Genomic DNA, 57,671 nt, shown 5'->3' on the forward strand with positions numbered 1-57,671 from the left:
GCTTTGCAGAGTTACTGCGTTTTGTAGCAGCTATCGACGGTATCGATCGTATCCGCTTCACGACCAGTCACCCGATTGAATTTACACAGGATATTATCGACGTTTACCAAGATACCCCTGAGCTTGTGAGCTTCTTGCACTTACCTGTGCAATCGGGTTCTGACCGTATTCTCACGGCGATGAAGCGCGGCCATATGGCGATTGAATATAAGTCAATCATCCGCCGCCTGCGTAAAGCCCGTGAAGGGATCCAAATTAGCTCAGACTTTATCATTGGCTTTCCAGGCGAAACCAAAGAAGACTTTAGTGACACCATGAAATTGATTGAAGAAATCGGTTTCGACCACAGCTTCAGCTTTATCTATAGCGCACGTCCGGGCACGCCAGCGGCGGATTTACCCGATAACGTCGATATGGAAGAGAAAAAACAACGTCTGGCGATCCTGCAAGACCGTATCACCCAGCAAGCTATGCGCTACAGCCGCCACATGATGGGCACAGTGCAACGCATTCTGGTCGAAGGCCCCTCGGTGAAAAATCCAATGGAACTGCGCGGCCGTACTGAAAACAACCGAGTGGTGAACTTTGAAGGTCAACCAAAACACATTGGGACTTTCGTGGATGTCGAAATCGTCGACGTTTACACTAACTCATTACGCGGTAAGTTTATCCGTGGTGAAGATGAAATGGATCTGCGTCGTAGCCTGCGCCCTGCTGAAATTCTGGCCAAGCGCAAGCAAGATGACGAACTGGGTGTGACTCAATTTAAGCCATAAGCATTAAATCGGCTTAAACAGTACATATACCCAAACAACCTGAAGATACAGGATTCAGGTAGCTTGGGTATAATAAAGAAGGGCGACTTAGTCGCCCTTTTGCTTTCACGCACTTTTATTTAAGTCTACCGAGGCAATTGCTATTTTCCGTTAGCAATTATCGGCTATGACTCGTAAACTAAAATTATCTTGCGATGGTTAACCAACCTCGTACCTTGCTTTCTTATTCGCTATTGGGAGTGCTATTTGTCCAGTAAATTAACTACTATGAATTTGTATCTCGAACCCGCTGAAACGCGCCGTTTGGCATCACTTTGCGGCCCATTCGATGACAATATTAAGCAGATCGAACGTCGTGTAGGTGTAGAGATTGTTAGGAAAAACAATCACTTCCAAATCACTGGATTACCACGAAATTGTTTAAGTGCCAATAACTTACTTAAACAACTTTATATCGAAACCCAGACAATAAAAGGCAGTACACCGGATCTCGAGCCAGAGCAAGTCCATATTGCCATTCAAGAGGCAATTTCCCTTGAACAGGATGACAGCGGCGACGATAAAGCACTGCAGATTAAAACCCGCCGCGGCGTGATTAAACCGCGTAATCCAAACCAAAGTGCCTATGTGGCAAACATTGTGCGCCATGACATTACCTTTGGGATTGGGCCTGCAGGCACAGGCAAAACCTACCTTGCGGTTGCAGCCGCGGTTGATGCATTGGAGCGCCAAGAGGTACGCCGGATTTTACTCACTCGCCCTGCGGTAGAAGCGGGTGAAAAACTCGGTTTTTTACCCGGCGATTTAAGCCAAAAAGTCGATCCTTACTTACGCCCACTTTATGATGCTTTGTTTGAAATGCTCGGCTTTGAAAAAGTGGAACGCTTAATCGAGAAAAACGTGATTGAAGTAGCGCCGCTTGCCTATATGCGCGGTCGTACCTTGAACGATGCCTTTATCATTCTCGATGAAAGCCAAAACACCACCATAGAGCAAATGAAGATGTTCCTCACCCGCATCGGCTTTAACTCCCGCGCGGTAATCACCGGTGACATCACTCAAACCGACTTACCTAAACACATCAAGTCAGGACTGCGCCACGCGATTGAAGTCTTAAGCCAAGTCGAAGAAATCAGCTTTAACTTTTTTGTCTCCCAAGATGTAGTACGTCACCCTGTGGTGGCACGGATTGTTGAAGCCTACGAGGCCTTCGATCAAAAAGAGCAAGCCTTAAAAGCACAGAAAGAAAGCCACTACCAACAACTGCAGCAGGAAGCGTTAAAGCATGAGTCTTGATTTAGCTTTAGATGTTCAATATGCCACGACAAGTGACGGGCTGCCCACAGAAGCTCAACTTATGCTTTGGGCAAAAACAGCGATTGGCAACGGCATGGATAGGGCTGAATTAACTATCCGCATTGTCGATAGTCGCGAAAGCCAAATGCTAAACAGTACTTACCGCGGCAAAGATAAACCGACCAACGTACTGTCATTCCCATTTGAAGCACCAGCAGAAATTGAACTTCCTTTGCTTGGGGATCTTGTCATTTGCGCCGCAGTCGTTGAAAATGAAGCCTGTGAACAACAAAAGACCCTAGAAGCCCACTGGGCTCACATGGTTGTACATGGTTGCTTGCATCTGCTAGGGTATGATCACATTGAAGATGAAGAAGCTGAAGAGATGGAGTCGTTGGAGACTCAACTCATTGAAAGCTTAGGTTTTACTGACCCATATAAGGAACAATAATTAGCTAAGATAATCCCTATCAAAAGCTAATGAGAAAACTATGAGTGACGATATCCCCCCGAGTACGAACGCCCATAAGAGAAGCTGGTTTGATAGAGTAAGTCAGTTATTCCAGGGCGAACCTCAAAATCGTGAAGATTTAGTGGATGTGATTGATGGTGCTGAGCAGCGCGATTTGATCAGCCAAGACACCCGCGAAATGATCAAAGGTGTATTAGAAGTTTCTGATATGCGTGTTCGGGATATTATGATCCCAAGAGCGCAAATAGTTGCGATTCAAATCGACAACACTGTTGAAGAATTGCTCTCAACTGTTATTGGCTCTGGCCACTCGCGCTTTCCTGTCGTCAATGAAGATAAAGACCATATCGAAGGTATCTTACTTGCTAAAGATCTGATCCCTTACGGTTTCTCCAATAGTGAAGAGCCCTTCTCACTCAATCGAGTGATCCGTCCGGCGGTAGTTGTGCCTGAAAGTAAACGCGTCGATGTGCTGTTAAAAGAATTCCGCTCACAGCGCTATCATATGGCGATTGTGGTCGATGAGTACGGTGGCGTATCGGGACTCGTGACAATCGAAGATATTCTTGAAGAAATTGTCGGTGAGATTGAAGATGAATTCGACCACGACAGTGCCGAAGATATCGAGATCCGTAAAGTCGGTAATACGGTTTATATGGTTAAGGCATTGACTCCTATCGAAGATTTTAATGAAGAATTTAATACTTATTTCAGTGATGAAGAGTTCGATACCGTTGGTGGCCTAGTATCCCACGCCTTTGGTCATCTGCCAGAGCGCAACGAGAGCATCACTATTGAAGGCATAGAGTTTAAAGTCGTTAACGCTGATACAAGGCGTTTGATCCAACTCAGGGTTAAACTCCCCGACCCCAATATTGGCGAAGACACAGAATAATTACACGTGCTAAATAACATTCGGGCTTTTGCCCAACAAAAGTCCCGACCCAGCGCCTTGAGACTCTTACTGGCGTTTGCCCTCGGTGCCAGTACAGCGCTTTCATTTGCGCCTTATTCCATCTGGATTATCTATCCTATCGCCATGGCGATCGGCCTTTGGCAAAGCCAATCGCTTTGCGCAAAGGCGAGCTTTTACTATTGGTTAAGCTTCGGCTTCGGCAGCTTTGCCATAGGGATCAGCTGGGTACATGTGAGCATGGATACCTTTGGCGGTATGCCGCTCATCGCCTCCGTTGGTTTAATGGCCTTGTTAGCCTTGTATTTAGCCTTGTATCCCGCGCTAACGGGTTTAGCGCTTGCGTGGCTGACTCAGGGCAAAATCACCCCACTTTGGCGTAATCTTGCTCTTTTCCCTGCCCTTTGGACCTTAACCGAATGGGCCAGAGGTTGGGTTATGACAGGTTTTCCATGGCTTTGGGCGGGTTACTCTCAAACCCAAGGTCCATTAAAACCTCTTGCAAGTATCATTGGCGCCTTAGGGCTCAGTTTCCTTATCGCAATGTTAGCCGGTGCTTTAGCCCTTTGTTTTGTTAAGCGCTTTAAAAGCTTATTACTTTTAATCCCCATTATTGCATTGGCGGCTTGGACCGCCCCCAAACTTTCCGAAATTCATCCTACGGGTGAAACAGTTAAAGTCGCATTAGTACAAGGCAATATCCCCCAAAGTATGAAGTGGGAGCCCGAAGCCCTGTGGCCTACTCTACTAAAATATATGGATTTATCCCGCGAAAATTTTGATGCTGACATTATTGTTTGGCCTGAGGCCGCCATCCCTGCACCAGAATCTATGGTGCAAGACTTTTTAGATAACGCCAATAAAGTCGCTAATCTAAATCACACCTCAATTATTACAGGGATTATCAGCCACCAAAACAATGACTTTTATAATTCATTGATTGTGCTAGGTAATAGTTCAAAAAAACAACAAGACGGCCCAGATTATATAGGTGATGGCAACAACGAATTTAAAAAACATCACCTGCTACCGATTGGCGAATTTGTGCCCTTAGAAGCCTTGCTTAGGCCCATTGCCCCCTTATTTAACTTGCCTATGTCATCCTTTGCTAGGGGAGATTACCAGCAACCTAATTTAAGCGCCTTGGGTCATAAGATAGCCCCTGCCATTTGCTATGAGATTGCCTTCCCAGAGCAATTACGGGATAGCGTTAATCAAGGAACAGATATTCTATTAACGGTTTCAAACGATGCTTGGTTTGGCACCTCAAACGGGCCACTACAGCATATGGAAATTGCCCAAATGCGCTCGGTTGAAATGGGTCGTCCCTTAGTACGCGCAACCAACAATGGTGTTACCGCTGTAGTGGATGAGTTAGGTAATATCACCGCTTCATTGCCACAGTTTGAAACTGGCGTATTACGGGCAACCATTCCACTGGTGACTGGACAAACTTGGTTTGCCAAAATAGGTCAAAACCCTCTACTAATACTTTGTGGCTTACTCGTGCTATTTGGCTTTCTACAACGCTTCAAAGCGCAATAGGATTTAGACCATGCATTATCAAGTCAATAAACAAGATGCAGCAGGTTTTACCTTAATTGAACTCGTCGTGGTGATTATTGTGCTTGGGATCTTAGCTGTGATCGCCGCGCCTAAATTTATCGGTTTAAGTAAAGAAGCGCGGGGGCAAACCTTAAGCCAAGTGCAGGCCAGCGTTAAAACAGCCAATATGCTAGCTTACTCAAAAACGCAAATGCCCAGCCTGCTAAGCCAATCGGTAGCTGGGCGCGATGATATTATTGATATCGACCTCAATGGCGATGGTACTCCAGATACGCGACTAAAATGGGGTTACCTCGATAATACCGATGTGGAAAAATGGATCACATCAGATGATAAGCTCATCATTCAATATCAAGGTATTGATATCACTTATATAGGTTATGATCTTAACAACAATTCCTTAGTGAATGATGACCAATGCTATTTCCGCTACACCCAGGCCAGTGATGCCAATACTCCACCGCAATATGAGACAAACACCCAAGGCTGTTAGTGTGAAGCCCAATTAATCTTTGTTATCCCGCAATTGTCTGCGAATACATTAGGCGCATTGCGCGTTCCACGTTAAGGTTAACGATTAGACGCGGCCTTATACCAATCACAGTTACTCTGTTTGCATAGCCAATATGATAGGTACCATTACCTCGTTCCTTAACCAAGGTACACAGTCAAGGCAACTCTATGGCACAGCTTCGCGTGCGCTACCAAACCCACGAATTTGGGGATCTCGACATTCATGTCAGAACCCTAAGAAATAATCAAGAATTTGAAGACATAGATGGTGAAGCCGAGAAGCTCGGTATTTCCTCCGCAACTTGGCCATTATTTGGCATAGTTTGGCCATCGAGCCAAGTGTTATCCCATCATATGGCCGATTATCAAATTGATAATAAACGTATTCTTGAAGTTGGCTGCGGTATAGGGCTGGCAAGTCTAGTGCTTAACCACAGACATGCCAACATCACAGCAACTGACTATCATCCCGAGTCAGAGAATTTCCTTAAGCAGAATGTCGATTTAAATCACGGTCGTGCAATTCCGTTTGTTCGAACGGGTTGGGCAGATGCACAAACTAATTTAGGTTTATTTGACCTCATTATTGGCAGCGATCTCTTGTATGAACAAGAACATGCCGATCTCTTATCACAATTTATTGAACAGCATGCTAAACCGATTTGTGATGTGGTTTTAGTCGATCCAGGCCGTGGCAATCATGCAAAATTCAGTAAACGTATGGTGACCTTAGGTTACAAACACTCACAACATAAACCCATTCACACTGAATTTTTATTAGCGCCCTTTGGCGGTCAAATCCTCTGCTACTCACGTACCAACAGTTGATATTGCCTAATGAATGCAAATATGAGCAATTTAGGTCTAATCAATCCCAAAAAAAACGACGCAAAGGCGTCGTTTTAACTGCATAGCATCATCACCTTGGTTAAGGTGTTAGCGGCTCGCGGGTAAATTCTTCATGATCACATTCTGGGCAATCGGGTATCACCCCTGGAAACTCTATGCTCATTTCATGCCCACAATTGGTACACACCATAATGCCTTGGTTAACAATATCACCGCTCTGGTAATAACCGTGGTGCTTAAAATCCTGTGTTAACTCATGCCATTCCACTTGGCTACGGTCAGTAATCTCACTTAACCAATGCCACAGGGTATTTTCTAGGGCGATTAAACTGGGGCTATGGCTGAGGCTATCGGCATTTTGTTCTCGAAGAAAGCTGGCAATATCACGCTTTAAAAATTGTTCAACCAAAGCAAGCTCATCTTCTCCGGCCTGTTCTTTTAGACGCAAAAACTCCTTACCTTGGGTGACGGATTTAAATAAATTCTTTGCAGTCAGCGTGTTATCCTCTACAAATTGCGACTTCACCTCGGTAATTAAGGCTTGATACAGTCCTAGTAATTCGCCACTTCTATCATTCATAACCAATACTCCTTCATAGGAACCTTTTTAATGCATCACTTCTAGTTTATTCTATGCAGATCTTATTCGCGCCGATATGGCGTTAGATCAAATAAATAGGCGGCACTGCCGGAAATAGAGTGATGCAAGAGCAATATAATCCCTCAGAAATTGAAGCCTTAGTGCAAAAGCACTGGCATGACAACAAAACCTTTGAAGTCACTGAAGATGCAAACAAAGAAAAGTTTTATTGCCTTTCGATGTTTCCCTATCCTTCTGGCCGACTCCACATGGGACACGTTCGCAACTATACCATAGGTGACGTCGTTGCGCGCTTCCAGCGTCTTCAGGGCAAAAATGTGCTTCAACCAATTGGTTGGGACTCTTTTGGTCTGCCTGCAGAAAATGCCGCAATTAACAACAAGACAGCGCCTGCGCCGTGGACCTATGAAAACATAGAGTACATGAAGAACCAGCTGAAACTACTGGGTTTTGGTTATGATTGGAGCCGTGAAATCGCCACTTGTACCCCAGAATATTATCGCTGGGAACAATGGTTCTTCACTAAGTTGTACGAGAAGGGCCTAGTCTATAAAAAAACAGCTTCGGTCAACTGGTGTCCGAACGATGAAACCGTACTGGCAAACGAGCAAGTACAAGACGGTTGCTGCTGGCGCTGTGATACCCCTGTGGAACAAAAAGAAATTCCACAGTGGTTTATTAAGATCACTGCCTATGCAGAAGAATTATTGAACGATATCGATACCTTAGATGGCTGGCCTGAACAGGTCAAAACCATGCAACGCAACTGGATTGGTCGCAGCGAAGGTGTAGAAATGACCTTCGGCGTCGCAGGAAGCGATAAAACTTTCGATATCTATACCACGCGTCCAGATACCTTAATGGGCGTGACCTATGTGGCGATTGCCGCAGGTCATCCATTAGCTGAAATCGCCGCGCAAACCAATCCTGAGCTGGCTCAATTTATTGATGAGTGCAAAAACAGCACAACATCGGAAGCCGAACTCGCGACCATGGAAAAACGCGGTGTCGCTACGGGTCTTTTCGCCATTCATCCCATCACTGGCAAGCAAGTCCCGATTTGGGCGGCGAACTTTGTGCTGATGAACTATGGCACTGGCGCTGTGATGTCAGTTCCAGCCCATGACCAACGTGACTTTGAATTTGCGAAAAAATACGCTTTGTCGATTGAAGCTGTAATCAAGCCAGTTGACGCCGAAGTGGACATTAGCGAAGCCGCTTATACCGAAAAAGGCGTACTGTTTAACTCGGGTGAGTTCGACGGTTTAGACTTCGAAACGGGCTTTAATGCCATAGCTAACAAGTTAGTCGCCGAAGGTAAAGGCAAGCGCCAAGTTAACTATCGCCTGCGCGATTGGGGTGTTTCTCGTCAGCGTTACTGGGGTGCACCAATCCCTATGGTGACCTTAGCCGACGGTACAGTGATCCCAACACCTGCAGATCAACTGCCAGTATTACTGCCAGAAGATGTGGTGATGGACGGTATTCAAAGCCCAATCAAGGCCGATAAAGAATGGGCGAAAACCCAAGTCAACGGTCAAGATGCACTGCGCGAAACCGATACCTTCGATACTTTTATGGAATCCTCTTGGTATTACGCCCGTTACTGCAGCCCGCATGCGGACGAAATGTTAGATCCCGCTAAAGCCAACTACTGGCTACCAGTGGATCAATACATTGGCGGTATCGAACACGCTTGTATGCATTTGTTATATTTCCGCTTCTTCCATAAATTGCTGCGTGATGCGGGTCTGGTTAACTCTAACGAGCCAGCCAAACAATTGCTGACCCAAGGTATGGTGTTGGCCGATGCCTTCTACTACATCAACGAAAAAGGCGCCCGTGTATGGGTTTCTCCTTTAGATGTAGCCACCACAGAAAAAGACGACAAGGGCCGTATTACTAAGGCTATCGACAAAGACGGCAACGAGCTGGTGTATACCGGCATGAGCAAGATGTCTAAGTCGAAAAACAATGGTATCGACCCGCAGGTGATGGTTGAAAAATACGGCGCCGATACGGTTCGCCTATTTATGATGTTTGCCTCACCACCAGAATTAACCCTGGAATGGCAAGAGTCAGGCGTTGAAGGCGCACACCGCTTCATTAAACGTCTGTGGAAGTTAGCAAGCGAGCATATTGCCCAAGATAATAGCGAAGCCTTAGACGTTAGCAAGTTAACAAGCGAGCAAAAAGCGCTACGCCGTGAGGTGCACAAGACTATCGCTAAAGTGACCGACGATATCGGCCGCCGTCAGATGTTCAACACTGCGGTTGCCGCCGTGATGGAGCTGATGAATCACCTGCAAAAAGCGCCACAAACCACAGGCCAAGACAACGCCATTATCGGTGAAGCCTTATCTGCGGTAGTACGTTTGCTGTACCCAATTATTCCCCATGTGAGCTTTAACCTGTGGAACGAATTAGGTAATGCAGGCTACATCGAAGACAGCCAATGGCCCACCGTTGATGAAGCAGCACTGGTTGAAGACAGCAAGCTTATCGTTGTACAAGTTAACGGTAAAGTTCGTGCAAAAATCACCGTCGCCGCCGATGCGGATAAAGACTCAGTTGAAGCCCTAGGTATGAATGATGAGCATGTGATCAAATACTTAGAAGGTTTAACCGTGCGTAAAGTGATCTATGTTCCGGGCAAACTACTCAGCATAGTGGCAAATTAAATAGGAAACCGCGAAAACTTATGCTAATCAAACGCATATGCTTCGCAATCATGGCACTGACCATTATGGCCAGTGCTGGTTGCGGTTTTAAGCTTCAACGAAGTTATCAGATCCCAGACGTGCTCAGTCAATTAAGTTTGACTAGCTCGGATGAATACAGCGAACTCACCCGCTTAGTTCGTGAGCGTTTACGCTTGAACAACGTCAAAGTGGTTGATGCTGCAAATGATATTCCCGTTTTGAGATTAATGACAGACTCGCTAGAGCGCTCGACACTATCGCTTTATTCCACAGGGAATGTGGCTGAGTACGAGTTGATTTACCTTGTAGAGTTTGCCGTTGCCTTACCGGGTAAAGAGGCGCAACCCTTCAAAATTGAAATTCGCCGCGACTACTTAGACGATCCCCGTACCGCATTGGCTAAAAGTCGTGAAATGGAACTTCTGGTCAAAGAAATGCGCGTTCAAGCCGCCGATCGTATTTTACAATCGATGGCGAGTATTGAGGTGAATTAATGCGGAACGACAATTAAATGCGGGTCTATCCGGATCAACTTTCCCGCCACCTCAATCAATTATTACCTTGTTACCTGATTTTTGGTGATGATCCTTGGTTAATCGAAACAACTAAGGATCAAATACGCCAATTTGCGAAACGCCAAGGCTTCGATGAGAAAGTTCAACTCATTCAAGATACTAGCTTTAATTGGAACGACTTGACTCAGGAATGGCACGCCATGAGCCTGTTTTCCAGTAAACGTCTTATCGAACTCACGCTCCCGAATGCCAAACCTGGCGCCGAAGGTTCTAGTGCACTGCAATCACTACTGCAGATACCCAACCCCGATATGTTGTTGATTATCGAGGGGCCAAAACTCGCCAATGAGCAAACTAACAGTAAATGGTTTAAGGCTCTCGATACCCATGGCATGTATATCCCCTGCGCGACGCCTGAGGGTGATCAGTTTATGCGCTGGCTCGACTCGCGTCTTCAACACTTTAAGCTGCAACTGCAAAATGATGCCCGCGCTATGCTGTATTCACTGTATGAAGGCAACTTACTCGCAGCCGATCAAGCCATGCAACTATTGCAACTGTTAAGCCCGACCAAACCCGTTAGTGCAGATGAGCTAAACCACTACTTTGAAGATCAGTCCCGCTTTACCGTGTTTCAGCTCAGTGATGCACTACTGACCAATAAGCAACAAAGTGCGCAGCATATGTTAGCGCAGCTTAATGGTGAGGGTACTGCCCTACCCATCTTGCTATGGACATTATTCAAAGAATTAAACCTGCTACTCAACCTAAAGAATGAACAAGTTCAAGGCGTAGCCCTGAATACTCTGTGGGGTAAATATCGTATTTGGGATAAGCGTAAACCCTTGTACCAAGCGGCTTTACAACGACTAACATTAGAGCAAATCGAGCATATGCTAGTGTTTGCCTCCAAGATTGAGCTTAATTTAAAGCAACAGGGTAAGGAAGATTGGACAGGACTTAGCCATCTTTGTCTTTTATTTGACCCTAAAGCCCATCAACATTTGGCTCATATAACCTTGGATTAAGCAAAGAGTTGATATGCGTATTGGTATTTTAGGCGGCACCTTCGACCCCATACATTACGGCCATATTCGCCCAGCAATAGAGGTGAAAGAGGCGCTAGGCTTAGATAAAGTCCTGCTAATGCCCAACCATATCCCGCCCCATAAACATCAGCCCAATTTATCCACGGCGCAGCGTCTCAAAATGGTGGCCGATGTATGTGCAGAGTTAGAGGGATTCGAGCTGTGTGATATCGAAGCCAACCGGGATACCCCCTCCTATACGGTTGTCACCCTTGAACAACTCAGTGCGCAATATCCGGATGCTGAACTGTTTTTTATTATGGGAATGGACTCATTTATCCATCTACAAAGCTGGCATAAATGGCAGCAAATTTTTGCGTTTACCAATCTTGTATTATGCCAGCGCCCTGGCTGGCACTTAGCAAACGAGCACCCTATGCAGCAGGTACTCATGGCAAGAAGCGCGGCAATGGATACACTCAAAAATGCTAATCCACAGCATAGCCCCATCCATGGCCGTATTTTCACCGTCGATATTACACCCCAGGATATCTCATCCACCCAAATACGTTCAGCGTTAGCCATAGGAAAAATTCCGACGAATACACTTATGCCTGTGACCTTGAATTACATTCAAAAACAACAACTTTATTTGCCTTAGTAAATTATCTCTCCAGATATCGCAAACAGGGCAGCCGATCCAATGTATTCCGTGGCCTAACACTGATATACTACCGCGCTATTTAAAATTAATGAGGTAAGTCAGCGTGCAGAGCGCGGAATTAAAACAGTTTGTAGTCGACAAGATCGACGACCTAAAAGCCAGAGATGTAGTTGTTATTGATGTTAGCAAGCAATCTAACATTACCGATTACATGGTAATTTGCTCAGGCACATCAAAGACTCATGTTAAAGCAATCGCGGAAAACCTAGTCGTTGAAGCCAAAGCAGCAGGCATCCCACCCCTTGGTGTTGAAGGCCGTGACAGCAGCGAATGGGTACTTGTAGATATGGGGGATGTGATCCTGCACGTCATGCAAGATCAAACCCGTGATTTCTACCAGCTCGAAAAGCTCTGGTCAGAAAAGCAAGCCTGATGAAGTTGCAACTCATCGCCGTTGGAACACGGATGCCCGATTGGGTTACCCGTGGTTTCGAAGAATACCAGCGCCGCTTTCCCCGTGATATGGCGCTGGAGCTTATCGAAATACCCGCCGGAAAGCGGGGGAAAAATGCTGATATCGTTCGGATCCTGCAAAAGGAAGGCGAACAAATGTTGGCTGCTATTCCCAAAGGCAACCATATTGTTAGCTTAGATCTACCCGGTAAAAACTGGACGACGCCAGAACTTGCAACTGCGCTAAGTAAATGGCAACTCGACGGCCGTGATGTAAGTTTGCTCGTGGGTGGGCCCGAAGGTTTAGCGCCAGCGTGCAAAGAAGCTGCCCATCAAAGTTGGTGCCTCTCGGCATTAACGCTACCCCATCCCCTCGTGCGGATTGTGGTTGCAGAAAGTTTATACCGCGCGTGGAGCGTAAACACGAATCACCCTTACCACAGAGAATAGTGGGATCTTGATGTTAACGAGTGTCAACCACCCGTCATGGGATCAGCCGGAGATAGCATAAGTGTCGCCAAAAAAGCGGATAACAATGCATGATCACGCCGCCGAGGCGTCACTCTTTAAGCGCCGTGCGCTATTCACTTTTTGCTGTGTGGTCGCCCTATTAAGTGTATTGGTAACAAATCTTTATCACCTACAGGTTGAATCCTACAAGGATTATGAAACCCGCTCTAACGATAACCGCATTCGTGTTGTCCCTATCGCACCTAGCCGTGGCTTAATTTACGACAGAAACGGTGTACTCCTAGCCGAAAACCAACCCTTTTATTCCCTCGACCTTATCCCCGAAAAGATCTCAAAAATGTCCGAAACCTTAGATGAACTCGGCAAACTTATTGAGATCAGCGAAGACGAGCGAGAAAGCTTTACCGAAGCGCTAAAGTTTCACCGACGCTTTAAACCACTCACACTTAAAAATCAGCTTACTGAAGAACAAGTGGCGATTTTCAGTGTCAACCAACACAAATTTCCCGGTATTTCAGTCGAAGCAGGGTTAAAACGTAACTATCCCTACAATAGTCAACTAACCCATGTGCTAGGTTATGTGGGTAAGATTAATACCCGAGATCGCGCCCAGTTAGAACGCAGCGATCTATGGAAAAATTATGCTGCTACCAAAGATATGGGTAAGCAAGGCATTGAAAAATTTTATGAATCACTACTACATGGCATTCCGGGTCACCTCGAAGAAGAAGTGAACAACCGTGGCCGCACTATCCGTACCTTAAAAATTGTGCCGCCAGAACCGGGGCAGGATATATATCTAACCATAGATCTAAAACTGCAGCAAAAGGCTGTGGAATTACTTCAAGGACATAAGGGGTCAATTGTAGCGATAGATCCGAGAGATGGCGGTATTCTCGCCTTAGTATCTAGCCCTAGTTACGATCCAAACCAATTTGTTCAAGGTATTAACAGCAAAGATTACAGTGGGTTACTCAATGATAAATCTCGCCCTTTGATCAACAGGGCAACCCAAGGGCAGTACTCGCCCGCATCAACGATTAAGCCTATGATTGCCCTACTCGGATTGGATGAAAAAGCCGTTACCGAACACACTCGAATTTGGGACCCCGGATTTTGGCAAATTCCCGGTGTAGAACGTAAATATCGCGATTGGAAACGTTGGGGTCATGGATGGGTTAACGTTTATAGTGCGATTGTAGAGTCCTGTGACACTTACTTTTATGAGTTAGCTTATAAAGTGGGTGTCGACGCTATTGCTCGCTTTATGGAACCCTTTGGATTTGGTCAAAATACTGGAATAGATATTTTTGAAGAATCTGCAGGCAATATGCCTTCCAAGGATTGGAAACGCTTAAAGTACAATCAAGCTTGGTATATAGGTGACACCATTTCAGTTGGGATCGGTCAAGGTTATTGGACGGCAACCCCATTACAACTGGCCAATGCCACTGCCATTTTAGCTAATAAAGGACGTCGCTTTCAGCCGCATTTACTGAGATCCATGAAGGATAATACGGCAAAAATTGACAATCCTATTAATGAGTTCCCCCCAATAGAGCTTAAGAATCCCCGAAACTGGAATATCATCAACGAAGCGATGCGCCAAACCGCACATAAATCTCGCTTTACCGATGCAACCTATTCGGCGGCAATGAAAACAGGAACGGCTCAGGTTATTGGCGTGGCAGAAAATACAAAATACGATGCAGATAAAATCGCAGAACATTTCCGTGATAATGCGCTAGTTATTGCCTACGCGCCCTTTGAAGATCCTAAAATCGTACTCGCAGTGGTCATGGAAAACGCCGGTTGGGGTGGTGCAAACGCAGGTCCAGTTGCCCGTGCCATGCTGGATGAATACATGCTTAGAGACACTTGGAAACCAACACCATGAGTGCCCATACAGAACGTCAAAATATCTGGCAACGTCTGCATATAGACCTCCCCCTATTACTCGGTTTGTTCGCAGTAATGGGCTTTGGACTGTTTGTTATCTATTCAGCCAGTGGTGAAGATCTAGGCATGATGGAGCGCCAGTTATTTCGGATGGTGTTATCGCTTGTGATTATGTTTACCATGGCGCAAATTAATCCTGAGGCGCTCAAGCGCTGGGCCTTGCCCATTTATTTAGCTGGGATTGTTTTGCTCCTCGGAGTACATTTTTTCGGGGAAATTAACAAAGGTGCACAACGCTGGTTGAACTTAGGTTTTATGGAGTTTCAGCCCTCTGAGCTCATAAAACTCGCCTTCCCCATCACTATGGCTTGGTATATTAGTAAGTTTCCGCTTCCCCCCAAAAAACGCTACTTGGCGGGAGCTGGAGTGATTTTGCTCGTGCCGACGCTGCTTATCGCAAAACAACCCGATCTTGGCACATCCATTCTGGTTGCAGCTTCAGGTATATTTGTATTGTTTTTATCGGGTATGAGTTGGGCTATTGTGGGCACCTTTATCGCCGCTATCTTGGCCTTTTTGCCTATCCTTTGGTACTTTTTGATGCACGACTACCAACGGACTCGAGTACTCACGTTGCTCGACCCAGAGCAAGATCCGCTTGGTGCGGGTTACCATATTATTCAATCAAAAATTGCCATTGGTTCAGGAGGAACCTGGGGCAAAGGCTGGCTTGATGGCACTCAATCTCAGCTTGAATTTATCCCCGAGCGTCATACCGACTTTATCTTTGCGGTAATAGGTGAAGAGTTTGGTTTAGTTGGCAGTATTATGCTCCTCATCATGTATCTCTACATTATTGGTCGTGGATTAGTCATCGCATCCCGTGCTCAAACCAGTTTTGCAAGATTGCTCGCTGGTAGTATCACATTGACTTTCTTTGTTTATGTTTTTGTGAATATCGGCATGGTTTCAGGTATTCTGCCTGTAGTAGGTGTACCTCTCCCCTTGATAAGTTATGGTGGCACCTCAATGCTGACATTGATGACAGGGTTTGGCATTCTAATGAGCATTCATACCCACAGACGTTTTGTCGATAGATAATTTTAGGGACTTTTTCATGCTTATTCTTCGAGCTTATTTAGCTCCAGTGGGTTTACTTTGTTTAAGTTCATGCCTTATTGCATGTACAACCCCGAGTGACACAGTACAAACTCCCGCTGGCGAACAAGCAATTGAAGCCGTCAGTGCTCCAACGCCAACACTTCCAGAGGCGTTGCAGGAAGAATTTATTCAAACTCAGATGCAGCAAGGATTTACTCGCGAAGAAACTATCGCCTTTCTTAATAAAGCAAACTATAACCAAGCGGTCATCGATGCAATAACTCGCCCCTGGGAAGCGAAACCTTGGGACCAATATTATCCTATTTTCTTAACCGAAAAACGCTTAGAAGCGGGGCTCGCCTTCTGGAAAAAACACGAAGCCACGATTGCCAAAGCAGCAGCTAAATACCAAGTCGAACCACAGATTATCGTTGCCATTATTGGCATTGAAACCTTCTATGGTCAGTACACGGGCAACTATCCGGTTATTGATGCGCTTTATACTTTGGGTTTCCACTACCCACCAAGAGCAACCTTTTTCCGTAAAGAATTGGGTGAATTGATGAAGCTGGTAAAAGAAGAACATTTAGATATCAGTACACTGAAAGGTTCTTACGCTGGTGCTATGGGCTACGGCCAATTTATCCCCTCTAGCTATCGCCATTACGCCGTCGATTTTGATAAAAGCGGCAATCGTGATCTATTAAAAAGTCCTGAGGATGCCATTGGTAGCGTCGCTAATTATTTCCACGAACATGGTTGGCAGGTGAATGCTCCTGTCGCCTTGCCATTAAACAATAGTAAATCGGCACCTAAAGCTAAGGTATGGGCGGGTGAAAAGCTTAGCTATACAGTGGCAGACATTTTGAGTCCGACCTTAGTATTGACCGATGCAACAGACTTAGACGTATCTCAAAAAGCCTTACTGATTGAGCTCAAACAAGCAGATAAAACTGACTACTGGCTTGGGCTTAATAACTTTTATGTCATCACTCGTTATAATCGCAGCCCTTTATATTCCATGGCCGTTTATCAATTTAGCCAACAATTAAAAGAACAGCATGCCTCTAAAAAATAACCTTTCACTGCTTTTAGCTTTGCTCATATGTTTCATGCTTGCAGCTTGCTCTTCGACCCCAGATAAAGCGAGCACGAGTGCAAGCAAGAAAAATATGGACCCGAATAAGGGCCGCTATTCGCTAAAAAACGACAAAATGCCACTCAATCCACCTGATGTGGATCACGTGCCAAATGCAACGCCCAAGTATGAACCCTACAGCCGCAGGGGGAATAAACCCTATACGGTTTATGGTGAGTCATACAGAGTGATGAATACGGGTCAAGGCTTTACCGAAACGGGTAAAGCCTCTTGGTATGGCGAAAAATTTCACGGTTATGAGACATCGAATGGCGAACCCTACGACATGTACTCAATGTCAGGGGCACATAAAACCTTACCTCTGCCAAGTTATGCGAGGATCACTAACTTAGAAAACAATAAACAAGTGGTTATTCGCATTAACGATCGCGGCCCGTTTCACTCGGAGCGTATTCTGGATGTCTCCTATGCGGCAGCCTATAAACTCGGCATGCTTGCCACAGGTACAGCTCGCATTAAACTCGAGGTGATTTATATCGGTAGCATTGCAGGGACAAGTTCAGCCATTGCCAGCATTAACGACACAGGCAATCACTATATTCAGTTAGTCGCCTCTAAAGATCGCGCTAAACTCAGTAAAATAGCAAAAGAACTTGAGCGAAAATACCAAGTTAAGACCCGTGTACAACCCGCAAATAATATGTTTAGACTACAACTCGGTCCCATCGGCCAAGCTGAACTCGCCGATATGATGCTTAACAAAATGAAGCAAAATGGATACCCTGAAAGCTACATGATTCATGAGTAATAAACTCATAACGCTAAGATGTAGATTTAACTGAAAAATACCACAAATGAAGGAACCTTCACTAAAAACCCCTGTCGAAGGGTGGTATACTCGCGAAGCTATTTAGCCCTTTTCATTCAATACAACCAAAAGACGTGCCAAGTTAATGATGAATTTTGTAAAAAGTCCCATTAAAACATTGCTGCTAATTTCTAGTGCCTCTCTCCCTGTTTATGCTGCGCAGCCTACTGTTACACCTGATGCACCAACCGTTGCCGCCAAGGCTTACGTCTTGATGGATTATTATTCTGGCCAAATTATTGCTGAAAGCAATGCCTATGAGAGCCTTAATCCCGCCAGTTTAACTAAGATGATGACCAGTTATGTCATTGGCCAAGAAATTAAAGCGGGCAATGTATCCCCCGAAGATGATGTCACTATTACTAAGAATGCTTGGTCTAAAAACTTCCCTGACTCCTCTAAGATGTTCATCGAAGTCGGCAAAACCGTTAAAGTTGCTGATTTAAACCGAGGTATTATCATCCAGTCAGGCAACGATGCCTGTGTTGCTATGGCTGAGCATATCGCAGGAACCGAAGGTGCTTTCGTTGACATGATGAACTCATGGACGAAACAACTCGGCATGCGTGATAGCTACTTTGAAAACTCCCACGGTTTAGATTCCGATAACCATAAAACGACTGCCTATGATATGGCATTGTTAGGGGCTGCACTTATCCGTGACGTGCCTGAAGAATACCGTGTATACAGTGAAAAATTTTATACTTTCAACGGGATCAAACAATATAACCGTAATGGTTTATTGTGGGATAACAGCATGAATGTGGATGGCATAAAAACGGGCCACACCTCTGGAGCGGGCTATAACTTAGTGGCTTCAGCGACCAAAGATGGTATGCGCTTGATCTCTGTGGTAATGGGCACGCAAAGTGAAGCCGCCCGTAAAGCCGAAAGTAAAAAGCTGCTGACCTATGGTTTCCGTTTCTTTGAAACGATCACACCTTACAAAGCTGGCGATAGCTTTACAACCCAACAAATTTGGTACGGCGATAAAAGCACTGTCGATTTAGGGGTTGCGACTGATACACCTATCACAGTCAACCGGGGCCGCGCAAAAGACTTAAAAGCCAATTTTGAGCTAACTAAACAATTAGATGCACCACTGAAAAAAGGTGAAACTGTAGGCCGACTATTTTTCCAATTAGATGGAAAAGACATAGCCCAATACCCGTTAGTAACCTTAGAAGAAGTGAATGAGGGTAGCTGGTTTAGCAAATTAGTTGATTACTTTAAGCAACTGTTTTCTGGTTGGTTTAGTTAAACCGAACCAGAAGAACAAAGCCACCTTAAGGTGGCTTTGTTTTTTTGGGGAGTGCATCCCCCTTGAATCGGTTATAATCGCCACCATATATACCCAAACAACCTGAATCCTGCATCTTCAGGTTGTTTGGGTATATCCCCCATTACAGATTAAGAGCACTGATTATGTTAGACACCAAATTTGATGAACTGATGGATTTTCCCTGCGCATTCCCATTCAAAGTCGTAGGTGAGGCCCATGAAGCTTTAACAGATAGAGTCGTCGCTGTCGTTCAAAAGCACGCGCCAGGTGATTATGCCCCCACAACCAAGGCATCGAGCAAAGGTAGCTATTACTCGATCACTATTCGCGTCACTGTCACCAGTAAAGATCATATTGAAACTTTGTATACCGAACTTGCCGCTATCGAAGGCGTTCGCCGCGTGCTATAAGTGTTCCTCATGGCTATAAAATGTGATCTATCTTACATTTATGGTCAAGAGGCGTATAATGACGCCACTCAATTTTAAGGGGAGAGGTTGCCCTTGCAAGACACGACTTTGCATATCCGACACCTGGGAAAACAAGATTACGGATCAGTTTGGCATGCCATGCAGCATTACACTGACACGCGTAACAGTGAGAGCCCAGACGAGCTGTGGATAGTAGAACACCCACCCGTGTTTACCCAAGGCCAAGCAGGTAAGAGTGAACATATCTTAAATGCTGGCGATATCCCCGTTATTCAGGTGGATCGCGGTGGTCAAGTGACATATCACGGCCCAGGGCAATTAGTGGTTTATCCTCTTCTCGATATCAAACGTAGTAAAGTCGGCGTACGTCAACTCGTTACTCATATAGAGCAAAGCATCATAGATATGCTCGCCAAGTATGATATCCAAGCCTACGCTAAGGCCGATGCACCGGGCGTATATGTAAATGAATGCAAAATAGCCTCCCTTGGATTACGCATCCGTAAAGGTTGTTCATTCCATGGATTAGCCTTAAATGTGGATATGGATCTCGCGCCATTTCGCCGTATCAACCCTTGCGGTTATGTCGGTCTTGAAATGGTACAATGCAAAGCGCTTGGCGGACCACAAACCGTGACAGAAGCAGGCGAACAACTCACTATTACTTTTAGCCAATTATTGGGCTATCAACATCTAGTTCATCATCAAGGATTAGCAGCGTCATGAATAGGCCAGAACGTTTACAACCCGGAGTCAAATTAAGGGATGCCGATAAAGTATCCCGTATTCCGGTAAAAATTGTGCCCTCCGAGCGCGATACCATGCTACGTAAACCCGATTGGTTACGGGTAAAACTACCCGCGTCGAATCAACGTATCTTAGATATTAAACAAGCGCTACGTAGCAATGGCTTACATTCAGTGTGCGAGGAGGCATCCTGCCCTAACCTCGCTGAATGCTTTAACCACGGCACTGCAACCTTTATGATTTTAGGGGCAATTTGTACTCGCCGCTGCCCATTCTGTGATGTTGCCCATGGCCGCCCTTTAAAACCTGATGCCGAAGAGCCGGTTAAATTGGCACAAACTATCCGCGATATGAAGCTTAAATACGTGGTTATTACCTCGGTTGATCGTGATGATTTACGCGATGGCGGCGCCCAGCATTTTGCCGATTGTATTCGTGAGATCCGCAAACTTAATCCAGAAATCAAAATTGAAACCTTAGTGCCTGATTTCCGTGGTCGTATCGATGCAGCCCTAGATATTTTAGCGACCGAACCACCGGATGTGTTTAACCACAACTTAGAAACGGCACCAATGCATTATCGCAAAGCGAGACCCGGTGCTAACTACCAGTGGTCACTCGAATTGCTAAAACGCTTTAAAGAACGTCATCCAAATGTGCCGACTAAATCAGGCCTGATGATGGGACTAGGTGAAACCAACGAGGAGATCGCTCAAGTACTGCGCGACTTACGCGAACATAAAGTTGAAATGCTGACCCTAGGCCAGTACCTACAACCTTCTAAGTTCCACTTACCCGTTGAGCGTTATGTGCCACCCGCAGAGTTTGCCGAGCTTAAAGCCCTTGCCGATGAGTTAGGCTTTACCCATGCAGCCTGTGGCCCACTGGTGCGTTCAAGCTACCATGCAGATCTACAAGCTCAGGGTAAAGAAGTTAAATAAGCTATTGTTTAATATGATCTTGTATAAAAAACAGCGCCATTGCGCTGTTTTTTATTGAGTGAAATGAAATGGGCTATTCAGAAGTGATCGCGAAATCCATCAAAATCGCATCTTCTCTCCCATCATCTGCACTGTAGTAACCTTTACGCCTGCCAGACTCAGTAAAGCCCATCTTTTGGTATAAAGCACGGGCCGCAAGATTAGACTCTCGTACTTCGAGCATCACCACCACAGCGCCAGAGTTTTTTGCAGCTTCAATCACTTCACTCAGTAATAACTTGCCATAACCATAACCTTGGTGCTCAGGTGCTAAGCAAATGTCCATCAGGGTCACTTCATCGAGGATCTGTTGGATAATGGCAAAACCAATTAACGTTTCAGCAGACATTTCTCCCGCTAGTGTTAAACCATATACGCGGTATAACGCGCCAAAACAATCGGCAAGATTGCCTTCACTCATAGGATGGGAGTGTGCGCTCGCTTCAATTGAGGCCATTTGAGGCACATCAGTTTGTTCAAGACGCACTAAGGTTAACTGTGGATTTAATATTTTAGAGTACTGAATATTCACGCATTAAGTCCCGAAGCTGATAGCGTTATTTATGCCTTAATGTGCTGCTCACGCCATTGGCAAATCTGTGACCATAGGGCTCGTTTAGCCTCACTCCCCGCAAGTAAACTCGCCAGAGGCTCAGAGACTAACCACGCAGTGCGAGGTCTCACTTTATGGCGACGTAAATCCCAAATAATTTGCTTTCCTTTATGGAGCTGACAATCAAAATCACATTCATCTGACGTGACACCAATTAACTCAAGCACCTGATCAATAAGTGCTTGTGCTTGCGGCAACGCGTCATCGGCATCCCAAATTACTTGATAGGGCTTAACCTTAGTGTCACGTATACGCCAAGAGGTAATCGCCATGGCTTCTAAATAGGCTGATTTATTCATGGGTTAGCTTAGATTCTTTCACTCATAGATCACAATGGCTTAAGAATACCAGTTATGCCTGGTTAATGTTACTGGCCTTGGAGACTGCAGCAACACGCGATAAAGGATAACCCACTCACAATCTAATTAAGCGATTTGGTAAATCTATTTTAATCGCTTTATTAAAAATCCTATTCTGCTAGTCTTAGTCCATCGAGTAGGACAATGAAAGGAAAATACCATGATTAACATCGGCATCAACCAAACTAACAGAGAAGATATCGCCGCAGGATTAAACCAGTTATTGGCCGACACTTACAGTCTTTATCTTAAGACCCACAGCTTCCACTGGAATGTCACTGGCCCAATGTTCACTAGCTTACACTTGCTATTTGAACAGCAGTATACCGAACTTGCCCTTGCGGTCGACCTTATCGCAGAGCGTGTACGGGCACTGGGAGCCAGAGCATTAGGCTCATATTCAGCCTATGCATCCTTGACAGAAATCAAAGAGGATCAAGGGGTAACCAAGGCTGAAACCATGATCCGCGAGCTGCTAAACGATCAGGAAATCGTTATCCGCAATGCGCGGGCACTTTATCCACTCGTAAGCAAAGCAAATGATGAAGCAACCGCCGATCTACTGACCCAACGCATTCAACTTCACGAAAAAAATGCTTGGATGCTTCGTAGCTTACTCGCAGAGTAATCGCTAAATAGATTATTGCTCTGACCAAAGCAAAAAAGTCGCCAAGTAAACACTTGGCGACTTTTGCCTTTAAAGCTTGATCACGCAAAATAGATTAGAGGTACTTAATCCAAGCCTGAGTGCTGTGTTTTTTATACTCGCTAAATCGCTTAACGGGATAATACAATGCGATGGCTAACACGCCCGCGATAAACCAAACCCATCCTATATTGCTCACGCCAAAGTACTCACCATAGTTTGCGCCAAAGATGAATTTCGCTAAAGTATAAAGCATTAACAGCACGTACAAATGTAAGATATAGAAGAACATAGGGACTGAGCCAAACACAGACAACCCATGGCCGACTCGCGCTAATCTCCCACCCACTTTCCCATTTGATGCAAAATACCGCTCAAAGGCCACTAAGCAAAAGAACATGCCGCCTAAAGTCACCAGTAAAAAGCTTAATGATGGCGGGTATTTCGTTAAGTTAAATACCGACATCAAGGTTTCACCCAAATGTGCCCCCGACTGCCAAGGCAAGGTTTCGCCATAAAGGTTAAACCCACGTAGCACCGCAAAAAGTACCCAACAGCTGATCCCTAAAAACAACAGCTTTTGCTGGCGAGCCAATGCATCAAGATTGCTTCCGTTCGGCTTATTACTAAAAAGTGGCCCTGCAACATAACCCAGTAAAATCACTCCAATCCAAGGCAGCACGGGATAACTCACCTTAACCCTAAGCGCACCTTCGCTGACGAGATAGCCGCGGTCGTGCAATATGGTCCACAGACCGTAAGCCCACTCATTGGGCTGAAAACCAATAGGCGTCAACAGATTATGGCCAAAAACAATCGCAAATCCTAAAAGGGCCATCCAAGGTCTAGGCAGGTTTATCAGTGCAGCGAGCGCTAGCATACTCAGACCAATCACCCAAATCACCTGTAACCAGAGGGTGTAATAGCTGACCATCCAAGAGAGGTTAGAGAAGTTAATCACTAAAATTTCCAGCGCGATTAAAAACAGCCCGCGTTTAATCAAAAACATACGTGCTGAACGTGGCTCACCATGGTTACGATTGGCATAAAGCCATGCAGAAACCCCGGTTAAGAACACAAAGACTGGCGCACAAAAATGGGCGGCAAAGCGACTCACAAAAAGCCCCCAAGAGGTCGAACTCAAATCCATAGGATCGCTCACCTGCATGTGAAAGAAAAACCGCTCCCGCACATGGTCGAGTAACATGATAAGCATCACCATGCCGCGCATCATATCGATACTATTGATCCGGGTGCGGCCAATAGAACGACCCAGTTCTTGCTCGGTAAAACCTGAAGATAACGCTGGATTAGCGCTGATATTAGAACTCATAGCTGACACTCACTTTAATACTACGTGGCTCGCCGGGTACGGCCCACAGAGCGGAATAACTACTCGCGATATAATGTTCATCCAGTATGTTATCCAGATTCACACCAAGGCTTAAGTTGTCGCTTAAGTGGGTGTTCATAAACAACCCAACTAACTGATAAGAAGGCAATTGAAAGCTAGGATCGGCTGAATCACCGAGGCGCGAATCTATATAGCGCCAACTTAATCCCAAATGCCCATCAATGGAAAAATCATTGAGATCTTGTTTCAACACAACACTCGCCGTTTGTTTAGGCACGTTAACCAGTGGACTTCCTGCGGGTATTTGTACGCCAAAGTCAACATTCAAAGTATCGTTGGCTGTACGCGTATTAAGATAGGCATAGGATAGTCTGCCTTGTAATGACTCAGTCAGATCGGCCGCGATATCTAATTCAAGCCCAGTACTTTTCGCTTCACCCAAGGTGGCAGAAAACCCCACATTCACCGGATCTGAAGTTAAAATATTGCTCTTCTTAGCATCAAACACAGCTAAACTACCATTTATGGAAAGGTCGTTAAGCCAAGCACCATTAAACTTCATGCCCAGCTCTACAGATTTACTCTCCTCAGCCTCAAAGGGATTACCCGCATAATCAGTTCCCGAAAGCGGTAAAAAGCCTTCAGAATAAGAACTATAGAAACTTAACGCCTCTGACCATAAATAGACGAGACCCACTTTAGGGCTAACCCGATTATCGGTTTGTTCCGATAGGGTATCTTTAGCTGTTTCACTAATGTCCTGCTGGTAGGTGTCGAACCTCAGTCCTAAATGTAATTTCCACTTTTCAGTTAAATCCATTTGATCTTGAAGATAAGTGCCCCATGCCTTCTGGGTTTCCTCATTCTCATACAGCAAACTCACCTCTGGCTGGGTTCCTCCATATTGAGGCTCAAAAATATCGATGGCATATTCACCTTTTTGACCTCGATAGCGATAAAGCCCCGTCTTCAAATTGTAATGATAGGCATCGGCCCCAAGCAGCAAATTATGGCGAATAAAATTGGTATCGAGATGACCACTTAATTCAAAACGCAGGGAATTATCCTCAGAGGCATAGTCCCTATATCTGTGCTGGCGAGTCAGTGTACGACCATCATCAAATAAAGATTGACGCCCCTTTGCCAGCTCAGCATCGGAGGAATAACCCTTTAAGGTGGAATCGCGATAGTTATAACCCGCAGTTAATGACCAATCATCATTTAATTCATAGTCATAGGTCAGTTGATGCCCTGTAGCATTAACCTTCGTTGCGCCATCATTAGGCTCACCTAGATAACGTGAGCGCGATACTGTGTTGATATTGTTATTGAGCACAATAACGCCGCGATCGAATAGCTGTTCCTGTTTAAGGTATTCCATCTCATAGAGTAATGAGGCCTTATCGGAGATCTGCCAACGCACAGAAGGCGTAACTATCTTCTTGTCACTAAATACATAATCACGAAAACTATCGTATTCCTGCCAAGCACCATTGATACGAAAAGCCACTGACTCCGTCAAACCAGAGGTAACATCACCTTCGAGCCGATACTGATCGAAACTCCCCGCTGATGCCTTAACATAACCGCCAGTCTCATATTGTGGTTTCTTTGTCACAATATTGACCGTTCCACCAGGCTCAGAACGCCCGTAAAGTGCAGAACCTGGGCCCTTTAATATTTCCACATAGGCCACATTAGAGAGATCTCTATGACCGCTAAAACCACGACCACCATTAAAACCATTAATCAGATAGCCAGATGGCATATTTTCATTGCCCGGAAAACCGCGCAAAGAAAAGCTATCCCATAACCCGCCACCGTTATTTTGCCGCGCTACACTGGCGGAATAATCCAATACATCCTGAAACCTTGTAAGGCCCGCATCTTTTATCAATTGTTCATCTAACACACTAATCGCTTGAGGAAGCGCCTCAGAGGGCACATTGCCACGGTAGGCTTGACGATAATGGATACTTAAACGCTCGATATTTGTATCGATAGCTTGTTGACTCGATTGAGTCTCCTCAGTGGCAAAAACCATTGAAGAATTAAATGCAACGAAAGCGCCCATCAAAAGCGCTACGCGCTTTGGGAAAGCAAAATAAGTCATTTTCACTCCGAAAATAAACAGCATCAGCGCCTTAGTAAAACCAAGACACTAAAAATGAATCAATTAATGAATTTAATCAGAAAGTTATGCTGCTATCGGTGGTGCGCGACTATTAAAGAAACGACTAAAAAGTTGTTCAAAGGAAACGACTTGAAACTCAACGCGGATATAGCTTTGTTGAGACAGTTGGAAATGAAAGGGTGTACTCGTTAACGCATGTTGTACTTGGTGCTGGTGTAAGCAAAGCACACAATGGGTTGTTGAATCATCTTTTAAATGGGAAACACTGTGAGCAGCCGAAGCCACAGACAATAGCACCAATATGGCAATAAGCCATATCGCTAGGGTGCGTCTTGTGTGCATCACACTGTTCAAACCATACTTCCTCAAATAATTTGGCAGGCGATTGTATGTTAAGAACAACTAAAGTTGCAAATCGATTTACCTAAGCCATGACGCTCAAATGTTACAAGAGGGATATGACAGTTTTTTGAAAGAAGGAAATGACGGCGAATAAATTGAGATGACGGAATGTGATTGAGGATACGTTACAGAAAAAAGAAACGGCTCGCATATTTCTATGCAAGCCGTTGTTTTATTTGGCAGGGGTGGCAGGACTCGAACCCGCAACCATCGGTTTTGGAGACCGCTGTTCTACCAATTGGAACTACACCCCTGTTGACGTGGGGCATTATGCTAAAAGCACTCTCAAAGGTAAAGGACTTTTTCTAACAAACCCAATTAACTGAAGATTTTTCAAACAAGTTTTATCATGAGTGTTGATTTAGTTGGTATAACGATGAAAAACACACCATGCCAGCCAAGTAGCGTTGCACTGCAACCTTGACGCGATCGGATAAATCCCTCCCGATAACCTCCTCTGCTAAATAAGCCGTATTTAGTGGTGAGATGCCCGAATAAAGCGTCGTCATAAACGCAGTTATCGAAAAAATATCTGAGTTCGATTTATAAAATCGGTGTTTTATAGTATAAGCATCGTCAATTTCATACACAGCTCCACGGAACCCTTCATGTCTGACAAATTTTTCTTTAAAGGCCGTAAAACGCCTAAGCCAAAGCACGAAAGTTATGGCTACAACACTAAACGTACCGCTAAACCTGGAACAGAAGCTTTTCCCCTGCAATTAATCGTTGCCGATGAAGCACGTAAACTTGAAGTTGCCGCTATTGTTGCCGAGCACCAACTGTTTGCCAATATCGAAATCAATGCCGAAGTTGCTGAAGACATCATTGAATTAGAAGGTTTATTGAATAAACCTAAGACCACAACTTTTGAGAAAAAGCCGAACCGTAATGAGCCATGCGCCTGCGGTAGTGGTCAAAAGTTCAAAAAATGCTGTGGCAAGTAAGTCCAAACTAAATCGCATTGATAGGGTCTTTTTGCTACGACGAGAACGAGTCCCTTTCCGCTTATATCTTCCAGTTAGATCCTATTCAAACCATCCATAACTCGATTAATCTTCAATAGGTGAGATAAAAATTCGCTGTAGATCGTTATTCCATAATTGAATGATTTTGCGGGTCTTTTCTTTATTCCAAAAACACTTACCGAATAAAATCAGCCCTGCGCCTTCTAAATCACGTTTATCTTCAATGGCAAATTGCTTTAATAGTTTTGCCTTTACCCCATCGATAGGAATACCTATATCTTTACTGTCAGCGGGATTGAGCCAATTCATGGTTGGATCCGTATGTGAAATCGTCCCCCAATACATATGAGGCTTATTATCACTGGGATCGGCATCGGCAAAATTCACAAATAGATTCTTTGCCCGCCAGCGGTATTTACGCTCACTATCTGTATACACCCAGAGGTTGGATGTGGCTAAATCGGAACCACGCAGTAAACTGTGGAGCAACTTTTCTAAACCTTGGCTCGGGACGCGTTGTTCTTTGAGTGGGGTATCTTTTGGCATGTCGACCTGATATTGCATCGGGGCTTCTTGCACTGTGTCAACGTTAACCTTCTTTACTTCAATATCCGCAATCTGCGCTGAATTAAGTATGGCTTTATCTGCGTTTTCCTTTGACTTGGCGCTGCTAGATTTAGCTATTCTCGGTTTACGGCTAAAATCGATCATCAGCGCATCGGCATCCACCAGCTGTTGATGCACTTCGATGGCATCTTGTTCTTCTCGGGATTTTTGTACCGAAGGTTTAAATTCAATGCAATCAATTTGATGATAGCGGGATCCAAAGCAGGCAGCTTTGCCATCTTTTGAGGCTTTACGGAAATAGGCTTTACCGCCACAGGCAGGGCAAAATAACCTTTGACGCAGACGCTCAATATCCGCTTCGGACAAGTGCTGAAACGTAAATACGCTGTATGTCACTCGAATTGCGTCGCCTTGCTCGGGATCGAGTTCACAAATCGCATCTAACATAGCGCCCCCTTTCCCTTTTTATGGCTTAAGTATTTTTGAGCTTAAAGCCATGTATTAACCCCGAGCGTCACTAGCCCTAACAAAAACAACATCCCAATGACTCGGTATATCAAGCCCAAAGTGCTGGTTCCCTGTGAGCTAACATTGGAGCTAAGTGGATCCGCTTTCAACTTAGCCCGAGTTTCTTTGGTATTCAAAATCATCCCTTTACCCATTGGCCTGTTCAAAATAGACAGCAAGTCGAGCCGTTAGGTTTTGAGTAAGCAACTGAGCATTCGCTTCTAATGATGCCAGATAAAATGGCTTAAGTTTGTCAATTAGCTCGCTAAAACAATGTTGCGCTGCCAATGCATCTAAGGCGGCATAAACAATTTGTGTAGAAGTTAGAGGTACCTGTTGCCAATTCGATAGGGTCACTTTTTTGGGCTTATCGATACGCTTTTGCAGTAAAGTGGCGACCAGTTGACGAGTACCCATTTCTTTACCCGCCCCAAGCTGTGCTAGCGCCCAGTTCAAATCTAACCTCGGCGTGACATTAATCCCCCACTCCCGCGTTAATGCTTGACCGTCACTTCTAAGGCCAATACCCACTTTTAAGATATTCTCATCCTCAAGCACAGGTTTTAATAACACTAACTGCTCAGCTAACAGCGCATGTTGAAACAAATAGCAGGTGTCATGGGTCGCGATTTGGATCAAACTTAAGGGATGCTGCACTCCGCGCTCAAAACTTGCGCGAGTTTCGGTATCAAACCCAATGACACGCTGCTCGCTTATGCTTTGCAGCACTGTTGTTAATTCATCAGGCTGAACCACAACCACTCGCGTACCCTCAAGCTCGAAAGGGGCTAATTGGGATAACTCAATATCATCAAGACGAGTGATAAGTGCAAGCTTTTGTTTAAACCACAATAACTTAAGTTCAGGCCCTATTAATTTAGGCAAAGCATCTATTGCAACTGAAGTATCAGACTGTGCTGCTTGGGCCAAATAGGCGCTACCCGCCGCATCCATTACTGCAATCAAACCATCGGCATTCTCGCTTAGCTCCTGACGTAGCCAAGCTAACTTATTGGGCGAAAGGCAATACTTCATTAACTTCATCACACCGTCCTTGAGAGCTTAAAGAATAACTTCCGTTAGAAACCATTCCTATATCGAACTATCTTCCACCAAAACCAACAATTAGCTACGCAGCTTTTGAATTCCCGCCATAAGAAAAACAGCAAGGGCGCCCGCAAGCACACCAAATAACCCGTTGAGCATGCTAGGCGTGAGAACCGCCAGGACAGGGCCGATAACACTGATTGCAGCAATAGCTTGTTGCGCATGGTGAATTTGCTCACCGATGATATGCAAACCATGGGTTAAAATCCCGCCGCCCACCATAAACATGGCCGCTGTGCCGATAATGGTTAAACTTTTCATCAATACGGGCGCCGCGCTTAACAAACTAAAACCGAGTTTGCGATTAAGCTGCATCACCACAGATGTACCTTGGCGCTGGCTTAAGTACAAACCTGCATCATCCATTTTAACGATTGCAGCAACGAGCCCATACACGCCAATGGTCATAATAATGCCAATAGTGGCTAAGGTGAAAAACTGTGTCGTAAGGGGCTTATCCGCCACTATACCAAGGGTGATGGCAATAATTTCTGCCGATAATACAAAGTCGGTGCGAATAGCCCCCTTCACTTTTTCGGCCTCGTAAGCGGCTAAATCGGCTATCTGTGGCAGTTCGTGTTCTGCTTTGCTCTCGCCGTGTTTTTTGTCTTTCCGATGAATATAACTATGGTGTAGTTTTTCAAAACCTTCGAAACACAAAAATAGCCCACCAAACATCAGTAATGGCGTAACAGCCCAAGGAATAAACGCGCTGATAAGCATGGCCGCTGGCACCAAAATCAACTTATTGCGAAATGATCCTAAAGCAACAGCCCAGACAACGGGCAACTCACGGTCAGCACTGACACCTGTCACCTGCTGGGCATTAAGCGCTAAATCATCCCCTAGCACCCCTGCGGTTTTCTTTGCTGCAACCTTACTCATCACTGCCACATCATCTAAAATCGATGCGATATCATCGAGTAAAGTTAATAAACTCGCCCCAGCCATAAAACTTCCTTAATAAATAGCATTCTGCTTTTACCATAGTAACTTAGTTAGATTAGATGCGCATAATGAAATGCTTTTCATCTTAACTGCTTAAGTCGCTTACATTATTCGAACAGTTTTATCATGTAGAAATACCATGAATGCAGATCACACTGACAATGGAATAGCCCCACATTATTTGTCGGAAAAGAGTATACTAACCCCAGAATTTTTTACTCATTTGCCGTTACAGGATGTCAACATGACTCAAGATGAAATGAAAAAAGCTGCCGGTTGGGCCGCGCTAAAGTACGTTGAAAAAGACAGTATTGTAGGTGTAGGCACAGGCTCGACTGTAAACCACTTTATTGATGCATTAGCGACCATGAAAGCTGATATCGAAGGCGCGGTTTCAAGCTCGGAAGCGTCCACTCAGAAAATGAAAGCACTGGGTATTCCCGTTTATGACTTAAACAGCGTGGATCGTTTATCTGTCTATGTGGACGGAGCCGATGAAATCAACGACCGTATGGATATGATCAAAGGCGGCGGCGCGGCATTAACCCGTGAAAAAATTGTCTCCGCGGTCGCTGAAAAGTTTATTTGCATCGTCGATAACACAAAACAAGTGGATATCTTAGGTGAATTCCCTCTGCCAGTTGAAGTGATCCCAATGGCACGTTCTTATGTTGCCCGCCAATTAGTCAAACTAGGTGGAGATCCAGTATATCGCGAAGGTGTTGTTACCGATAACGGCAACGTAATCCTCGATGTATACAATCTTAAGATCCTTAATCCAAAAGAATTAGAAAGTCAGATCAATGAGATAGTCGGTGTGGTGACTAATGGGCTGTTTGCTAAACGCGGTGCCGATATATTGTTAGTTGGCACGCCTGATGGCGTAAAAACGTTCACCGCCAAATAAGCTCAGCGTTAAAGAGCCCATAGCAATCACGGGGCTACAGATGTAAAAAACACTGTAAAAATGCCAGCCACTTTATACAAGGGCTGGCATTTTTTATGACTCAGTTTTATCTAGCTCAATTTTATCTTGCTCAGCTCACCATCGCTGGCAGCTTATATCAAAAGCTTGGCTTACCAAGCTCTCGCGACTCTCTACCAAGCTCTGGCGACTAAACCTTTTAAGTAGAATCCTTCAGGGAAGGCGCTACCGATTGGGTGATCGCTCGCTTGGCTTAAACGTTCGATAAATTGGATTTCACGTTTCGCATCGAGCGCAGCATCGGCCACGATTTTTTGGAACAGATCTGCTGGCATTAATCCTGAACAAGAGAAGGTCAATAATACGCCGCCCGGATTCAACAACTGCAATGCAATCATATTGATATCCTTATAACCGCGGCAAGCACCATTCAACTGTGCCTTATTATCGGCAAACTTAGGTGGGTCAAGCACGATCACATCGAAGGTTTTACCCTCATCCCGGTATTGGCGCAGCAACTTGAACACATCGGCTTCGTTGTAATGCACATTGTCATCACTCAAACCGTTCACTTGCATATTTTGACGCGCTGTCGCTAATGCCAGAGAAGACACATCGACGTTTTCAATACTGGCAGCGCCTGCTTTCGCGGCGTACAGACCAAAAGTGCCTGTGTAGCAAAAACAGTTCAGCACGGATTTGCCTTTAACAAAACGGGCCGCAATGGCGCGGTTATCACGTTGGTCGAGATAGAAACCTGTCTTATGGCCTTTGATCACATCGACGGCGATCTTGATACCGTTCTCTTCGATAATCACCGGCATGTCAGGCAGAGTGCCGTGCAGTAAACCGGTGACGGGCAACAGGCCTTCTTTCTTACGGGAATCCACATCAGAACGCTCATAGATAGCGCAATCTGGGTATTGCTCAGCCAATAACTCGACTAAGGTATCGCGCCACAAATCAGCACCTGTGCTCAATAACTGGCACACTAACACGTTGGCATATCTATCAATTGTGATACCGGGTAAGCCATCGGACTCGGCTGCCACTAAACGATAACCCGTTAAGCCTTGCTCGCGGATTAAATCATTACGGCCAATTTGCGCCCGCTGTAAACGTCTGGCAAAAAAGTCGCGATCAATTTCTTCTTCACGATCGAATGTCCAAATCCGCACTTGGATTTGCGACTCAGGCGACCAAGCACCACGACCTAACCAATGACCATCATGGGCGACCACATCGACGGTCTCACCGGCCTCTGGTTTTCCTTTAATGTTATGAATAGCATTGGAAAATACCCAAGGATGACGACGCTCGAGCGACTTTTCGCGGCCGGGTTTAAGTTTGATTCTGATAGCCATAGTGCTGCCTGTAAAATAGTGCCGCCTTTAACAAAGGCTGAAGTCTAAAAATGGGAAACGGATGATATACCCAATGTTGCCTAAGTGCGAGTACCGAACGCACCTGACTTATAGGGCGCGAATAATACCTTATTTATCGCTAAAAATAAGCGCACTAAATCGCTTTATCGCCTATGAGCGAATGGCGAGTTCGACTATGACTGGCGCATGGTCCGTACTGTATGCATCGCGCTCATATTCAGGTCTGACTAAATGTCTATCGCAGGTTTGATAATCCACGACTTGAGCGAGGCTGCGCCCTTGATTGGCATCAAACTCACTCGATAGCAAAATATAATCTAACACTGAACCTTTGGGGCCATAATAGTGAGTGGCCGCCCTATGCTCCCTATGGTATTGCGCATTATTCCTTAAATTGGCCTCGATAAATAATTCATAGGCATCCTGTAATTGATATTGGGCAAATACCGCAGCAAGTGATGTATCGGAAAGATGACCTAAACCAGCCGCCTTAATATTACCACTGTGAATACTCTCGCCTCGAATAGTCAAGGCGTCCAACGCCCCCATCAACAGGCCATCATTAAAATCCCCCATCAACATCACTGGGTATCGACGGGCTTGCCTGCGTTTTAATATTCCATCAAACAATAAAGCGGCTTCAGCGCCACGTTGCATGGTCGATGCCCACCGCCCAAGCGCCTGCTCCACCAATAACTGAGTTTCAGCGTGCAATTTGATATTGGCTAACGTTTGATTGTCGGCATTGGCTGAGGTCATAGCATCCGTAGACTGAGCTATGGTTGGGATAGGTTCCAGAGCGAGTCCCGCGCGCTTAGATTTAAAGTGCACCACATAGCAGTCACACATACCAATTTGTGGTACATCCACAGTTGCCCGCAGTACCTTACGGCTAAAGGCAAACTCACTCGATAATCCCATGGCCGCGACTAATCGCAGGTCCGGCTCAACGCTGACCACCTCGATAATCGGATAACGGGAAGCCAAAGCAACAACCGGACTTCGATATATATAATCACTGATTAACGTAGGTTTATCGACAGTGGCAAAATGTACGAGACCCTGTGCTTTAGCGATATCGATAAGTGGCTCAGGACTAAAGACTTCCTGAAACCCCACGATATCGGGCTGACGATGGGCTAGAAACTCACTCAGCCAGTGACACTTTTTCTTCCATTGACCATGACTATAGATATTTTCAAAATCATAATAGGCCAATGGCGGTTCGATAAAATTGAACAAGTTAACACTGGCAATTTTAAGATTAGCGCAAGGGGGAATTAACAAGCTAAATTCATCAGTATCAATATCTTGTACCACAGCCTACTCCCTAACAAACTGAACACTCAACAACTAACAACGAATATCGCCCACATCTTTACAACTCTTAGAATGCATCAAGGTATACCCAGAGCACACTAATACCAAATCATCCAAAACCTACAGTGATTATTGAGCAGCGCAGTCCAAACGCCATCGCCAATATTATTGGCGCCGTCGTTTACTTTAGCATAGCGATTATGGTGATCGATTTACCCACATCTTAAGCCATTTTGGTCACTGGTTAACCAGGTGTTCGGTCCACTTTTCATTTAACTTTCCTTAACTTGGTTCGTACCACAAATAGTCTAATAACCCTAAAAAATTTAGGCATAAACATTGAGGATCGGTTAATATTTTAGTATCAAACTTTATTTAACCTATCATTAACATTGCTATATTTGCAGTAGAGCCACTAGTGCAATTCTATAAGTAATAGCTATAACAGTACGAACGACGTGTTCAGAGGTCTTTATGTGGTTTAACTCCCAGCTAAAAAGAGAAAATAATATTCTCCAGCAACAACTTGCCGAGCAGCAGCGCTTACATCAAAGTGAAGTCGATGAGTTGAAAGCAATCATCCGTGAAAATGAAACAATGCAGCAACAGTCCCGTCAAAACTCAGATCTTTTTACCGAAGTGATCGCTTGCCAAAATCAAGGCGGAGAAATGTTAAATGCGATTCGCGATGGGTTAGCCAGCAGCGCATCACTCCTTACCGAAGAAGAGGAATCCTTATCCGAGCTCGATCAAGTTTTTGCTCAAACCCGTGTTGCCATTACCAACCTTGCTTCTAGAGCCAGTTATATTAATGAGCAAGCCAAACAAAGTATGCATGCGGTAATGGAACTCGATACAACAACCTCCTCTATCAATCAATTTGTGGCCGCTATCCAAGGTATTTCTGAACAAACAAACTTACTCGCACTGAATGCGGCCATCGAAGCAGCCCGAGCAGGCGAAGCTGGCCGTGGTTTTGCCGTGGTTGCAGATGAAGTGCGCCAACTCGCGAGTAAAGCCCATGAGGCTAGTAGCCAGATAGAAAAACTCGTGAAACAGATAGTTTCTCAAGCCAATGAAATTAAAAAAATTGTTGATAATAATCAAGCCAGTGCCGTTGATATTGCGGCATCATCGACTCAAATAGGACAAGTGGTTGAAGACGTACTCCAACGCTCACATAAAATGCAGTATGTGATCCACAATGCCGCGACAGCCTCTTTTTTGAATACCACCAAACTCGATCATGCAGTTTGGAAAACCCATATTTATCAATTAATTGAGAAACCACAACATAACCACGAGATGAACTCACATACTGAATGCCGTTTAGGTCAGGGGGATTTTAAAGGTTTTGGCGCTGAGAATTATCAACACTTGAGCAATTTCAAAGCATTAGATGCTCCGCATAAGGCGGTACACGAGGCGGGTAAAGCCGCTCTGAATGCAAGACATACAGGCAACTTAAGCGATATGGTCAAACAATTACATCAAATGGAAGATGCAAGTATGCGGGTCGTGTATTGCCTCGATAATCTAATGCATGATGTGCACCAAGGCTAAAATACGCCAAAATACACGGCACTATACCAACTAGGCTAATCTTAAGAGCACGATAGTGCGTGCTCTTTTCCTGAAAACCAATATCAAATTTTAATCTTATAAACCAAGCTAATAGCTATACTTGATAAAAATACGGTTCTTACCTTTAATCGTTTTAGAGCAGGCAGTCAGACTCAATTATAACGTTATAATTTTTAGGGTTATTAATGAAATTTGTCACTGGAATACTGCTACCTATTATGGTTTTCGCCACCCCTACTATCGCGGCAAAACCACTGAATATTTATACCGAAGAATGGTCACCGATCAGTTTCTCAGTTGATGGTAAAGCCACTGGTTTGGCTGTTCAAGTCGTTGAAGAAATACAAAAACGCATCAATAATCATGATCCCATCAAAGTCGTGCCATGGGCACGGGGCTGGAAAATGCTAACAGAACAGCCCAATGTCATGCTTTTTACCGTAACTCGAACAGAAGAAAGGGAAAACATGTTTACTATGATTGGCCCAGTTGCAATTGGGACAACTAATTTTTACGCTTTAAAAAACAGTGGGATAAAAATCACCAACCTAGATGATGCTAAGTCAGCCAGAGCGATCGGCGTTTACCGCGCCTCAGTTGAGGAGCGAATGCTACTCGAACAGGGATTTACCAATGTTGCCGCCTCTTCCACTCCGCTATTAAGCGCCAGGCAACTGATAAAAAATCGTATCGATCTCTGGTGTAATGCCAATTTAACAGCGCCAAGTATACTGGCTGATGCGGGTGCGAGTATTGATGATGTTGAATCCCTCTATACGATTAGTGCTAACCATCTTTATATCGCCTTTTCAAAGGGAACATCCAATGAAGTGATCAAGCAGTGGCAAAATAGTCTTGAAGCCATAAAAGAGGATGGAACCTTTGCGACGATTTATCATGCTTGGTTACCCAATGATGCACCACCGTTACAAACAGAACGGATCGGGCTCGCTCACTAAGCCCAATATTCTAAACTCCATTTCTCTTTAGAAGCACTTAAGACTCACTTAAAAAATAACCACTTAGAAAGGACTGTCGCAAATCCAGTTAATCCGCTCTCCAGTCAGCGGATGATCAAAGGCTAAGCGGGTCGCATGGAGCATTAATCTTGAGTTATTCGTGATCTTAGTCTTTGTTGCATCAGATATCGTCTTGGTACTTGTGACATCTAGTGCATGCACATCAGCTTTGTCAGTCACCCTCTCACCGACACCACCATAGAGGTCACAACCCATAATCGAGTGACCGAATTGCTGACTGTGGATCCTCAGTTGATGGGTGCGACCTGAAACTGGGGTAAATTCTACCCGCGTAGCAAAAGGTTCAGTTAACCGCTCAAGCACCCGATATTCGCTGATCGCAAGCTTGCCCGTGCTGTGGCAAATTTTCTGCAGCGGGAAATTGTCGACATCTTTAGCGATCGGCAGATTAATCACCCCACTGTCGTCAGTTAGATGCCCATGGAGTAATGCGGTATAACGCTTCTCGACCGTGCGCGCCTGAAACTGTTTAGTCAGCAAACCATTCACGGTTTTATTCAGCGCCACCAGCATAATACCTGAAGTGCCAAAATCGAGTCTGTGCAACAGAGTGGCCGTTGGGAAATCCTGCACTAATCGATAATGTACTGAATCAAGATTAAGCGGATTTTTCCCCGACAGACTCAATAAACCGCTCGGCTTATCAATCAGCAGAATGTCACTGTCTTGGTAGAGAATGCGTATTTGCCCAAGGCAAGGCGGCGCAATAAACGTATCAACTTTGGCAAGACTATCGACTGTAGCAGGCATAGTTTTCTCAGGTAACTAAGTAGGAAATACAATAGTAGAAAATACAATCAGCGAACAAGCACTCAAAACAAACTGAACAATTAAGCAAAAACAGATACTAGCCTAAATAATAAGGCCGCATAACCTAGGTTATACGGCCTTAATGAATGGCATGAACAGTTAAAGGCTTATCTCGCCAAAACACGCTCGTGTAATTCTTGCACTGAAGTCACATTGGTACGATCGTCAGCAGCATGGGCCATACAAGTGGCGAATGCAGCATTCATGGTCGTAGTGTAGTTCACTTTGTAACGCAGTGCACCGCGGCGTAACTGACGCGAGTCTTCAATCGCTTGACGACCTTCTGTCGTGTTAACAATGTAAGTGTACTCACCGTTCTTGATGCGATCGAGAATATGTGGACGACCTTCATGTACCTTGTTCACTAAACGTGGGTTAATGCCCGCTTCACCCAGAATAATGGCTGTACCGTGGGTCGCATCGATTTGGTAACCCAACTCGATTAACTTAGCCGCTAAATCGGCAACGCGTTTCTTATCACTGTTACGCACAGACAATAATGCACGACCCGACTTAGGCACTTCAGAAGTCGCACCTAACTGCGCCTTAGCATAAGCTTCTGCGAAGGTGTCACCCACGCCCATCACTTCACCGGTAGAGCGCATTTCTGGGCCTAACAGTGGATCAACACCTGGGAACTTGTTAAAGGGTAACACCACTTCTTTCACTGAATAGAAAGGTGGGATCACTTCTTTAGTAAAGTTTTGCGACTTCAAGCTTTGACCCGCCATCACGCGCGCGGCGATCTTAGCTAAAGGCACACCGGTCGCTTTGGACACGAATGGCACAGTACGGGCAGCACGTGGGTTAACTTCAATCATATAGATTTCGTTATCTTTCACGGCAAACTGTACGTTCATCAGACCGACTACACCGAGTTCCATCGCCAACTTGCCCACTTGGACACGCATACGGTCTTGGATTTCTTGGCTTAATGTGTACGGCGGCAGGGAACAGCCTGAGTCACCGGAGTGAACCCCAGCTTGCTCGATATGCTCCATAATTGCGCCAATCACAACTGTCTCGCCATCACATACCGCATCGATATCCACTTCAATCGCATCATCTAAGAAACGATCGAGTAGCACTGGCGATGCATTAGACACGCTCACGGCTTCATTGAAATAACGCAGTAAATCCTGTTGGTCGTAGACGATTTCCATCGCACGGCCACCCAATACATAGGATGGACGCACAACCAATGGATAACCGATACGCTCAGCGGCAATCACTGCGCCTTCAACTGTGGTGACAGTATCGTTCTCAGGCTGCTTCATCTCTAAGCGTTGAATCGCTTGCTGGAAACGCTCACGGTCTTCGGCGCGATCAATCGCATCCGGACTCGTCCCAATAATGGGCACTCCAGCAGCTTCTAAGGCTCGCGCTAATTTAAGTGGGGTTTGACCACCGTACTGCACGATAACGCCTTTTGGCTTCTCGATGCGGACGATTTCTAACACATCTTCCAGCGTGACAGGCTCAAAATAAAGACGATCTGAAGTGTCGTAATCGGTCGAAACGGTTTCAGGGTTACAGTTCACCATGATAGTTTCATAACCGTCTTCACGCAGTGCTAACGCCGCGTGTACACAGCAATAGTCAAACTCAATACCTTGACCAATACGGTTTGGCCCGCCACCTAAGACCATGATTTTGTCACGGTTAGATGGGTTAGCTTCACACTCTTCCTCGTAGGTCGAGTACATATAAGCCGTATCGGTCGCAAACTCTGCCGCACAGGTATCAACACGTTTGTAGACTGGGTGCAAGTCGAACTTATCACGCAGCTTACGCACTTCGGCTTCGTTCACCCCTAATACATCGGCTAAACGCGCATCGGCAAAACCTTTACGTTTAAGCTTACGCAGTAAATCATAATCCAGACCCGCTAAACCGCCTTCAGCAACAACGCCTTCGAGTTTAACAAGTTCTTCAATTTGCACGAGGAACCAAGGATCGATATTGGTCAGGCGGAAGATTTCGTCAAGGCCAAGACCCGCACGCATCGCATCGGCAATGTACCAAATCCGGTCACAACCGGGTTCTTTTAGCTCGAGGCGAATGCGCGACATCGCTTCAGGTTTAGACATATCTGTAATGGAGTCTAAACCGTTACGGTTAACCTCTAAACCACGCAAGGCTTTTTGCAGTGACTCTTGGAAAGTACGACCAATTGCCATTACTTCACCCACAGATTTCATCTGTGTGGTTAAGCGGTCATTTGCACCAGCAAACTTTTCAAAGTTAAAACGGGGTACTTTAGTCACGACGTAATCGATAGCAGGCTCGAATGATGCTGGCGTGCGACCGCCAGTGATGTCGTTCATCAGCTCATCAAGGGTGAAACCGACCGCTAACTTAGCGGCGATTTTAGCAATCGGGAAACCCGTGGCTTTAGATGCTAACGCAGATGAACGTGATACCCGAGGGTTCATCTCGATGATCACCATACGGCCATCGATTGGGTTAATACCAAACTGTACGTTCGAGCCGCCCGTTTCAACCCCAATCTCACGCAGTACGGCCATAGAGGCGTTACGCATGATTTGGTATTCTTTATCTGTTAGGGTTTGCGCGGGTGCTACGGTAATCGAGTCGCCTGTGTGTACGCCCATAGGATCGAAGTTTTCGATAGAACACACTATGATGCAGTTATCATTGCGGTCACGAACCACTTCCATCTCGTATTCTTTCCAACCGATTAAGCTCTCATCGATCAGCAGTTCTTTGGTTGGCGATAAATCCAAGCCTTGAGAACAGATTTCTTCGAACTCTTCCTTGTTGTAGGCAATACCACCACCCGAGCCACCCATAGTAAAGGATGGACGGATAATACAAGGGAAACCGACTTGATCGAGCACACCGTAGGCTTCTTCCATACTGTGGGCAATACCCGCACGTGGACACTCTAAACCGATGCGTTTCATCGCTCGGTCAAAGCGGCTACGGTCTTCGGCTTTGTCGATAGCATCGGCTGTCGCGCCAATCATCTCGACGTTAAATTCCGCCAGAACACCTTTGGCTTCGAGTTCTAATGCACAGTTCAGTGCGGTTTGGCCGCCCATGGTTGGCAGAATCGCGTCTGGACGTTCTTTAGCAATAATATTACGGACCACTTCCCAGTGGATTGGCTCGATATAAGTGGCATCGGCCATTTCAGGGTCAGTCATAATGGTGGCAGGGTTAGAGTTCACCAGAATGACACGGTAGCCTTCTTCACGCAGTGCTTTACACGCCTGCGCGCCTGAATAGTCAAACTCACATGCCTGACCAATAACAATCGGGCCGGCTCCTAGGATAAGAATACTCTTTATATCTGTACGTTTTGGCATTGCTTCTCTCTTCTCCTAGCTAGCGTACTACTTGGCGTTCTGACGGTATTGTTCAATAAGCTCGATAAAGTGATCGAACAGCGGGGCGGCATCGTTCGGGCCTGGGCTTGCTTCAGGGTGACCTTGGAAGCTAAACGCGGGTTTATCCGTGAGATGGATACCTTGTAATGAACCATCAAACAGCGACTTATGCGTCACCTTAATGTTGGTGGGTAAGGTGGTTTCATCGGCAGCAAAACCATGGTTTTGGCTGGTGATCATCACGTTACCTTTCTCGATATTGCTCACTGGGTGGTTTGCACCGTGGTGACCAAATTTCATCTTTAAGGTTTTTGCACCCGAGGCCAGCGCGAGTAGCTGATGACCTAAACAGATACCGAAAATTGGCGTGTCGGTTTTCAGGATCTGCTGAATCGCTTCAATAGCGTAATCGCATGGCTCTGGATCGCCAGGGCCGTTCGAGAGGAACACACCATCGGGATCCATCGCTAACACTTCGGCGGCAGAGGTTTTAGCTGGCACAACAGTCACGTCGCAACCGCGGTCCACTAACATACGCAAAATGTTTTGCTTAACGCCGTAGTCGTAGGCTACTACTTTGTATTTAAGCTCATTTGCTGGCGTATCTTCTGGTAAGCCGCCCACTAAACGCCAGCTACCTTTGCGCCATGGATAGGCTGCTTTAGCAGTGACTTCTTTAGCGAGATCCATGCCTTTTAAACCGGGGAAGGCTTTGGCAGCTGCGAGGGCTTTTGCTTCGTCTAAGTCTGCACCAGCCATAATACAACCAGCTTGAGCACCTTTTTCACGGAGAATACGAGTTAACTTGCGGGTATCGATATCTGCTATGCCAACGACATTGTTCGCTTTGAGATAATCACTTAAGCTTTGTTGATTGCGGAAACTACTTGCTATGAGCGGAAGATCGCGAATGATAAGACCACAAGCGTGAACCCCATTGGATTCTATATCTTCATTATTGGTACCAGTGTTGCCTATGTGTGGGTAAGTTAAAGTTACAATCTGGCGTGAGTAGGATGGATCAGTTAAAATTTCTTGGTAACCTGTCATCGAAGTGTTAAAAACAACTTCACCAACAGAGAGTCCATCGGCACCAATTGCTGTGCCAGTGAATACGGTTCCATCTTCGAGTACGAGTAAGGCAGACTTTGTCAACGCGACCTCCATAAAGAGCCAAGCCACTGAAATATAATGTTTTTATGTTATGTTAAGATACCAATTTCCGCTGTTTCACGAAATTTTGACAAATTCCAGCGAGTTTACAGGAAAAACGCGAAACCGTCCACCCGTTGGTAACTGGGTGCAAAAAAAAACGCCATATTGGCGTTTTTAATATTAATTCAAACCTAAAACCTGCTGCATATCATACAAGCCCGGTTTTTGCTCCACGAGCCAGCGCGCCGCGCGCATTGCACCATTAGCAAAGGTCATACGGCTCGACGCTTTATGGGTGATCTCTAAACGCTCACCGATATCGGCAAACATGGCGGTATGCTCACCGACTAAGTCACCAGCACGAATCGTCGCAAACCCGATAGTTTCGCGATCACGTTCGCCCGTGAGTCCTTCGCGGCCATACACGGCACATTTCTCAAGATCGCGACCTAAGGTCTTAGCAATCACTTCACCCATTTTCAGGGCTGTACCCGATGGCGCATCTTTTTTATGTCTGTGATGACCTTCGATTATTTCGATATCGGTATAATCGCCCATGACCTCTGCGGCCAGTTCGAGCAATTTCCACATCAGGTTAACACCGACAGACATATTTGGCGCCATCACCACAGGCGTTTGCTCGGCAAAGGCATTAATCTGTATTTTTTGAGCCTGATTGAAACCAGTTGTGCCTATCACCATGGCTTTCTTATGGCGAACACACCAATCTAAATGGACAATACTGGCTTCTGGCGCGGTGAAATCAATAAGTACATCAAAGTCATCGGTCGCATAATCGAGCGAATCCATAATAATGACATTTAACTTACCCACACCAGCCAACTCACCCGCATCCACACCGACTAAACTTGAGCCAGCACGTTCTATTGCTGCGCCCAGAAGAATGTGCTCTTGATGGTAAGCCGCCTCAATAAGAGTGCGTCCCATGCGACCACCCGCACCGACGATTGCAACTCTCACTTGTCCACCCATTTCACTCTCCTTAAACTTGTTCATCTATTCCATAAGAAAACGCCTAAGACAGGCTTAGGCGTTTCAATCACATTAGACGATGTCTAACAACTCAACTTCAAACACTAAGGTCGAGTAAGGAGGAATTGATGCGCCGGCACCACGCTCACCGTAGGCTAACTGATGTGGCACATATAATTTTAATTTAGTGCCCACTGGCATCAATTGCAGTGCTTCAGTCCAGCCAGCGATAACGCCTGATACTGGGAATTCTGCGGGTTGACCGCGAACAACAGAGCTGTCGAACACATCACCATTGATAAAAGAACCGTGATAATGAGTACGCACTGTATCTTCGTAAGTCGGAGTAGCACCGTTACCTTGTACTAGTACTTCGTATTGCAGACCAGAACCGGTCACAATCACACCATCACGCTTAGCGTTTTGCGCTAAGAATGTTTCGCCTTCTGCAGAGGCAGATGCTGCTGCTTGCTCTTGAGCAGCTTGAATTCGACCGCTGATTTCAGTGAATGCAACTTGCAGATCCTGCATAGATACAGCACTTTCTAAACCGGCAAACGCATCGGCTAAACCTGCTTGAACGGCAGGTATATCCACACCATCAAAAGAATTAGCGGCCAGTTGCTCACCCATTTGACGGCCTACGCCGTAGCTTGCTTGCTGTTCAACAGTGCTGAATTTATCAGACATAATTAACGACTCTCAATTATCAGTGGAATTTTGCGCGCCAGTTTAGCATAGTTCCGAGGCTTATGCTGATAAACTGACTGCTTATTTAATTTTCAACGGATTTTTACATCGCCAGTGCGTAGTTATACATCAGCAGTGCCTAATCTACGCTAAATCATTACAGAAAACTGTAATTATCGCTATTTGGGCACAACACACTGGTTCTTCACATTGACCTTCGCGCTTTTATATAGCGGTTGCATTTGCCCTTGAAGTTGCTGTAACTGAGCGATGCGATTGCTGTTCGAGGGATGAGTAGATAACAATTCAATGCCTTGGCTTCCTCCCGCCTTCGACATATTTTGCCATAGGTCGACACTCTGCGCCGGATCAAAACCTGCACGTGCCATCAACTCTAAGCCCATGACATCCGCTTCACTCTCTTGGGCACGGCCAAAGGGCAAAATAACCCCAACTTGAGCACCCAGCCCGAGTGCAGACATATATAAGTCACGGTTCGCCACCCCACTCACCCCAAGCGCCGCATCAGCAATCTGCATTCCCACACCCGTTAACTGCCCACGGGAAACCTGTTCATTCCCGTGTTGCGCCAGTACGTGGGCAACTTCGTGGCCTATAACAGTGGCAAGCTGATCAGAACCATTAGCCACCTTGAGCAATCCGGTATAGACACCGATATGTCCACCGGGTAGCGCAAAAGCATTAACTTGCTCAGAGTCAAACAACACCACATCCCAACGCTGGGTCTGATCTGGCAATACTGCGGTGATGCGGTTAGCCACGCAGTTGACATATTGCGTCAGCTTTTTATCGTTACTCACCTTCAGTTGCTTTTTCATCTCCTCAAAAGAGCTGTCACCCATCTGCTGCATTTGCGCCGATGAATACAGCAAAGTTTGCCCTCTTCCCGTAGGCGATTGCGTAGTCGCACAGGCCGATAATCCGAGCATGACGGTAATCACCATCAAGCTTAATCGGTTTGATTTCATGTGGAGCTCTCCCTAATCTTTTTATTGCATGAAGATCTATGAGCCCTATAAGGACTCAGCTAATGAAATGATTTTACTGAGTATAGGTAAGATAAGCCAAATGAGATTAACGCTTAGCGTTAAAATCCTTTGCGCTGCGTTTATTCATGCTGCGGCGGTTGGCCTGTTTATCCCGCGGCGCTCGCTTAGGCTCAAGCTTGCCCTCCGCGGCGCCATCAGTGGTTTTTTCACTCGGCTTATCCGTTACTGGAAATTCGGCCAATAATGCCAGCGGCAACTCCCGTGCGGTCAAGGTACGAATGGCCGTTAAAGTTGTCATTTCACCGTGGCACACGAGGGAAATCGCCAACCCTTTTGCTCCCGCTCTGGCGGTGCGGCCGATTCGGTGCACATACACAGGCGCACTCATGGGTAAATCGAGATTGATAACAACAGGCAAGGCATCGACATGAATGCCGCGCGCCATTAAATCTGTCGCCACTAACACTTGAATCCGATGGGCTTTAAAGTCGGCCAAGGTTTGGCTGCGCACGCTTTGGTCTTTCTCACCGTGCAGCGCGGCGACTTTCATTCCCGCTTTAGCGAGTCTTTTTGCGACGGCATCGGCATCATCTCGGGCACTGATAAACACCAGCACCTGCGGCCATTGATATTGTTTTAACAGGGCGATCAATGCCTGCGCTTTACTGCCCTTGTTGACTAAATAGAGCCGCTCATCGATTTCGGCGACCACTGAATTAACCTTGTGGGCTTCGACGCGTAACGGATCATTAATCAGCAGCTTACTCGCCAATGAATCCAATGCCTCGGGCAGAGTGGCGGAAAATAATAAGGTTTGCTTAAGCTTAGGCATCAACGCCATCAGCTTTTGCACATCGGGCCAGAACCCCATTTCCAGCAGACGATCCGCTTCATCCAACACGAGATGCTTTATCGAGTCGAGGTCGACATGGGACTGCTTGCATAAATCCAGTAAACGCCCTGGGGTTGCCACTAAAACCTGAGGTCTTCCTGCAAGCTCAATCAATTGGCTCTCAAGGTCCACTCCGCCACAGAGGGTTTGAATTTTGATTGCACTTGGCAACGCACTCGTTACGGCTTGCAGTGCCTGCGTCACTTGCAACGCCAATTCCCGTGTCGGCACTAATATTAGGGCTTGAGCCCTATGAGTTAATGCCTTTTTCGCGCTCTGTAACTGTTGCAACAAGGGCAAACCAAAGGCTAAGGTTTTGCCACTACCCGTTTGTGCCAAAGCTAACAAATCCCGCCCCGCTAGTATGGCCGGAATAGCCAATTGCTGCACCCGAGTAGGACACTGCAGCGTCGCAGGTAACGCCTTAATTAATGCCGAGTTTAAGCCAAGTTCGGTAAACGTTAGCGACTCAGGGGAAGAAAGCTCGGGAAAGGTCATTACAACACCGGATAAAAACATGGGAGCGAAAGTCTACTGAGTGTTGCCTAAGAATACCAATTTTGTTTAAGGGGGTTTGTTTAAGGGCCTTTACTTAAACCCCTTTGCCTAAGTCATTATTTAGGTCTGCATGGGGATAAGGCCAACTCATCAAACCTTGCCTCATCCCCTGTGTCACCACAGCATTTTTACCTATGAATTTCGATAACGTCGCCGAGGGAACTGTGCATTCCTGTAAATGCCAAAAATCAACAGAAATTCAAAGGCATGTTGAAGCCTCGCCGAGGTTGCCGCACAAAACCCACCAGCCATTAATAACGTTACAAACATAAAAATAAGATGTTACATTCAAAACTAAACGATAAAGCAGTAATTTACACTGCAAAATAAAAATATTATCGACACTTAGTCTGAGACATTGAATAGGGTGTATGCTAGAGTCAGATTGAAAGGATAACCCGTCATCAGCGCCAAGGAGGCTCTATGAGCACTGTCGTTCCACGCACCGTCACTTCCCCCAAAAAATTCGTTATTGGCAAGGGCTTGTTGGCTCAAATGCATGATTATGTTCATGACTTTGGCGATAACGCTTTTATCATCTGCGATGAATTTATCCTCAGCCGAGTCGAGAATGAAGCTATCGCTGGGCTAGATAAAAAGAAAATCAGCAGTCATGTTGAAAAATTCAACTATGAATGCAGTGAAGCCGAGATCAAGCGCCTCGGTGGGCTGGCAGAAGAACATAATGCTAACGTGATTGTTGGAGTTGGCGGTGGTAAAACCTTAGATGCCGCCAAAGCGGTCGCCTTTTATCAAAAACAACCCGTCGTGCTCTACCCGACTATTGCCTCGACAGATGCCCCATGCACTGCACTTGCAGTGATCTATTCCGAAACAGGCGAGTTTGAACGCTATCTGTTTCTACCACAGAATCCAGACGCTGTTATCGCCGACACTGCCATTATTGCCGCGGCTCCGGCCCGATTTTTTGCGGCGGGTATCGGCGATGCACTGGCAACCTATTTTGAAGCTCGCGCCTGCTATCAATCGGATGGCGTCAACCTAGTCCTGAAAAAGCCTTCCCGCACAGGACTGGGATTGGCCCAACTTTGCTATCAATTACTGACTGAAAATGTTGAAGCCGCTATGGACGCCGTTAAAAACAACATAGTCACGCCAGCACTGGAACAGACCATTGAAGCCACCATATATCTCAGTGGTGTTGGGGCTGAGGCCGGTGGATTAGCCGCCGCCCATGCTGTGAACAATGGTATGTCGGCAGTTGCTGACTTGCACCGCGCTCAACACGGCGAGAAAGTGGTCTTTGGTTTATTGACTCAACTAGTGTTGGAAAATGCCCCGAAAGCCGAGATCGATAACGTTATCCGTATCATCAAAACGGCTGGACTGCCGCTCACTCTCGCAGATTTAGGACTGAAAACCTTTATCGAGGAAGAATGGCGCAAAGTGGCCGAAATTGCCTGCGCGGAAGGTGACACTATGGGCAATATGCCAATGAAGTTAACCGCCGATGATGTCTATCAAGCCATGATAGCCGCCAATGCGATGGCAGAGCGCTACAAGAACACCGAAGCTGGCTAGCAAGCACTGACAATAGAAAGCGCATGTTGCACAGGTCATTTAAGCATCGCTTTGATGTTATTGACCTATTTATGCAGTAGACAATTTAAGAAACAGCGTTTTATCCCTTGCCATTCTTACATGGCAAGGATCCCACTACAAACTGAACATTTTCTGCCCCGATGCCAAGAGTTGGCATTAATATCTATTAGTTGAACGCTTGGAGGAACATATGGCTTATGCAACGACTAATCCCTTTACGGGAGAGCTCATCAAAGAATTTCCAAATGCGACAGATACCGAAGTAACACAGGCGATAGAAGCTGCCCATCAGGCTTTTTTAAGCTGGCGGATCACTCCCTTTGCAGAAAAAGCCGCAATACTGTCTCGGGCCGCCACAATTCTCAGAGACAACAAGCGCAAATATGCCAAATTGCTGACGTTAGAAATGGGCAAAGTTATCGCTGAAGCTGAGGCTGAAGTAGAGCTATCGGCGCAGATTTTTGAATACTACGTCGAACATGCCGAGCGAATGCTGGCACCACAAAAACTCCCGGTTACCGATCCCGCCGAGGGCGAAGCAATACTGGTTAACGAACCCCTAGGCGTATTACTTGCCATCGAACCTTGGAACTTCCCCTACTATCAGATTGCACGTATTTTGGCACCACAGCTTTCAGCCGGAAATACCCTACTGCTGAAACATGCTTCCAACGTGCCCCAGTGTGCTGCCGCCTTTGAAGGCCTGATGAAGGAAGCTGGACTGCCCTTGGGTGCCTTCCAGAACCTGTATGCGACTCGAGATCAGGTAGAGCAGATCATCAGTTCACCCAAAGTGCATGGAGTTGCCCTCACTGGATCAGAAGATGCGGGATCGATTATTGCAGCTCAAGCCGGTAAGGCACTGAAAAAATCGACCCTAGAACTGGGGGGAGCAGATGCCTTTATCGTACTGGAAGATGCCGAGCTATTAAAAACCATCGACTGGGCCGTATTTGGCCGTCACTGGAATGCGGGTCAGGTCTGCACATCGTCCAAGCGGATGATCTTGGTTGAAGCTATTTATGATCAATTTATGGAAGGCTATATCAAGGGTGTCGAGGCGCTCAAAGCGGGCGATCCTATGGATCCAGCCACAACGTTAGCACCACTTTCTTCCCAAGGCGCCGCCGATGAGCTGAAACAGAAGATCCGTGATGCAGTAAAACACGGTGCGACCGCCACCGAAGTTGGCCCTAAAGTGCCACAGCAAGGTGCCTTTGTGCAGCCAACAATACTCACCAATGTGATGCCAGATAACCCAGCCTACTATTGGGAATTTTTCGGCCCTGTATCCACAATCCATAAAGTTAAGGATGAGCAAGAGGCGATTGCCATCGCTAATGACTCGCCCTTTGGCCTTGGTGGCTCAGTGTTTACTGCCGATAACAAACGCGGTATCGCTGTGGCTAATCAGGTTTCCACTGGCATGATGTTCGTCAATCATCCGACTATGGTGAAGGCTGACCTGCCCTTTGGCGGAGTTCGCCGCTCAGGTTATGGCCGCGAGTTGATCGATTTGGGATTAAAAGAGTTTGTAAACCACAAACTGATTAATGTGGTTGATATCAACGCGCCTTTCTAATGCCTTAGAAAATAGCGAGATCTGACAAAAGCCTGACGGAGTCCTCTGTCAGGCTTTTTTATTTAGCGCGCTTTATCCAATGCATCACATAAAGCCTTAACGCCCAGTAAGGCTCGGGGAGTGGCACGGTGCAATAAATCGGCATTGATTTGAAAAATATGCTGTTTTTTAACCGCCGGAATTTCTGGCCATTGGCTCCAATTAACGCCTTTCACATTGCCTTCCTCTTCACTTTGCAAAATCACCTCAGGCAAAGTGAGTAACACATTTTCTAAACTCACCTGCGGATAATCGCTATCGGCATCATAAAATACGTTTTGCCCGTGGCACACGCTAATAATTTGCTGGATCCAACTGTTTTTAGATACCGTCATTAAAGGGGTCGACCAGAGTTGATAAAACACCTTAGGCTCTGATTTACTCGCATTTTCACTGCGTAAACGATTTAGTTCAGCGCGGTATGCTGCAGCCGCATTATTGGCTTTTTCAACATGCCCGGTTAATTGACCTAATGCTTCAAGCTCCTTGGCAACCCCTTCTAAGGTTTTGGGATCACTGCCATAGAGATTAAACCCCAACGCCCTAAGCTGATTGATATCTTCTGCTTTATTACCCGAATCCCAGACCACAATAAGATCAGGGTTAAGCTCTAAAACCCGCTCCATTTGAATGCCATAGAAACCGCCGATACGTGGGATCTTTTTTGCTGCTTCGGGATAATCCGCATAATCGGTCGTGGCGACAATCGTATCACCCGCACCTATGGCATACAGCATTTCAACCGCATGGGGCGAGAGCGCAATAATACGTTTAGCAGGTTCGGCCGACAGACTATTGGGAAGAAAAATGCAAAGTCCCAAGAACAGTCCTATCGCGCTTTGTTTACGCATAATATTCCTTAATGTTTAACTTATTAGCCTTGTTGGCCAGCCATAGAGATCAAGATAGGCTTTAAGATTTTTAGGCCGATATTGGGGATCTTGCTCCCACCTTACCTTCACTGAATGGTGCAACAACACGGGAACCGTAGTGGGATCGAGTGGCCGTAAATACGCTTGCTTTACCCGGTAAAAATTGCGCCGAGAATCATGCAAGGTCGCGAGCGGGTTAGGATGCAGACTCGCCGCCAAATGCGGTTCAAGGCTTAAATTGAATCTCTGCGCCTCATTCATCATCCACAACAGGGCATTGTCCGACAATAAAGAGCCGTCATTATCGGGCTTATAGCTGCCACCAATATTGCTATGGGCACCAGCAAACCACACCTGCTGCATATCCATATTTTCGCGCACTTGCCAGATGGTCGGTTCAAAATCGCTGCGGTGTTCATCAATTGCCAAAGCATGGCGGGCAACCAGCACGTTGCGACCAATTTTAGTATCGTAAAACTCGTCTTTATCCTCGAACAAACCTAAAAATGAGATGGGAATACCCATAGCACCAACGGTATCCCACACACCAACAAATTTAATTTCCCGCGACTCATGGCTGTAACGAGCTCTAAATTCAATGGATTTTTCGCCATCAGGCGCAAAGGGCGCACTGCTTTTTTTGTAATGGTCGAAGGCTTGTTGGATAAGCGCCGCATCGGGGCGTTTGAGTATGCCGCAATTATTGATCAGGCCGCATAGGCAGCGCACTGTGTAAGCCCCGCGGCTAAAACCAAACAGATAAATCTCATCACCGAGGGAATAATTTTGCACTATATAACGGTAGCCATCCATGATGTTTTTATGCAGGCCCCGTCCTGTCGCGCCACCAATTAGCGCATCGTAATAGGAACCGATGCCCCAATCGTAAAATACCTGCTGGGGTTTACCATCGCTAGCAACAGGACTGATTGCCCGTGCAAGGCGCAGCACATTGGTCGGGAAATCGACCTTAAGCTCTTTCTCAGGCCGATTCCAAGTGCCGTCGGCACAAATCACAATACGCTTATTCATAGGATCATCCTTGAGAATGATGTGAACACTGAACCTGTACTTGCAACTTGCCAGTTGCCAGTTGCTAGCCCTAAAACTTAACGGATTTTATGCTCAGGCTAAAGCCATTGGCGAGTGATACTTCGAATCGCAACCTTCGATACTCAGCCTCTTTAGTACCGTATTATAAAGCTAGGTTAATAATCAAACCCCGGCTGCGCTTTTATTCCGGCTTCAAAGGCATGTTTTATCGATTGAACCTCGCTGACCGTATCAGCTAATTCGATAATGGCGCGATGACAAGCGCGGCCAGTGATGATCACATGCTGCATCGGTGGACGATGCTTAAGCGCGGTCAGCACGCGTTCAACATCCAGATAGTGATAGCTCACCATATAAGTCAGCTCATCGAGCATCAGACAATCTATGGACTCATCCTGCAGCAACTTTTCGGCGGCTTCCCATGCGAGCAATGCGGCAGCGGTATCCTTTTCTTTATCTTGGGTTTCCCAGGTAAAACCTGTGCCCATCACATGAAACTCAACCCCAGCGCTTTCGAGTAAGTTACGCTCACCGCACTCCCAAGTGCCTTTGATAAATTGCACTACGGCGGCTTTTTTACCGTGACCAACGGCGCGGGCAACGGTACCAAAACCTGAGGTCGATTTGCCTTTGCCGTTACCGGTTAATACCAGCAGTATGCCTTTTTCTTCTTGGGCGGCGGCAATTTTGGCATCCACTCCGGCTTTCACTTTCCGTTGGCGCACCTTGTGGCGTTCAGCCTTAATTTGCGCTTGTTCGTTCTCATTCTGTGCTGTCATTATTTCTCTTTGCCTACTCTATTTATGCTAAAAATGATTCTAAAAAATGGCTAAAAAGTACGTTTTAAATCTCATCAGCCAAGATGGCATGCCATTTTTGGATATCTAAATGCTCGGCTAACACATAGGCTAAAAGCTCGAAGGATTCAAGACAGCTTTGAGCGCCATTGCCTTGTAATCCTTAGATTTAGGTCCAAAGAAGGCCGAGGCTTCCAGCGGCGTCAGGGCTTTACCGTGAACGATAATTTGCGCGTCCGTGTCCGAGCTAGGTTTAAGCAGTATGGGGCTCGAGACAAGCCGCGGCTTGCAATACCTTCACGCGAGTATGAGTGCTTGCCAAATGAGCAATGCTCACCTGAGTGCTTTGTGTATTATCGAGTGCATTAGCGCAGGTTGTATTGTCGATGTTTGGATAAGGCATAGATTACTGACTTACTTAAGTTTGCGGTATTAACATCTAAGCTAAGCCCTAAACACTCATGCCAAGCCGTTTTAAGCTAATCCATTAAACCTAAAGCGGTTTTAGTGCTAAAGGTAAACCCGCGACCACTAGGGTAACATTGTCAGCCAAGGCTGCCACGGCTTGGTTTAACCAGCCAGCTTCGTCGATAAATTGCCGGCTCAGTTCGCCTAAAGGCACTATGCCTGAACCAACCTCGTTGCTGATCAAAATCACCACACCTTCAAGCTCTGCAAGGGAATCCACAAAATCGGCTTTCTCCCTTTGCCAATATGCAAGTGGGTCTATGCTCGCCTTTTTAGCAGCAACATCTGCAGCAAAATTCCACTCGGTAGGTGTTGGTTCATCTAGTTCTGGATAACAGGCGAGTAATTGATTGGTTAACCAAAGGGTTAAGCAATCCACTAGAATCACTCGCCCAGGTTTGGCTAAGCGCTTCAATTGCGTTGTGAGGGCGAGGGGCTCTTCAATTAATTGCCAGGTAATGCCATCATCTAAACGGCCTTTTTGGTGTTTCGCTATACGCTCAGTCATTTCGGCATCCAGCGCCTGCGCCGTTGCCACAAAGCAAGCATCAAACCCGAGCGCCGTATATTGACGCACTAGGGCTTCACCGTAACGGCTCTTACCGCTACGGGCGCCACCTATGACTAAATGGATCACAGAATACTTCCAACAATAAGCAGCACAAGATAACAAACAATCTCACATATTTGTTGAGCAGCACCTAAAGTATCACCCGTGTAACCACCAATCTGACGTCTAAAAACAACCACAATCAAACGACGCAGACCGATCATCACCAATAACAGTGATAGGGCAGCTAATCCCTTAAGGAATAACAGCACCAACACGCCGCTGGCGATCAGGATAAACAGCTCATTAATGCCTTGATGCTGAGACAAAGGCTTAGATTTGCTGGTTTCATCGTCGCGAACATATTTTTCGGTAAAGATAATACTCGCAGCGACCACGCGGCTAACGGTATGTGCAACGATAAGCGCCGAGCCCGCCACCACGGGATCATACAGCGCCAACTCGACTAATAGCTGCCATTTAAGCAACAGCGCTAATATCAAGGCTATAGCGCCGTAACTACCCAGACGCGAATCCTTCATGATGCGAAGTTTATCTTCTGCCGTCCAACCGCCACCAAAACCATCAAAAGTATCGGCTAACCCATCCTCATGGAACCCGCCTGTTAGCAAAACCCCAACTAACATAGCTAAGAGCACAGATACCCCAGCGGGTAACCAGTTCTGCGTTAGCCAAAATACAATGGCACTTAATAGGCCAATTAACAGACCTACTAAGCCAAAATAACGGCTTGCCTTATTGAGCTTATCGCTATCAACCTCAACCCATTTAGGCATTGGGATGCGGGTAAAATAGCCCATAGCAACTAAAAACAAATCTATTTCTTTGTGCCAGCTTTCGCGTTCTGACATAAAGCATCCTTAGTGAATCCACACTTGCTGCAAGGTTTAAGATTAAAACGGTTGGCTAAAAAGTTATTTTTAAAATAACTAGTTAGAGACATATCATACAACAGCCTCAATCCCCGCATCACTAAAACTCGCCATTTGATTGTAAAAATTTACTGCAGCCTGAATAAGCGGTAAAGCCAAAGCAGCCCCCGTGCCCTCGCCTAATCTTAGGCCAAGAGATAACAAAGGTTTAGCCTGTAAATATTCAAGCATTTTTAAATGGCCTTGCTCATCGGATTGATGGGCGAAAAGCAAATAATCACGTACATTGGGAGCCATTTTTACCGCGACTAGCGCGGCTGCAGTGGCGATAAAACCGTCCACAACGACCAGCATTTTGCGCTCAGCGGCGGCTAACATAGCGCCCGTCATCTGCACAATTTCAAAACCTCCTAGGCAGGCCAATACTTCTTTGGGCCCAGTTAAGGCACTTTGGTGCTGCAATAGCGCCAACTCGATCAGCATCAGCTTACGCTCTAGGGTTTCGCTATTTATTCCTGTGCCGCGGCCAACACAATCACCCACATCAAGCTGCATTATCGCCGCCATAATGGCAGAGGCTGCAGACGTATTACCTATACCCATTTCACCAAAGGCAACCAGATTGCAGCCTGCTTGATGGTGGCGTTCAATCAGATCACGCGCCATTGCAAAGCCTTTATCGACAGTTTCCAGCGTCATCGCTGGCGCTAAATGAATCGCTCGAGTACCCGCGCCAAGACGTTGATCGATAATAGCTTCAACACCTCTGACTGGTTCTAAAATGCCGCAATCAATCACTTCCAACGTAAAACCCACTTGCCGACAAAAGACGTTAATCGCCGCACCGCCATGGGCAAAATTAAGTACCATTTGGCGGGTCACTTCACTCGGGGCAATGGAAATACCTTCTGCTGCTATGCCATGGTCCCCCGCAAACACTAACATAGTGGGGTATACTATTTTGGGTTCATCCACACCTTGCACCCGAGCGATTTGCAATGCTAAGGATTCAAGCTGCCCTAAGGCACCTGGAGGTTTAGTTTTAAGATTAATCTTCTGTTGAATTAGCTGATCCTGCGTTTTACTTACAGGGCTAATTTGAAATGATACGGCAGACAAAGGCATTTACTCTCCAGTTACTCATCCATTACTAAGACGCATCTGGCGTCTATTTTCCATACGCCTTAAGCATTAAATCGCCACTTTTCGCCGACGCAGAATAATCAAAAAGAAAAAACTGCCGATAGCGGCGGTGATAATCCCCACGGGCAATTCTTGGTTGCCGAGTAGGCAGCGAGCGAGTACATCAATCCACACCATAAATAATCCGCCCACCAGCGCGATGAGTAATATTGACTGACGACCAGGAAATAATAAGCGCACTGTATGGGGGATCATTAATCCCACAAAGCCAATACCACCGCAGGTGGCGACTAAAACCGCCGTGATCAATGAGCAAAGTAGTAGCATATTTAAACGCAGCTTAGGCACATTCACCCCTAAGGTATGGGCGGTTTCATCCCCCGCCTGCAATGCCATAATCTGGCGCTTCATGCCTAAAATAATCACCAGACTCACGCCTATGACTAAACTCGGTAACAGCAGCAGCGACCAACTGGCCTTGGCGAAACTCCCTAAACTCCAAAAGAGCACAGATGCCGTGGCCAGGGGACTGGCAAAATACAACAGCAGACTCGTTAACGCACCGAACATAAAGGACGTCGCCACCCCCGAGAGCAGCATACGCTCTACCTGACTATTGAGCCCAAGGCCTGACAAGGCAAGCACTATCAGTACCGACAAACTGGCGCCAATAAACGCGCCGAAGGGTAAGCTAAACCACAACAAGCCAGCAAAAGCACCCGAGCCACTAAAAACTCCCGAGCTTGCGATTAACTCCGGATTTTCAAATAAACCAGAACCGGTAAAAATCGTCAGCATCACAACCGCTCCGAAAGAGGCGCCTGAGCTAATGCCAAACAAATAAGGGTCGGCTAGCGGATTACGAGTCACGGTTTGCAACACACTGCCAGCCAGTGACAAGCCCGCCCCCGCCACAAAAGCCAGTAAAATGCGCGGCAACCTTAGCTCCATAACGATGCGTTCTGCCATGACATTCACTTCATCCGCACGGCCAAAAATATGGCTTAGTTTACGGATAACTATATGCAACACATCTAAAAAGCCAATACTGGCCGCGCCAAAGCTTGCCGCTGCAATCGGCGTGATAAGGGCCAATATGACCAATCCAAGAATAAACCATTGCTGTCTAGTCAACGGTGTCAAAATACGCCCCAAAAGTAACTTAAATAAAGAGGGGTTTGTGTCCTTCATCAACTGCCCTTAAAGGTGCTGAGATCGTGATTAGGCATAAGAATCCCTTGATCAACATCCTGATGTTGATAACCATAAAAATAACTGATTAAGGGCTTTTTATGTTGCGGATGTGAAGAAACTTGAGCACACACACCAAACACATCACCAATTCGCGCCTCGGTTAACACCTCTGTGGGTGTCCCCATAGCGCAAACTTCACCCTTATCGAGTAATAACAAGCTGTCACACAGGGCGCTGGCAAGATTAAGATCATGGATTGACGCTATTACACTAATACCAAGGCTACGCACTAACTCAAGAATTTGAATTTGGTAGCGCACATCGAGGTGATTGGTCGGCTCGTCGAGGATCAATAGCTGCGGCTGCTGGACAATCGCTCTTGCAATAAGCGCCCGCTGTTTTTCCCCACCGGATAACCGTTCATACTGTTGATGCACTTTATGAACTAAACCCACCTTTTCCAGCGCCTTGGCGATTTTGACACTGTCGCCACTGGAATTAGTATCGAACATCCCCTTATGGGGCGTTAATCCCATCGAGACTAATTGCTCCGTGGTCATATCAAAATAATGGGGAGTATCCTGCTGCACAACGGCAACCCGACAGGCAAAAGCCTTGGGCGATAACAGATCAATATTCTGATTAAAAAGGGTAATAGTGCCCTGCGTTGGGCGCACAAACCGATAAATGCAGCGCAGTAAACTGGATTTACCCGCACCGTTGGGGCCGATCAGGCCTAACATTTGGCCACTTGGTAGCGCAAAGTTAATATCGGAAAGGATGGTTTTACCATCAATCACCCAACTCAAATGACTTACATTGAGTGCAGTATTGTGCTCCACAGCATGTGGGGTTGATGGCTTAATAGGTGGCAACGGGAATGGCTTCAATTAAGCAAAGCTCCCACTACAAAAGGCGTAGTACTGATTATCATATTCTGCTCCCTCGAGTCACCCGCTCGAGAACTAAGG

Annotated in this window: 54 protein-coding genes and 1 tRNA gene (1 of these 55 only partly in view); 28 read left to right on the forward strand and 27 right to left on the reverse strand. The window is 46.0% G+C overall.

Annotated elements, in window-relative coordinates; translation table 11 throughout:
• The 7 genes from miaB to L2744_RS01610 all read left to right on the forward strand — a co-directional run.
• A protein-coding gene (gene miaB, locus L2744_RS01580) for a tRNA (N6-isopentenyl adenosine(37)-C2)-methylthiotransferase MiaB (RefSeq protein ID WP_248990396.1) crosses the window boundary here: on the forward strand, positions 1–776 show its 3' portion. The gene continues 649 nt to the left of window position 1, outside the view; only the last 776 of its 1,425 coding nucleotides appear in the window; the start codon falls outside the window, past its left edge; the stop codon is at positions 774–776.
• A gap of 246 nt (positions 777–1,022) precedes the next feature.
• A complete protein-coding gene (locus L2744_RS01585) occupies positions 1,023–2,072 on the forward strand; it encodes a PhoH family protein (protein WP_248990397.1) in 1,050 nt (349 codons plus the stop codon).
• Entirely contained in the window at positions 2,062–2,523 is a 462-nt protein-coding gene (gene ybeY / locus L2744_RS01590; protein WP_248990398.1) for an rRNA maturation RNase YbeY, read from the forward strand. The genes L2744_RS01585 and ybeY overlap by 11 nt, the downstream gene beginning before the upstream one ends.
• Positions 2,524–2,563: 40 nt before the next feature.
• Positions 2,564–3,439, forward strand: coding sequence for a CNNM family magnesium/cobalt transport protein CorC (corC, locus tag L2744_RS01595; protein WP_248990399.1), 876 nt, complete (start codon positions 2,564–2,566; stop codon positions 3,437–3,439).
• Between the two features lie 6 nt (positions 3,440–3,445).
• A complete protein-coding gene (gene lnt, locus L2744_RS01600; protein ID WP_248990400.1) occupies positions 3,446–5,002 on the forward strand; it encodes an apolipoprotein N-acyltransferase in 1,557 nt (518 codons plus the stop codon).
• Positions 5,003–5,012: 10 nt separating this feature from the next.
• A complete protein-coding gene (locus L2744_RS01605; RefSeq protein ID WP_248990401.1) occupies positions 5,013–5,516 on the forward strand; it encodes a type II secretion system protein in 504 nt (167 codons plus the stop codon).
• Positions 5,517–5,704: 188 nt separating this feature from the next.
• On the forward strand, positions 5,705–6,364 hold the full coding sequence (locus L2744_RS01610; RefSeq protein ID WP_248990402.1) for a class I SAM-dependent methyltransferase: 660 nt from the start codon (positions 5,705–5,707) through the stop codon (positions 6,362–6,364).
• Between the two features lie 100 nt (positions 6,365–6,464).
• Here the strand turns inward: L2744_RS01610 and L2744_RS01615 are convergent, their stop codons facing one another.
• On the reverse strand, positions 6,465–6,965 hold the full coding sequence (locus tag L2744_RS01615; RefSeq protein WP_248990403.1) for a zinc ribbon-containing protein: 501 nt from the start codon (positions 6,963–6,965) through the stop codon (positions 6,465–6,467).
• A gap of 122 nt (positions 6,966–7,087) precedes the next feature.
• Between L2744_RS01615 and leuS the strand changes: the two genes are divergently transcribed.
• The 14 genes from leuS (at position 7,088) to lipA (ending at position 21,187) form a co-directional block, all read left to right on the forward strand.
• Positions 7,088–9,667 carry a leucine--tRNA ligase gene (gene leuS, locus L2744_RS01620; RefSeq protein WP_248990404.1) on the forward strand — a complete coding sequence of 860 codons (2,580 nt, stop codon included), beginning with the start codon at positions 7,088–7,090 and terminating at the stop codon, positions 9,665–9,667.
• Between the two features lie 20 nt (positions 9,668–9,687).
• The gene (locus L2744_RS01625) at positions 9,688–10,182 is read left to right on the forward strand and encodes an LPS-assembly lipoprotein LptE (protein ID WP_248990405.1); all 495 of its coding nucleotides are present in this window, start codon (positions 9,688–9,690) and stop codon (positions 10,180–10,182) included.
• Positions 10,183–10,199: 17 nt separating this feature from the next.
• Complete coding sequence (holA, locus tag L2744_RS01630) at positions 10,200–11,231, forward strand: DNA polymerase III subunit delta (RefSeq protein WP_248990406.1); 1,032 nt, start codon at positions 10,200–10,202, stop codon at positions 11,229–11,231.
• Positions 11,232–11,244: 13 nt separating this feature from the next.
• A complete protein-coding gene (nadD, locus tag L2744_RS01635; RefSeq protein ID WP_248990407.1) occupies positions 11,245–11,892 on the forward strand; it encodes a nicotinate-nucleotide adenylyltransferase in 648 nt (215 codons plus the stop codon).
• Positions 11,893–11,998: 106 nt separating this feature from the next.
• Entirely contained in the window at positions 11,999–12,328 is a 330-nt protein-coding gene (gene rsfS, locus L2744_RS01640) for a ribosome silencing factor (RefSeq protein ID WP_248990408.1), read from the forward strand.
• Positions 12,328–12,798, forward strand: coding sequence for a 23S rRNA (pseudouridine(1915)-N(3))-methyltransferase RlmH (gene rlmH / locus L2744_RS01645; RefSeq protein WP_248990409.1), 471 nt, complete (start codon positions 12,328–12,330; stop codon positions 12,796–12,798). The genes rsfS and rlmH overlap by 1 nt, the downstream gene beginning before the upstream one ends.
• A 61-nt stretch (positions 12,799–12,859) precedes the next feature.
• Positions 12,860–14,716 (forward strand): penicillin-binding protein 2, encoded by a 1,857-nt coding sequence (mrdA, locus tag L2744_RS01650; protein WP_248990410.1) that lies wholly within the window; start codon positions 12,860–12,862, stop codon positions 14,714–14,716.
• Positions 14,713–15,819: a rod shape-determining protein RodA gene (gene rodA, locus L2744_RS01655; RefSeq protein ID WP_248990411.1), complete on the forward strand. Its 1,107-nt coding sequence runs from the start codon at positions 14,713–14,715 to the stop codon at positions 15,817–15,819. The genes mrdA and rodA overlap by 4 nt, the downstream gene beginning before the upstream one ends.
• Before the next feature lie 16 nt (positions 15,820–15,835).
• Positions 15,836–16,897 carry a lytic murein transglycosylase B gene (gene mltB, locus L2744_RS01660; RefSeq protein WP_248990412.1) on the forward strand — a complete coding sequence of 354 codons (1,062 nt, stop codon included), beginning with the start codon at positions 15,836–15,838 and terminating at the stop codon, positions 16,895–16,897.
• Entirely contained in the window at positions 16,881–17,726 is an 846-nt protein-coding gene (locus tag L2744_RS01665; RefSeq protein WP_248990413.1) for a septal ring lytic transglycosylase RlpA family protein, read from the forward strand. Before mltB ends, L2744_RS01665 begins: the two co-directional genes overlap by 17 nt.
• A gap of 145 nt (positions 17,727–17,871) precedes the next feature.
• Positions 17,872–19,047 carry a serine hydrolase gene (locus L2744_RS01670; protein ID WP_248990414.1) on the forward strand — a complete coding sequence of 392 codons (1,176 nt, stop codon included), beginning with the start codon at positions 17,872–17,874 and terminating at the stop codon, positions 19,045–19,047.
• Between the two features lie 164 nt (positions 19,048–19,211).
• Positions 19,212–19,478 carry a DUF493 family protein YbeD gene (gene ybeD, locus L2744_RS01675; RefSeq protein WP_248990415.1) on the forward strand — a complete coding sequence of 89 codons (267 nt, stop codon included), beginning with the start codon at positions 19,212–19,214 and terminating at the stop codon, positions 19,476–19,478.
• Between the two features lie 93 nt (positions 19,479–19,571).
• Positions 19,572–20,225, forward strand: a complete 654-nt coding sequence (gene lipB, locus L2744_RS01680; protein ID WP_248990416.1) for a lipoyl(octanoyl) transferase LipB — start codon at positions 19,572–19,574, stop codon at positions 20,223–20,225.
• Positions 20,222–21,187 (forward strand): lipoyl synthase, encoded by a 966-nt coding sequence (gene lipA / locus L2744_RS01685; protein ID WP_248990417.1) that lies wholly within the window; start codon positions 20,222–20,224, stop codon positions 21,185–21,187. The genes lipB and lipA overlap by 4 nt, the downstream gene beginning before the upstream one ends.
• A gap of 73 nt (positions 21,188–21,260) precedes the next feature.
• Here lipA and rimI read toward each other — a convergent pair whose 3' ends face one another.
• Both rimI and L2744_RS01695 read right to left on the reverse strand, forming a co-directional pair.
• Positions 21,261–21,758, reverse strand: a complete 498-nt coding sequence (gene rimI, locus L2744_RS01690; RefSeq protein WP_248990418.1) for a ribosomal protein S18-alanine N-acetyltransferase — start codon at positions 21,756–21,758, stop codon at positions 21,261–21,263.
• A gap of 29 nt (positions 21,759–21,787) precedes the next feature.
• Positions 21,788–22,138 carry a DNA polymerase III subunit psi gene (locus tag L2744_RS01695; protein ID WP_248990419.1) on the reverse strand — a complete coding sequence of 117 codons (351 nt, stop codon included), beginning with the start codon at positions 22,136–22,138 and terminating at the stop codon, positions 21,788–21,790.
• Positions 22,139–22,358: 220 nt separating this feature from the next.
• On the opposite strand from L2744_RS01695, the gene dpsA reads away from it, so the two are divergent.
• On the forward strand, positions 22,359–22,826 hold the full coding sequence (dpsA, locus tag L2744_RS01700; RefSeq protein WP_248990420.1) for a DNA starvation/stationary phase protection protein DpsA: 468 nt from the start codon (positions 22,359–22,361) through the stop codon (positions 22,824–22,826).
• Between the two features lie 94 nt (positions 22,827–22,920).
• On the opposite strand, the gene L2744_RS01705 is transcribed toward dpsA, so the two are convergent.
• From L2744_RS01705 to L2744_RS01720, 4 genes are all read right to left on the reverse strand, one after another.
• Positions 22,921–24,177, reverse strand: a complete 1,257-nt coding sequence (locus L2744_RS01705) for an acetyltransferase domain-containing protein (RefSeq protein WP_248990421.1) — start codon at positions 24,175–24,177, stop codon at positions 22,921–22,923.
• Entirely contained in the window at positions 24,167–26,311 is a 2,145-nt protein-coding gene (locus L2744_RS01710; RefSeq protein ID WP_248990422.1) for a TonB-dependent siderophore receptor, read from the reverse strand. The genes L2744_RS01705 and L2744_RS01710 overlap by 11 nt, the downstream gene beginning before the upstream one ends.
• A gap of 84 nt (positions 26,312–26,395) precedes the next feature.
• Positions 26,396–26,686, reverse strand: a complete 291-nt coding sequence (locus L2744_RS01715) for a DUF2607 family protein (protein WP_248990423.1) — start codon at positions 26,684–26,686, stop codon at positions 26,396–26,398.
• Positions 26,687–26,911: 225 nt separating this feature from the next.
• Positions 26,912–26,988, reverse strand: a tRNA-Trp gene (locus L2744_RS01720).
• Between the two features lie 354 nt (positions 26,989–27,342).
• Between L2744_RS01720 and L2744_RS01725 the strand changes: the two genes are divergently transcribed.
• Entirely contained in the window at positions 27,343–27,681 is a 339-nt protein-coding gene (locus tag L2744_RS01725) for a PBPRA1643 family SWIM/SEC-C metal-binding motif protein (RefSeq protein ID WP_248990424.1), read from the forward strand.
• Positions 27,682–27,786: 105 nt separating this feature from the next.
• Here L2744_RS01725 and L2744_RS01730 read toward each other — a convergent pair whose 3' ends face one another.
• The 3 genes from L2744_RS01730 to L2744_RS01740 all read right to left on the reverse strand — a co-directional run bounded on the left by L2744_RS01730 (position 27,787) and on the right by L2744_RS01740 (position 30,834).
• On the reverse strand, positions 27,787–28,716 hold the full coding sequence (locus L2744_RS01730; protein WP_248990425.1) for a hypothetical protein: 930 nt from the start codon (positions 28,714–28,716) through the stop codon (positions 27,787–27,789).
• A 207-nt stretch (positions 28,717–28,923) separates the two neighbouring features.
• Positions 28,924–29,820 (reverse strand): 3'-5' exonuclease, encoded by an 897-nt coding sequence (locus L2744_RS01735; protein ID WP_248990426.1) that lies wholly within the window; start codon positions 29,818–29,820, stop codon positions 28,924–28,926.
• An 81-nt stretch (positions 29,821–29,901) separates the two neighbouring features.
• On the reverse strand, positions 29,902–30,834 hold the full coding sequence (locus L2744_RS01740) for a DUF808 domain-containing protein (RefSeq protein WP_248990427.1): 933 nt from the start codon (positions 30,832–30,834) through the stop codon (positions 29,902–29,904).
• A gap of 241 nt (positions 30,835–31,075) precedes the next feature.
• On the opposite strand from L2744_RS01740, the gene rpiA reads away from it, so the two are divergent.
• Entirely contained in the window at positions 31,076–31,738 is a 663-nt protein-coding gene (gene rpiA, locus L2744_RS01745) for a ribose-5-phosphate isomerase RpiA (RefSeq protein ID WP_248990428.1), read from the forward strand.
• A 191-nt stretch (positions 31,739–31,929) separates the two neighbouring features.
• Here rpiA and L2744_RS01750 read toward each other — a convergent pair whose 3' ends face one another.
• Together L2744_RS01750 and L2744_RS01755 are read right to left on the reverse strand one after the other, a co-directional pair.
• A complete protein-coding gene (locus L2744_RS01750; RefSeq protein ID WP_248990429.1) occupies positions 31,930–33,120 on the reverse strand; it encodes a class I SAM-dependent rRNA methyltransferase in 1,191 nt (396 codons plus the stop codon).
• A 171-nt stretch (positions 33,121–33,291) separates the two neighbouring features.
• Complete coding sequence (locus L2744_RS01755) at positions 33,292–34,461, reverse strand: endonuclease/exonuclease/phosphatase family protein (RefSeq protein ID WP_248990430.1); 1,170 nt, start codon at positions 34,459–34,461, stop codon at positions 33,292–33,294.
• Between the two features lie 474 nt (positions 34,462–34,935).
• Here L2744_RS01755 and L2744_RS01760 point away from each other — a divergent pair, with 474 nt between their 5' ends.
• Positions 34,936–36,024 (forward strand): methyl-accepting chemotaxis protein, encoded by a 1,089-nt coding sequence (locus L2744_RS01760; protein ID WP_248990431.1) that lies wholly within the window; start codon positions 34,936–34,938, stop codon positions 36,022–36,024.
• A 206-nt stretch (positions 36,025–36,230) separates the two neighbouring features.
• Positions 36,231–37,004 (forward strand): substrate-binding periplasmic protein, encoded by a 774-nt coding sequence (locus tag L2744_RS01765; RefSeq protein WP_248990432.1) that lies wholly within the window; start codon positions 36,231–36,233, stop codon positions 37,002–37,004.
• Positions 37,005–37,067: 63 nt separating this feature from the next.
• On the opposite strand, the gene L2744_RS01770 is transcribed toward L2744_RS01765, so the two are convergent.
• The 7 genes from L2744_RS01770 to L2744_RS01800 all read right to left on the reverse strand — a co-directional run bounded on the left by L2744_RS01770 (position 37,068) and on the right by L2744_RS01800 (position 46,486).
• A complete protein-coding gene (locus L2744_RS01770) occupies positions 37,068–37,835 on the reverse strand; it encodes an RluA family pseudouridine synthase (protein WP_248990433.1) in 768 nt (255 codons plus the stop codon).
• Between the two features lie 167 nt (positions 37,836–38,002).
• A complete protein-coding gene (gene carB, locus L2744_RS01775; RefSeq protein ID WP_248990434.1) occupies positions 38,003–41,227 on the reverse strand; it encodes a carbamoyl-phosphate synthase large subunit in 3,225 nt (1,074 codons plus the stop codon).
• Positions 41,228–41,254: 27 nt separating this feature from the next.
• Entirely contained in the window at positions 41,255–42,415 is a 1,161-nt protein-coding gene (gene carA / locus L2744_RS01780) for a glutamine-hydrolyzing carbamoyl-phosphate synthase small subunit (protein WP_248990435.1), read from the reverse strand.
• 168 nt (positions 42,416–42,583) lie between these two features.
• Complete coding sequence (dapB, locus tag L2744_RS01785) at positions 42,584–43,396, reverse strand: 4-hydroxy-tetrahydrodipicolinate reductase (protein WP_248990487.1); 813 nt, start codon at positions 43,394–43,396, stop codon at positions 42,584–42,586.
• A gap of 72 nt (positions 43,397–43,468) precedes the next feature.
• Positions 43,469–44,086: a BamJ family beta-barrel-assembly machinery protein gene (gene bamJ / locus L2744_RS01790; RefSeq protein ID WP_248990436.1), complete on the reverse strand. Its 618-nt coding sequence runs from the start codon at positions 44,084–44,086 to the stop codon at positions 43,469–43,471.
• Positions 44,087–44,265: 179 nt separating this feature from the next.
• Entirely contained in the window at positions 44,266–45,075 is an 810-nt protein-coding gene (locus L2744_RS01795) for a M48 family metallopeptidase (protein WP_248990437.1), read from the reverse strand.
• Between the two features lie 106 nt (positions 45,076–45,181).
• On the reverse strand, positions 45,182–46,486 hold the full coding sequence (locus tag L2744_RS01800; RefSeq protein ID WP_248990438.1) for a DEAD/DEAH box helicase: 1,305 nt from the start codon (positions 46,484–46,486) through the stop codon (positions 45,182–45,184).
• Between the two features lie 483 nt (positions 46,487–46,969).
• Between L2744_RS01800 and L2744_RS01805 the strand changes: the two genes are divergently transcribed.
• Both L2744_RS01805 and L2744_RS01810 read left to right on the forward strand, forming a co-directional pair.
• On the forward strand, positions 46,970–48,088 hold the full coding sequence (locus L2744_RS01805; protein ID WP_248990439.1) for a glycerol dehydrogenase: 1,119 nt from the start codon (positions 46,970–46,972) through the stop codon (positions 48,086–48,088).
• Between the two features lie 211 nt (positions 48,089–48,299).
• The gene (locus tag L2744_RS01810) at positions 48,300–49,691 is read left to right on the forward strand and encodes an NAD-dependent succinate-semialdehyde dehydrogenase (protein ID WP_248990440.1); all 1,392 of its coding nucleotides are present in this window, start codon (positions 48,300–48,302) and stop codon (positions 49,689–49,691) included.
• Positions 49,692–49,753: 62 nt separating this feature from the next.
• On the opposite strand, the gene L2744_RS01815 is transcribed toward L2744_RS01810, so the two are convergent.
• From L2744_RS01815 to L2744_RS01850, 8 genes are all read right to left on the reverse strand, one after another.
• Positions 49,754–50,581, reverse strand: a complete 828-nt coding sequence (locus tag L2744_RS01815) for a cobalamin-binding protein (RefSeq protein ID WP_248990441.1) — start codon at positions 50,579–50,581, stop codon at positions 49,754–49,756.
• Between the two features lie 15 nt (positions 50,582–50,596).
• Positions 50,597–51,634, reverse strand: coding sequence for a T6SS phospholipase effector Tle1-like catalytic domain-containing protein (locus L2744_RS01820; RefSeq protein ID WP_248990442.1), 1,038 nt, complete (start codon positions 51,632–51,634; stop codon positions 50,597–50,599).
• 176 nt (positions 51,635–51,810) lie between these two features.
• Positions 51,811–52,434: a cob(I)yrinic acid a,c-diamide adenosyltransferase gene (cobO, locus tag L2744_RS01825; RefSeq protein ID WP_248990443.1), complete on the reverse strand. Its 624-nt coding sequence runs from the start codon at positions 52,432–52,434 to the stop codon at positions 51,811–51,813.
• 511 nt (positions 52,435–52,945) lie between these two features.
• Complete coding sequence (gene cobU, locus L2744_RS01830) at positions 52,946–53,557, reverse strand: bifunctional adenosylcobinamide kinase/adenosylcobinamide-phosphate guanylyltransferase (RefSeq protein WP_248990444.1); 612 nt, start codon at positions 53,555–53,557, stop codon at positions 52,946–52,948.
• A complete protein-coding gene (locus L2744_RS01835; protein ID WP_248990445.1) occupies positions 53,554–54,342 on the reverse strand; it encodes an adenosylcobinamide-GDP ribazoletransferase in 789 nt (262 codons plus the stop codon). The genes cobU and L2744_RS01835 overlap by 4 nt, the downstream gene beginning before the upstream one ends.
• 93 nt (positions 54,343–54,435) lie before the next feature.
• A complete protein-coding gene (gene cobT / locus L2744_RS01840; RefSeq protein ID WP_248990446.1) occupies positions 54,436–55,488 on the reverse strand; it encodes a nicotinate-nucleotide--dimethylbenzimidazole phosphoribosyltransferase in 1,053 nt (350 codons plus the stop codon).
• A 66-nt stretch (positions 55,489–55,554) separates the two neighbouring features.
• Positions 55,555–56,697: a FecCD family ABC transporter permease gene (locus tag L2744_RS01845; RefSeq protein ID WP_248990447.1), complete on the reverse strand. Its 1,143-nt coding sequence runs from the start codon at positions 56,695–56,697 to the stop codon at positions 55,555–55,557.
• Positions 56,697–57,575: an ABC transporter ATP-binding protein gene (locus L2744_RS01850; protein ID WP_248990488.1), complete on the reverse strand. Its 879-nt coding sequence runs from the start codon at positions 57,573–57,575 to the stop codon at positions 56,697–56,699. The genes L2744_RS01845 and L2744_RS01850 overlap by 1 nt, the downstream gene beginning before the upstream one ends.
• Positions 57,576–57,671 lie beyond the last annotated feature (96 nt).

The organism is Shewanella profunda (assembly GCF_023283765.1).
GTDB lineage: Bacteria > Pseudomonadota > Gammaproteobacteria > Enterobacterales > Shewanellaceae > Shewanella > Shewanella profunda.

Coding starts and splice junctions, on each gene's coding strand:
- L2744_RS01615 (WP_248990403.1), bottom strand. CDS start 6,965: ATGAATGATAGAAGTGGCGAATTACTAGGACTGTATCAAGCCTTAATT.
- bamJ (WP_248990436.1), bottom strand. CDS start 44,086: ATGTCTGATAAATTCAGCACTGTTGAACAGCAAGCAAGCTACGGCGTA.
- L2744_RS01695 (WP_248990419.1), bottom strand. CDS start 22,138: ATGAATAAATCAGCCTATTTAGAAGCCATGGCGATTACCTCTTGGCGT.
- L2744_RS01610 (WP_248990402.1), top strand. CDS start 5,705: ATGGCACAGCTTCGCGTGCGCTACCAAACCCACGAATTTGGGGATCTC.
- rlmH (WP_248990409.1), top strand. CDS start 12,328: ATGAAGTTGCAACTCATCGCCGTTGGAACACGGATGCCCGATTGGGTT.
- L2744_RS01740 (WP_248990427.1), bottom strand. CDS start 30,834: ATGGCTGGGGCGAGTTTATTAACTTTACTCGATGATATCGCATCGATT.
- L2744_RS01730 (WP_248990425.1), bottom strand. CDS start 28,716: ATGTTAGATGCGATTTGTGAACTCGATCCCGAGCAAGGCGACGCAATT.
- L2744_RS01835 (WP_248990445.1), bottom strand. CDS start 54,342: ATGTCAGAACGCGAAAGCTGGCACAAAGAAATAGATTTGTTTTTAGTT.
- carB (WP_248990434.1), bottom strand. CDS start 41,227: ATGCCAAAACGTACAGATATAAAGAGTATTCTTATCCTAGGAGCCGGC.
- L2744_RS01625 (WP_248990405.1), top strand. CDS start 9,688: ATGCTAATCAAACGCATATGCTTCGCAATCATGGCACTGACCATTATG.
- leuS (WP_248990404.1), top strand. CDS start 7,088: ATGCAAGAGCAATATAATCCCTCAGAAATTGAAGCCTTAGTGCAAAAG.
- rpiA (WP_248990428.1), top strand. CDS start 31,076: ATGACTCAAGATGAAATGAAAAAAGCTGCCGGTTGGGCCGCGCTAAAG.
- nadD (WP_248990407.1), top strand. CDS start 11,245: ATGCGTATTGGTATTTTAGGCGGCACCTTCGACCCCATACATTACGGC.
- dapB (WP_248990487.1), bottom strand. CDS start 43,396: ATGGGTGGACAAGTGAGAGTTGCAATCGTCGGTGCGGGTGGTCGCATG.
- L2744_RS01705 (WP_248990421.1), bottom strand. CDS start 24,177: ATGAGTTCTAATATCAGCGCTAATCCAGCGTTATCTTCAGGTTTTACC.
- L2744_RS01770 (WP_248990433.1), bottom strand. CDS start 37,835: ATGCCTGCTACAGTCGATAGTCTTGCCAAAGTTGATACGTTTATTGCG.
- rodA (WP_248990411.1), top strand. CDS start 14,713: ATGAGTGCCCATACAGAACGTCAAAATATCTGGCAACGTCTGCATATA.
- L2744_RS01670 (WP_248990414.1), top strand. CDS start 17,872: ATGATGAATTTTGTAAAAAGTCCCATTAAAACATTGCTGCTAATTTCT.
- L2744_RS01815 (WP_248990441.1), bottom strand. CDS start 50,581: ATGCGTAAACAAAGCGCGATAGGACTGTTCTTGGGACTTTGCATTTTT.
- dpsA (WP_248990420.1), top strand. CDS start 22,359: ATGATTAACATCGGCATCAACCAAACTAACAGAGAAGATATCGCCGCA.
- L2744_RS01735 (WP_248990426.1), bottom strand. CDS start 29,820: ATGAAGTTAATGAAGTATTGCCTTTCGCCCAATAAGTTAGCTTGGCTA.
- L2744_RS01760 (WP_248990431.1), top strand. CDS start 34,936: ATGTGGTTTAACTCCCAGCTAAAAAGAGAAAATAATATTCTCCAGCAA.
- holA (WP_248990406.1), top strand. CDS start 10,200: ATGCGGGTCTATCCGGATCAACTTTCCCGCCACCTCAATCAATTATTA.
- L2744_RS01795 (WP_248990437.1), bottom strand. CDS start 45,075: ATGAAATCAAACCGATTAAGCTTGATGGTGATTACCGTCATGCTCGGA.
- ybeD (WP_248990415.1), top strand. CDS start 19,212: ATGTTAGACACCAAATTTGATGAACTGATGGATTTTCCCTGCGCATTC.
- L2744_RS01765 (WP_248990432.1), top strand. CDS start 36,231: ATGAAATTTGTCACTGGAATACTGCTACCTATTATGGTTTTCGCCACC.
- cobO (WP_248990443.1), bottom strand. CDS start 52,434: ATGACAGCACAGAATGAGAACGAACAAGCGCAAATTAAGGCTGAACGC.
- L2744_RS01805 (WP_248990439.1), top strand. CDS start 46,970: ATGAGCACTGTCGTTCCACGCACCGTCACTTCCCCCAAAAAATTCGTT.
- L2744_RS01800 (WP_248990438.1), bottom strand. CDS start 46,486: ATGACCTTTCCCGAGCTTTCTTCCCCTGAGTCGCTAACGTTTACCGAA.
- L2744_RS01750 (WP_248990429.1), bottom strand. CDS start 33,120: ATGGCTATCAGAATCAAACTTAAACCCGGCCGCGAAAAGTCGCTCGAG.
- cobT (WP_248990446.1), bottom strand. CDS start 55,488: ATGCCTTTGTCTGCCGTATCATTTCAAATTAGCCCTGTAAGTAAAACG.
- ybeY (WP_248990398.1), top strand. CDS start 2,062: ATGAGTCTTGATTTAGCTTTAGATGTTCAATATGCCACGACAAGTGAC.
- mltB (WP_248990412.1), top strand. CDS start 15,836: ATGCTTATTCTTCGAGCTTATTTAGCTCCAGTGGGTTTACTTTGTTTA.
- L2744_RS01845 (WP_248990447.1), bottom strand. CDS start 56,697: ATGAAGGACACAAACCCCTCTTTATTTAAGTTACTTTTGGGGCGTATT.
- corC (WP_248990399.1), top strand. CDS start 2,564: ATGAGTGACGATATCCCCCCGAGTACGAACGCCCATAAGAGAAGCTGG.
- L2744_RS01810 (WP_248990440.1), top strand. CDS start 48,300: ATGGCTTATGCAACGACTAATCCCTTTACGGGAGAGCTCATCAAAGAA.
- lipA (WP_248990417.1), top strand. CDS start 20,222: ATGAATAGGCCAGAACGTTTACAACCCGGAGTCAAATTAAGGGATGCC.
- L2744_RS01725 (WP_248990424.1), top strand. CDS start 27,343: ATGTCTGACAAATTTTTCTTTAAAGGCCGTAAAACGCCTAAGCCAAAG.
- carA (WP_248990435.1), bottom strand. CDS start 42,415: ATGGAGGTCGCGTTGACAAAGTCTGCCTTACTCGTACTCGAAGATGGA.
- L2744_RS01605 (WP_248990401.1), top strand. CDS start 5,013: ATGCATTATCAAGTCAATAAACAAGATGCAGCAGGTTTTACCTTAATT.
- L2744_RS01665 (WP_248990413.1), top strand. CDS start 16,881: ATGCCTCTAAAAAATAACCTTTCACTGCTTTTAGCTTTGCTCATATGT.
- L2744_RS01710 (WP_248990422.1), bottom strand. CDS start 26,311: ATGACTTATTTTGCTTTCCCAAAGCGCGTAGCGCTTTTGATGGGCGCT.
- L2744_RS01820 (WP_248990442.1), bottom strand. CDS start 51,634: ATGAATAAGCGTATTGTGATTTGTGCCGACGGCACTTGGAATCGGCCT.